A 55,698-nucleotide genomic window follows, 5' to 3' on the forward strand; every position below is an offset into this window, starting at 1 on the left:
TCGAACTGGCGGACGAGATCGACAGCCCGCTAAGCGATCTGGACGTGATCCTGATGCGCAAAGACCCGCCGTTCGACATGGAGTTCGTCTACTCCACCTACCTGCTGGAGCAGGCCGAGCGCGCCGGTGTGCTGATCGTCAACAAGCCGCAAAGCCTGCGCGACTGCAATGAAAAGCTGTTCGCCACGCTGTTCCCGCAGTGCACGCCGCCGACCGTGGTCAGCCGCCGCGCCGACGTGCTGCGTGAATTCGCCGCCAAACACGGTGATGTGATCCTCAAACCGCTGGACGGCATGGGCGGCACGTCGATCTTCCGTCACCGCGCCGGCGACCCCAACCTGTCGGTGATCCTGGAAACCCTGACCGCGCTGGGCACCCAGCAGATCATGGGCCAGGCTTATATTCCGGCGATCAAGGATGGCGACAAACGCATCCTGATGATCGACGGCGAACCGGTGGATTACTGCCTGGCGCGTATTCCGGCAGCCGGCGAGACCCGTGGCAACCTGGCGGCCGGTGGTCGCGGTGAAGCACGCCCGTTGTCGGACAAAGACCGTTGGATCGCCTCTCAGGTTGGCCCAACCCTGCGGGAAAAAGGCCTGCTATTTGTAGGACTAGACGTAATTGGTGAGAACCTCACCGAAATCAACGTCACCAGCCCGACCTGTATTCGCGAGATCGACAATGCATTTGGCACGAACATCGGCGAAATGCTGATGGCGGCCATTGAGCGCAAGCTACAAGCCAAGTGACATAGAACAGCCGGACATAAACCAACATTGCGTTATCATGCGCCACCTGTGAAACGCGCGATGTTGGTTTTTTTGTCATGACACTCCCGTCCGATCTGCCCTACGAACTCTCCCACAGCGGCGTGCGCCCGGCTGATCGGCTCGGATTTACCCTGTTCCTGGCCGCCTTGATCCACCTCGCCCTACTGCTCGGCCTGGGCTTCACCTACGTCGAGCCCAAGCAGATCAGCAAAACCCTGGAAATCACCCTCGCCACGTTCAAGAGCGAAAAAAAGCCCGAAAAGGCCGATTTTCTTGCCCAGGACAACCAGCAAGGCAGCGGCACCCTCGACAAGAAGGCCGTGCCCAAGACCACCGAAGTGGCGCCTTTCCAGGACAACAAGGTCAATAAAGTCACGCCCCCACCCGCCCCCAAGCCCGAGGTCAAGCAGGCCGCGCCCAAGGCCGCCGTGACCACCGTTGCGCCCAAACCGCAAAAAGCTGCGACCCAGCGCGAGAAAGCCAAGACCGAACCTACGCCTGAGCCGGTGAAGCCTGCGCCGACGTTCGACAGTTCGCAGCTCTCTGACCAGATCTCCAGCCTCGAAGCGGAACTGGCCAATGAGCAACAGCTGTATGCCAAGCGCCCGCGCATCTACCGCCTGAATGCCGCGTCAACCATGCGCGACAAAGGCGCCTGGTATAAAGACGAGTGGCGCAAGAAGGTCGAGCGCATCGGCAACCTCAACTACCCGGATGAAGCGCGGCGTCAGCAGATTTACGGCAATTTGCGTCTTCTGGTGTCGATCAACCGCGACGGCTCGCTTTATGAAGTGCAGGTGCTGGAGTCCTCCGGCCAGCCACTGCTGGACCAGGCCGCCCAGCGCATCGTGCGCCTGGCTGCGCCTTTCGCGCCGTTTACCGGTGACTTGAACGACATCGACCGCCTGGAAATCATCCGCACCTGGAAGTTTGCCAGGGGCGATCGGCTGTCGAGCAACTGAGGATCGTTCCCCCTCGCCACAGGTACGAAGTACATCCTTTAATGATGGATAAGGATCGTTCCCACGCTCTGCGTGGGAATGCATCTCAGGACGCTCCGCGTCCACTTTTAAGAGCGCGACGCGGAGCGATCACTAACTCCAGCTTGTCAGTTCGCCCCTCCAACGCCACACTAGTGGGCATGAAAAATGTCAGCCCGACCTACCTCAAGCACCAATTCCTGATCGCCATGCCCCATATGGCCGACCCGAACTTTGCGCAGACCTTGACCTACATCGTCGAGCACACGGCCAATGGTGCAATGGGGTTGGTGGTCAACCGCCCGCAAGAGCTGAACCTGGCCGATATCCTTGAGCAACTGCGCCCCGAGATCGACCCACCGGCGCGTTGCCAGGGCGTGCCGATCTACATCGGCGGGCCGGTGCAGACCGATCGTGGCTTTGTGCTGCACCCCACCGGGCCGAAGTTTCAGGCCACGGTAGACCTTGAAGGCGTGTCGCTGTCGACCTCCCAGGACGTGTTGTTTGCCATCGCCGACGGCGTCGGCCCCGAGCAAAGCGTGATCACCCTCGGCTATGCCGGTTGGGAAGCCGGGCAACTGGAAGCCGAACTGGCCAGCAATGCCTGGCTGACCTGCCCGTTTGACGCCGACATCCTGTTCAACACCGCCAGTGAGCTGCGCCTGGAAGCAGCTGCCGCCAAGCTTCGGGTCAACCTCAGCCTGCTGACCAGCCAGGCGGGGCACGCCTGATGGCTTTGCGCTTGATCCTCGGTTTTGACTACGGCACCAAACAGATCGGCGTAGCGGTCGGCCAGGTGATTACCGGCCAGGCCCGCGAGCTGTGTACCTTGAAAGCCCAGAACGGCGTGCCGGACTGGAACCAGGTCGAAGCCCTCATTAAAGAGTGGAAGCCCGACGCCGTCGTGGTCGGCCTGCCGTTGAACATGGACGGCACCCCCAGCGACATGTGCCTGCGCGCGGAAAAATTCGCCCGCCGCCTCAATGGCCGCTACAACCTGCCCTTCTATACCCACGATGAACGCCTGACCACCTTTGAAGCCAAGGGTGAGCGCCGCGACCGTGGCGGGCAAAAAGGCAGCTACCGCGACAACCCCGTGGACGCCATTGCCGCCGCCCTGTTGCTGCAGGGCTGGCTGGATGAAAACACCGCTTTATTTGAATCCTGACTGACGCGGCTTGCCGCGTCTTTTTACGTTTGAGTCCGGACCTTGCTGCGCCCACGCCGCGCAAGGCCTTGAAGGAGCCACCATGAGCCTGCCCAATCCCGCCGAACTGATCAGCCAGATGGCGATTCGCCTTAAGGCCCACTTGGAACACCGCGCCATCAGCGAGCCGCGTTTTATCGGCATCCGCACTGGTGGTGTGTGGGTGGCCCAGGCGCTACTGGAAGAGCTGGGCAGCGATTCGCCGCTGGGCACCCTGGACGTGTCCTTTTACCGCGACGACTTCAGCCAGAATGGCCTGCACCCGCAAGTGCAGCCCTCGGCGCTGCCGTTTGAGGTCGAAGGCCAGCATCTGGTGCTGATCGACGACGTGCTGATGAGCGGCCGCACCATCCGCGCCGCCCTTAACGAGCTGTTCGACTACGGCCGCCCGGCCAGTGTGACCCTCGTATGCCTGCTGGACCTGGACGCCGGCGAATTGCCGATCAGCCCGGACGTGGTTGGCGCAACGCTGTCGCTGCAAGCCCATCAACGGGTAAAATTGTCCGGTCCCACGCCGCTCGAACTCGAACTGCAAGACCTTGCCCTTTAAACCGCCTTGTACAGAGTCCCCGCGATGACGCCTCTAGATGCCAAGCGCCCGCTGCAGCTCAATGCTCAGGGCCAGTTGCAACACTTCTTGTCCCTCGACGGTTTGCCCCGCGAACTGCTCACTGAAATCCTCGACACCGCCGACTCGTTCCTCGAAGTCGGTGGCCGGGCGGTGAAGAAAGTCCCGCTGCTGCGTGGCAAAACCATCTGCAATGTGTTCTTCGAAAACTCCACGCGCACCCGCACCACCTTTGAACTGGCGGCCCAGCGGCTGTCGGCCGACGTGATCACGCTGAACGTGTCCACCTCGTCGGCGAGCAAGGGCGAAACCCTGCTCGACACCCTGCGCAACCTGGAAGCCATGGCCGCCGACATGTTCGTGGTACGCCACGGCGACTCCGGCGCCGCGCATTTCATCGCCGAGCATGTGTGCCCGCAGGTGGCAATCATCAACGGCGGCGACGGCCGCCACGCCCACCCGACCCAGGGCATGCTGGACATGCTCACTATTCGTCGGCACAAGGGCAGCTTTGAAAACCTCTCGGTGGCCATCGTCGGCGACATCCTGCACTCGCGGGTGGCGCGCTCGAACATGCTGGCCCTGAAAACCCTCGGCTGCCCGGACATTCGCGTGATCGCGCCGAAAACCCTGCTGCCGATCGGCATCGAACAATACGGCGTGAAGGTCTACACCGACATGACCGAAGGCCTCAAGGATGTGGACGTGGTGATCATGCTGCGCCTGCAACGTGAGCGCATGTCCGGTGGCCTGCTGCCGAGCGAAGGCGAGTTCTACCGCCTGTTCGGGCTGACTACCGCGCGTTTGGCCGGCGCCAAGCCGGATGCCATCGTGATGCACCCAGGCCCGATCAACCGTGGCGTGGAGATTGAATCGGCGGTGGCCGATGGCCCGCAGTCGGTGATCCTCAACCAGGTGACTTATGGCATCGCCATCCGCATGGCCGTGTTGTCCATGGCCATGAGCGGGCAAACCGCGCAACGTCAATTCGAGCAGGAGAACGCCCAGTGAAGCTCAGCATTCTAGGCGCTCGCGTTATCGATCCAGCCAGCGGGCTGGATCAAGTCACCGACCTTCACCTGGAAGCCGGCAAGCTCATCGCCATTGGCGCCGCGCCCGCCGGCTTCAGCGCCAGCCAGAGTATCGATGCCAACGGCCTGGTGGCCGCGCCTGGCCTGGTGGACCTGAACGTCGCCCTGCGCGAGCCGGGTTACAGCCGCAAAGGCAGCATCGCCAGCGAAACCCGTGCCGCTGCGGCCGGTGGCGTCACCAGCCTGTGCTGCCCGCCACACACCAAGCCGATCCTGGACACTTCGGCGGTGACCGAGTTGATCCTCGACCGCGCCCGTGAAGCCGGTAATTGCAAGGTGTTCCCCATCGGCGCCCTGAGCAAAGGCCTGGAAGGCGAACAACTTGCCGAGCTGATCGCCCTGCGTGACGCCGGTTGCGTGGCGTTCGGCAATGGCCTGGAGAGTTTTCGCAGCACCCGCACGCTGTGCCGTGCGCTGGAATATGCGGCCACGTTCGATCTGACCGTGATCTTCCACTCCCAGGACCGCGACCTGGCCGAAGGCGGCCTGGCCCATGAGGGCGCCGTGGCCAGCTTCCTCGGCCTACCGGGTATTCCGGAAACTGCCGAGACCGTGGCCCTGGCCCGTGACCTGTTGTTGGTGGAACAAAGCGGTGTGCGTGCGCACTTCAGCCAACTCACCAGCGCACGCGGTGTGGCCTTGATCGCCCAGGCCCAGGCGCGCGGCTTGCCGGTGACGGCGGATGTGGCGCTGTATCAGCTGATTTTGACCGATGAGGCGCTGATCGACTTCTCCAGCCTGTATCACGTGCAGCCGCCGCTGCGCACCCTGGCCGACCGTGAAGGTTTGCGGGCGGCGGTGAAGTCGGGTGTGGTGTCGGCCATCTCCAGCCATCACCAGCCCCACGAACGGGATGCCAAGCTGGCACCGTTTGGCGCTACCGAGCCGGGAATCAGCAGCGTAGAGCTGTTGCTGCCCCTGGCGATGACGTTGGTGGAGGACGGTTTGCTGGACTTGCCGACGCTGCTGGCGCGCCTGAGCGCTGGCCCGGCCGAGGCATTGCGCCTGCCGGCGGGCAAGTTGGCGGTGGGTTCGGCGGCGGATCTGGTGCTGTTTGACCCGGCCAGTTCCACGGTCGCCGGGGAGCACTGGCTGTCCAAGGGCGAGAACTGCCCGTTCATCGGCCATAGCCTGCCGGCGACGGTGCGTTACACCTTGGTGGATGGGCGGATTACTTACCAGGCCTGATAGATCACACAGCTAGTGTAGGCACGGTCAATGTGGGAGCTGGCTTGCCTGCGATGCGGACACCTCGGTTTTTCATCCCTACCGAGGTGATGCTATCGCAGGCAAGCCAGCTCCCACATTTGCATCTCTGCATGACTTAAGTGCTTTATCGTCCAGCATTGCGCTCGGCATTGCGGATCGAAATCTGCGTATTCAACGTCCAGAAGTCATACAGCACCCCGATCAGGAACAAACCGCCGGTCAGCAGGTAGATCAAGCCGGTGATCCATTTGCCCTGGTACATGCGGTGCAAGCCGAACACACCCAGGAACGCCAACAGTATCCAGGCCACGTTGTATTCGATCGGCCCGGCGGTAAAACGCAGGTCTGCTTCACGGTCCATGGCCGGGATCAGGAACAAGTCGATCAGCCAGCCGATACCGAACAGGCCGAAGGTGAAAAACCAGATCGTGCCGGTCACCGGTTTGCCGTAATAGAAGCGATGTGCCCCAGTAAAACCAAAAATCCACAGCAGGTAACCGATCACCTTGCTGTGGGTGTCTTGCTGCGTAACATCCTGTCGATAGGTGTTCATGGAGTACCTCTTTTGCCTCGATAGATAAATTTTTTCATTTTCTTTGTGACTTTTTTACGGGCGCCCGACGCACGGCAAATGGTATCTTCCCTCCCGCAAAGCCTTATGCCACCTGACTTCTGTAGGACAATAGCGGCAATTCGTCGCGTTTTTCCTGTATTTGACCCCAGGGTTCAGTCGACAAACGGCCTTAGAACGACACAAAAAGCTGTTATAAAGTTGCGCGCAAACCATAAAGAGCCACGCCTAATGCGACCATTTTTCAAGACATGGCTAACCATCTGCCTATTAATGCCACTGGCCGCCCACGCCACCAATCGTGAGCAACGTCTTCCTAACGTTAACGGTTTCACCCCTAAAGTTCACAGCACACCCAGCACTGCCAAGTCGGTAAAGCTGACCGTCAACCGCCCGACTCAAGTGAGCAAGGCCCACGGTAAAGCGATCCACACCCAACTGGCCGTCAACACCAAACAAAGCAGCAATGTCCTCAGCCGTGCCGTTAACGTGCTCGGTACTCCTTATCGTTGGGGCGGCAGCAGCCCAAGTAAAGGGTTCGACTGCAGCGGTTTGGTGAAATATGCGTTTAATGATGTAAAAGCGGTGGATTTGCCCCGCACCTCCAACGCCATGGCTGCCGGCCACGGCTTGAAGGTTGATCGCAAGGACTTGAAACCGGGCGACCTGTTGTTCTTCAAACTCAAGAGCCGCCAGGTCAACCACGTTGCCATCTACCTGGGCAACGACCGCTTTATCCACGCACCGCGCCGTGGCAAGTCGGTGAGCATCGACACACTGAAAAAGCCGTTCTGGGACAAGAACTACGTGATTGCCAAGCGTGTTCTGCCTAAAGAGCAGAATAACCTGCGGGTTGTTCAGCGCTGATCCCAGGCTGAATGCACTACAAAATGTGGGAGCTGGCTTGCCTGCGATAGCGAACTGCCAGGCGACATCTCTGTCGACTGGCACACCGTCATCGCAGGCAAGCCAGCTCCCACACTGATTTCATCGGCGTTCAGATATCTGTCGGCACCCGCGCCAGCCCCCGCGCATCCTCCCGGCTGATCAGCCCTGCGCTGACCAACGCCTTCAAGCTCATGTCCAGCGTTTTCATCCCCAACGCCCCGCCGGTTTGAATCGCCGAGACCATCTGCGCCACCTTGTCCTCGCGGATCAGGTTACGGATAGCTGGCGTGCCCAGCATGATCTCGTGCGCCGCCACCCGGCCGCCGCCGATTTTCTTAACCAGCACCTGGGACACCACCGCCTGCAGCGACTCCGACAGCATGGCGCGCACCATGGCTTTTTCCCCCGCAGGGAACACATCCACCAGCCGATCCACGCTCTTTGCCGCTGAAGTGGTGTGCAGCGTGCCCAATACCAAGTGCCCGGTCTCTGCCGCCGTCAGTGCCAGGCGGATGGTTTCCAGGTCACGCAGCTCGCCCACCAGAATCACATCCGGGTCTTCACGCAGGGCCGAGCGCAGCGCCGCCGAAAAACTATGAGTGTCGCGGTGTACCTGGCGCTGGTTGATCAGGGCCATTTTCGGCCTGTGGATAAATTCGATCGGGTCTTCCAGCGTGAGAATGTGCTGGCGCCGGTGCTGGTTGAGGTGGTCAATCATCGCCGCCAGGGTCGTCGACTTGCCGGAGCCGGTTGCCCCAGTCACCAGTACCAGGCCGCGCGGCAACTGCGCGATACGGCGGAAGACCTCGCCTAATCCGAGGTCTTCCAGGCTTTGCACTTCGGTCGGGATAGTGCGAAACACTGCGCCCATGCCGCGATCCTGGCGGAACACATTTGCGCGGAACCGCGCCAGGCCCGGCAGCGCGAACGCAAAATCCGTTTCAAGAGATGTTTCGAAATCCTTTTGTTGGTACTGGTTGAGCAAAGGGCTTAATAAGTCCGCAACTTGCGTAGGCGAAAGCACCGGCCCCTCCAATGGCCAGATTTCGCCATCGACACGCAGCATTGGCGCCAGGCCAGCCGATAAATGCAGGTCGGAGGCGCCACGGCGCACGCTGGCCGTCAGCAGTTCAGTGATATCCATAGGGCTTTCCATTTCCAGTAGAATGCCGCGGACTCCATATCCACGGGTGCATCTTGAATGTCGACGATAGCAGACAACATTGGCCAGGTTAGCCAGCGCATCCGCGCCGCGGCCCACGCCGTGCAACGTGACGAAAGCAGCATCCACCTGCTGGCCGTGAGCAAGACCAAACCGGCCCAGGCCGTGCGCGAAGCCTATGCCGCCGGGATGAGAGATTTTGGCGAGAACTACCTGCAAGAAGCCTTGGGCAAACAGGCTGAATTAACCGACCTGCCCTTGAGTTGGCACTTCATCGGCCCCATTCAATCGAACAAGACTCGTGCGATCGCCGAGCACTTCGCCTGGGTGCATTCCGTGGACCGCCTGAAAATCGCGCAACGCCTGTCTGAACAACGCCCGACTGACCTGCCGCCGCTGAATATCTGCATTCAGGTCAACGTGAGTGGCGAAGCCAGCAAGTCCGGCTGTACACCCGCCGACCTGCCGGCCCTGGCCGCTGCAATCAGCGCCCTGCCGCGTTTGAAGCTGCGTGGCTTGATGGCGATCCCCGAGCCGACTGAAGATCGCGCTGCACAAGATGCAGCCTTCGCTGCGGTAAAAGACCTGCAAGCCAGCCTGAACCTGCCGCTGGACACACTTTCCATGGGCATGAGCCACGACCTTGAGTCGGCCATCGCCCAAGGGGCCACCTGGGTGCGGATCGGTACCGCCCTGTTTGGCGCCCGCGACTACGGCCAGCCGTAAAATGGCTGACATCCCTCTAAGTAAGGACCTGTCATGAGCAACACGCGTATAGCCTTTATCGGCGCCGGCAACATGGCGGCCAGCCTGATCGGCGGCCTGCGGGCCAAGGGCCTGGAAACCACGCAGATCCGCGCCAGCGACCCCGGCGCCGAGACCCGCACCCGCGTCAGCGCCGAGCACGGTATCGAAACCTTTGCCGATAACGCCGAGGCCATCCAGGGCGTCGACGTGATCGTGCTGGCGGTAAAACCGCAAGCCATGAAGGCCGTGTGCGAAAGCCTGCGCCCGAGCCTGCAACCGCACCAACTGGTGGTGTCGATCGCCGCCGGCATCACCTGCGCCAGCATGAACACCTGGCTCGGTGCCCAGCCGATCGTGCGTTGCATGCCCAATACGCCGGCACTGCTGCGCAAGGGCGTCAGCGGCTTGTACGCCACCTCCGAGGTGACTGCCGAGCAGCGCGACCAGGCTCAGGAACTGCTGTCTGCCGTGGGCCTGGCCGTGTGGCTGGAACAGGAGCAGCAGTTGGACGCGGTCACCGCCGTGTCCGGCAGCGGCCCGGCTTACTTCTTCCTGCTGATCGAAGCCATGACCGCCGCCGGCGTCAAACTCGGCCTGCCCCATGAAGTCGCCGAGCAACTGGCCGAGCAAACTGCTTTGGGCGCCGCGAACATGGCGGTAGAAAGCGCTGTGGACGCCGCCGAGTTGCGCCGTCGCGTGACCTCGCCAGGCGGTACCACGCAGGCCGCCATCGAATCCTTCCAGGCCGGGGGCTTTGAAGCCCTGGTGGAAAAAGCACTGGGTGCCGCAGCACACCGTTCAGCCGAGATGGCTGAGCAACTGGGCAAATAGTCATCCCTTACCAAGGTAATCAAACATGCTCGGAATCAATGACGCTGCCATTTTCATCATCCAGACCTTGGGCAGCCTGTACCTGCTGATCGTGCTGATGCGTTTTATCCTGCAACTGGTGCGGGCGAACTTCTACAACCCGCTGTGCCAATTCGTGGTCAAGGCCACCCAACCGCTGCTCAAGCCACTGCGCCGGGTAGTGCCGAGCATGTTCGGCCTGGACATGTCCTCGCTGGTGCTGGCACTGCTGCTGCAAATCCTGTTGTTTGTGGTGATCCTGATGCTCAACGGCTACCAGGCGTTCACCGTGCTGCTGTTGCCATGGGGCTTGATCGGAATCTTCTCGCTGTTTTTGAAGATCATTTTCTGGTCAATGATCATCAGCGTGATTCTGTCGTGGGTCGCACCCGGCAGCCGCAGCCCGGGTGCTGAGTTGGTAGCCCAGATCACCGAACCGGTGCTGGCACCGTTCCGTCGCCTGATCCCGAACCTGGGCGGCCTGGATATCTCGCCAATCTTCGCGTTTATCGCGATCCAGCTGCTGCAAAGCTGGGTGATTCCGCGCTTGGCCTACTATGCGTTCATGCCTAAAGAGCTGTTCGGCCTGATCTGATAGGTGGGAGCTGGCTTGCCTGCGATGCAGGCTCCTCGGTGTATCAGTCTCACCTTGGTGATGCAATCGCAGGCAAGCCAGCTCCCACACAAGCCAGTGCTGATATCTGTATCTGCGTACTGGTGCAGGCCTTTGCTTGCCGCTGGGGTCACCGCTCTTTAGACTTACGCCTCATTTAAACGAGAGCAGGGTCGATGCCAGCTGCCTTCCCCCCCGATTCTGTTGGACTGGTCGTGCCCCAAGTGGCGCACTTCAGCGAACCGCTGGCCCTGGCCTGCGGCCGTTCGCTGCCTGCCTACGACCTGATCTATGAAACCTACGGCCAGTTGAACGCCACCGCGAGCAACGCCGTGCTGATCTGCCACGCCCTGTCCGGCCATCATCACGCCGCTGGCTTTCACAGTGCCGACGAGCGCAAGCCCGGCTGGTGGGACAGCTGCATCGGCCCCGGCAAGCCCATCGACACCAACAAATTCTTTGTGGTCAGCCTGAACAACCTCGGCGGCTGCAATGGTTCCACCGGCCCGAGCAGCCTCAACCCGGAAACCGGCAAGCCGTTCGGCGCCGACTTCCCGGTGCTGACCGTGGAAGACTGGGTGCACAGCCAGGCGCGCCTTGCCGACTTGCTGGGCATCAACCAATGGGCCGCCGTGATCGGCGGCAGCCTGGGCGGCATGCAGGCGCTGCAATGGACCATCTCTTATCCGGATCGCGTGCGCCATTGCCTGGCCATCGCCTCGGCCCCAAAACTGTCGGCGCAGAACATCGCGTTCAACGAAGTGGCACGCCAGGCCATCCTCACCGACCCCGAATTCCACGGCGGTTCGTTCCAGGAAGCCGGTGTGATCCCCAAGCGCGGCTTGATGCTGGCGCGGATGGTCGGGCATATCACCTACCTGTCCGATGACTCCATGGGCGAAAAATTCGGCCGTGGGCTCAAGAGCGAAAAGCTCAACTACGACTTCCACAGTGTCGAGTTCCAGGTCGAAAGCTACCTGCGTTACCAGGGCGAGGAGTTCTCGGGGCGCTTCGACGCCAACACTTACTTGCTGATGACCAAGGCGCTGGACTACTTCGACCCGGCCGCCAACCACGACGACGACCTGGCGAAAACCTTCGAGCACGCCACGGCCAAGTTCTGCGTGATGTCATTCACCACCGATTGGCGCTTCTCGCCAGCGCGTTCGCGTGAACTGGTGGACGCCTTGATGGCCGCACGCAAAGACGTCTGCTACCTCGAGATCGATGCTCCGCAAGGCCATGACGCCTTCCTGATTCCGATCCCACGCTACCTGCAGGCTTTCAGCAACTACATGAACCGCATTACTTTGTGAGAACGCCATGAGAGCCGACCTGGAAATCATCCAAGACTGGATCCCCGCCGGCAGCCGCGTGCTCGACCTGGGCTGCGGTGATGGCGAACTGCTCAGCTGGCTGCGCGACAACAAGCAAGTCACCGGGTATGGCCTGGAAAACGACCCGGACAACATCGCCCAGTGCGTGGCCAAGGGCATCAACGTGATCGAGCAGGACCTGGACAAGGGCCTGGGCAACTTTGCCAGCAACAGTTTCGATATCGTGGTGATGACCCAGGCCCTGCAAGCGGTGCATTACCCGGACCGCATCCTCGACGAGATGCTGCGCGTGGGCCGTCAGTGCATCATTACCTTCCCCAACTTCGGCCACTGGCGCTGCCGCTGGTACCTGGCGACCAAGGGCCGCATGCCGGTCTCGGACTTCCTGCCATACACCTGGTACAACACGCCGAACATCCACTTCTGTACGTTTGAAGACTTCGAAGCCCTGTGCGGCGAGCGTGAAGCCAAGGTGATCAACCGCCTTGCCGTCGATCAACAGCACCGCCATGGGTGGGCGAGTAAGCTATGGCCTAATCTGTTGGGCGAAATTGGTATCTACCGGGTCAGCAGCCCTGGCCTGACCGACCACAAGATTGCCGTCTAATTATTTCAAGAGGGACGCTTATGAGTCGTTTGGCTATTTTTTTATTGACTGCACTGCTGGGCGCCAACGCCATGGCCGCCGATGTTATCGACCCTAATCGCACCAAAGAATTTGGTGATATCACCGTGCGTTACAACACCTTTACCTCCAGCTTCCTGCAACCCGAAACCGCTCAAGCGGTGGGCGTGGTACGCAGCAAGAACAAAGGCTTGATCAATGTGTCGGTGTTCAAAGGCGTGACGCCTGTGGTGGCGCAAGTCACCGGCACCATCAAGGACTTGAGCGGTAAGAGTGAAGTGCTGACGTTTAAGCAAATCACCGAAAAAGGCGTGACCAATTACCTGGCCCCTTACTCAGTGCCGCAACAAGAATTCAAGACCTTCACTATCAATGTTGAAACTGGCGGCAAGGCCCACGGTTTCAGTTTTGTCCAAGAACTTTTCCCGGCCGAATAATGAACCTCACCCAACTCGTACTGGCCAGCCATAACGCCGGCAAACTCAAAGAACTCCAGGCCATGCTCGGCGACTCCGTGCAACTGCGCTCGATCGGAGAGTTCAGCCAGGTAGAGCCGGAAGAGACCGGCCTGTCGTTTGTTGAAAACGCCATCCTCAAGGCCCGCAATGCCGCACGCATCTCCGGCCTGCCGGCACTCGCGGACGACTCGGGCCTGGCCGTGGACTTCCTCGGCGGCGCACCGGGCATCTACTCGGCGCGGTATGCCGATGGCAAAGGCGACGCGGCCAACAACGCCAAACTGCTGGACGCCCTCAAGGACGTGCCGGACGCGATGCGCGGCGCACAGTTTGTCTGCGTGCTGGCGCTGGTTCGCCACGCTGATGACCCGTTGCCGATTCTGTGCGAAGGCCTGTGGCACGGGCGCATCCTGCATGCCGCCAGTGGCGAGCATGGCTTTGGCTATGACCCGCTGTTCTGGGTGCCGGAGCGCAATGTCTCCAGCGCCGAACTGAGCCCGGCCGACAAGAACCAGATCAGCCACCGCGCCCGCGCAATGGATTTGCTGCGCCAACGCCTGAGCCTGAAATGACCCAAAACACCTCTGCGCAGCCGCTGATCCACGGCGGCGCGCAAACGCCTCGGGCGGCCTTGTCGGTGCTGCCGCCCCTGGCGCTGTACATCCACATCCCGTGGTGCGTGCGCAAATGCCCGTATTGCGACTTCAACTCCCACACCGCCAGCAAAGTGCTGCCGGAAGAAGAGTACGTAGACGCATTGCTGGCCGACCTTGATCAAGACCTGCATGCGGTTTACGGCCGTGAACTAAGCTCGATTTTCTTCGGTGGCGGCACGCCCAGCCTGTTCAGCGCCGCCGCGCTGGGGCGCCTGCTCAAAGGCGTGCAAGCCCGTATCCCGTTTGCCAACGACATCGAAATCACCCTGGAAGCCAACCCTGGCACCTTCGAGCAAGAGAAGTTCGTGGCGTACCGCAAGCTGGGGATCAATCGCCTGTCCATCGGCATCCAGAGCTTTCAGCAGGAAAAGCTTGAAGCCCTGGGCCGTATCCACAATGGCGATGAAGCCGTACGCGCCGCCGGCATGGCACGCCAGGCCGGGTTCGATAACTTCAACCTGGACTTGATGCACGGCTTGCCCGATCAGTCACTGGACGATGCCCTGAGCGACTTGCGCCAGGCCATCGCATTGAAGCCAACGCACTTGTCCTGGTATCAGCTGACGCTGGAACCCAACACCGTATTTTGGAACCAGCCGCCCGCGCTGCCGGAAGACGACACGCTGTGGGACATTCAGGAAGCTGGCCAGGCACTGCTGGCCGAACACGGTTACGCGCAATATGAAGTGTCGGCCTATGCCCAACCGGGCCGCCCGGCACGGCATAACCTGAATTACTGGAGCTTCGGCGACTTTATCGGCATCGGCGCGGGCGCCCACGGCAAGCTCAGCCATCCGGACGGGCGCATCGTGCGCACCTGGAAAACCCGGGCGCCAAAGGACTACCTCAACCCGGCAAAAAGTTTCCAGGCCGGGGCGAAAGAACTGACCAATGAGGAGCTGCCGTTCGAGTTCCTGATGAACGCTTTGCGCCTCACCGAAGGCGTTGAATCCAAGCTGTACGCCGAACGCACCGGCCTCGACCTGGCCAGCCTCGACGAAGGCCGCCAGGAGGCAGAACAAAGTGGCTTAATGCAGGTCGAACCGTCACGCCTGGCGGCCACCGACCGTGGGCAACTCTTTCTCAATGACCTGTTGCAGAAGTTTTTGAGCTGACGCTCTAAGGAAATCACATGGATTTGGTACTCGACCTGCTCGCCACCGTGTCCCGCTGGAGCCGTAGCAACCTGTCGGAAATCTCCCTGGCCCTTGTCGGTTGTTTGCTGGTGTTGTTTGGCGCGGATATCAAAGGCTGGATCGAAGGCCGCTTGGGCAGCATCGCCGGAGCATTGCGCGTACCGTTGATGGCGCTGGTATGCATGATCGGCAGCGGCGCAGCCTTGCTGTATGCCACGCCTTGGATTGTGCGGGGGCTGAGCCAGTTTAATAACTACAGTTTGGCGCCAGTGTTGGTGGTGGTGCTGGTGTTGATTGGCGTAGTCGCCGACCGCCGCTGATTCCAAAGCCCAACACAAAACAACTGTGGGAGCTGGCTTGCCTGCGATGCAGGCACCTCGGTGTATCTGTGATACTGAGGTGATGCTATCGCAGGCAAGCCAGCTCCCACAGTTGATTGCACTCCAAGCCGGCTATTGGCTTGTCAGTCAACCTTCTCGAACTTCAAATCCCAAACCCCATGCCCCAGTCGCTCGCCGCGGCGTTCGAACTTGGTGATCGGGCGCTCGGCCGGGCGCGGCACGCATTTGCCGTCTTCGGCCAGGTTGCGGTAGCCAGGCGCTACGTCCATCACTTCCAGCATGTATTCGGCATACGGCTCCCAGTCTGTGGCCATGTGCAGAATGCCACCCACTTTCAGCTTGCTGCGCACCAGCTCCGCGAAGGAAGCCTGGACGATACGGCGTTTGTGGTGACGCGATTTGTGCCATGGGTCCGGGAAGAACAGCATCAGGCGGTCGAGGCTGTTGTCGGCGATGCAGCGGTTGAGTACTTCAATCGCGTCGCAGTCGTAGACTCGCAGGTTGGTCAGGCCTTGGGTCAGTACGCCGTTAAGCAGCGCGCCGACACCTGGGCGGTGCACTTCCACCCCGATAAAGTCCTGGTCCGGCGCGGCCGCGGCCATTTCCAGCAGGGAGTGGCCCATGCCGAAACCGATTTCCAGGGAACGCGGGGCCGAACGGCCGAACACCTGGTCGTAGTCCACCGGCGCGTCGGCCAATGCCAACACGAACAGCGGCGTACCTTGCTCCAGGCCCTTTTGCTGGCCTTCGGTCATGCGGCCGGCGCGCATCACAAAACTCTTGATGCGGCGGTGCTTGGACTCGTCGCCTTCTTCCACGGTGTTCGGCGTTTCGTTTGATTCAGTCATCAATGGCTCTTACTTGATCAGACCATCCAGCGGCGAGGAGGCGCTGGCGTACAGTTTTTTCGGCATGCGACCGGCGAGGTAGGCCAAGCGGCCCGCGACGATTGCGTGTTGCATGGCTTGGGCCATCATGACCGGCTGCTGGGCATGGGCGATGGCCGAGTTCATCAGCACCGCGTCGCAACCCAGCTCCATGGCGATGGTAGCGTCGGAGGCAGTGCCCACGCCCGCGTCCACCAGCACCGGAATCCTGGCTTCTTCGAGGATGATTTGCAGGTTGTACGGGTTGCAGATGCCCAGGCCAGAACCGATCAGGCCGGCCAGCGGCATCACGGCGATGCAGCCGATTTCGGCCAATTGGCGAGCGATGATCGGGTCATCACTGGTGTAGACCATCACGTCGAAGCCTTCCTTGACCAGGGTTTCGGCAGCCTTGAGGGTTTCGATCACGTTGGGGAACAGGGTTTTCTGGTCGGCCAGCACTTCCAGTTTCACCAGGTTGTGGCCGTCGAGCAGCTCACGGGCCAGGCGGCAGGTGCGCACGGCTTCGATGGCATCGTAGCAACCGGCAGTGTTCGGCAGGAAGGTGTAGCGATCCGGCGACAACACTTCGAGCAGGTTCGGCTCGCCTTCGATCTGGCCGAGGTTGGTGCGGCGCACGGCAAACGTCACGATCTCGGCACCCGAGGCTTCGATGGCCAGACGGGTTTCTTCCATGTCGCGGTACTTGCCGGTGCCAACCAGCAGGCGGGACTGGTAGGTACGACCGGCCAGGACGAAGGGCTTGTCGCTACGAACGATGCTCATGGGAAATCCTCGAATTGGGGTGAGGTTCTGCAGAATGCGGGTTGACGCCCTTGAGCGCCGGGCGGCTAGCCGCCGCCGATGGCGTGGACCACTTCGACCTGATCACCTTCGGTGAGCGCGGTTTCGGCATGCTGGCTACGCGGGACGATATCCAGGTTGAGCTCCACTGCGACTCGGCGTCCGGTCAGGTCCAGACGGGTCAGCAGGGCCGCAACGGTTTCACCGTCGGGCAGTTCAAAGGATTCGCCGTTCAACTGAATGCGCATGCCACGGGCCGCCATCGTTTTTAGGGGCCAGCATTCTAGCCCGATCAGCGTGGCTGACCCAAGTCCCTTGGTCAGGCTACCTGTAGACGCCACGCAGTCAAACCGAGGAAGAACCAGCCGAGCAAGAAGGCCAGACCACCAAACGGCGTGATGATGCCGAGCTTGCTGATGCCGGTCAGGGTCAGCGCATACAGACTGCCCGAGAACAGCAGGATGCCGACGGTAAAGGAGATGCCCGCCCAGCTGACCAATCGGCCAGGAATATGCGCGGCCAGCAACGCTACGCCGAACAGCGCCAGGGCGTGCACCAACTGGTAGGTGACGCCCGTATGGAAGATCGCCAGGTACTCGGCGCTCAGGCGGTTTTTCAGGCCGTGGGCGGCAAAGGCGCCCAGGGCGACGCCGGTAAAGCCGAAAAAGGCAGCCAGCATCAGAAAGCTACGCAGCATGAGGAACTCCAGTCAGACTCGAGGGGCAGGGTCTGTATAATGGCCCGCTCAACGGGTTCGGCCAAGCCATCTCTATGCTGCGTCTCCTCTTCAAGCGCTTTCTTAAAGTCATTAAATGGTTTGCCATCGGCAGTGTGCTGCTGGTGCTGCTGTTTCGTGTGGTGCCGCCGCCGTTCACCGCGTTGATGGTGGAGCGCAAGATCGAATCCTGGATCGACGGCGAGCCGATCGATGTGCAGCGCACCTGGGTGCCGTGGGATGAGATATCCGACGAACTGAAAGTGGCGGTAATGGCGGGTGAAGACCAGCGTTTCCCGCAGCATTGGGGTTTTGACTTCGGCGCGATCCAGGCGGCGCTGCTGCACAACGAGCGCGGCGGTTCGATTCGCGGCGCCAGCACTCTGAGCCAGCAAGTGTCAAAGAACCTGTTTTTGTGGACCGGTCGCAGTTATCTGCGCAAAGGCCTGGAAGCCTGGTTTACCGCACTGATCGAAGTGTTGTGGCCCAAGCAGCGGATTCTTGAGGTGTACCTCAATAGCGTGGAGTGGGATGAAGGCGTGTTTGGCGCAGAGGCCGCCGCGCGGCATCACTTTGGCGTGAGTGCCAAAGCGCTTTCCCGTCAGCAGGCCAGCTATCTGGCGGCGGTTTTGCCCAACCCTCGAGTGTGGAGTGCCAGCCATCCAACAGCCTATGTGGCACGGCGAGCGGCATGGATTCGGCAGCAGATGAGCCAGTTGGGTGGGGATGGTTACTTGGTGGAATTGAATAACTCCCGCAAAGCCCCCTGGTCCGATTGACACACTGCACTACCCATGTGGGAGCTGGCTTGCCTGCGATAGCGGTGGGTCAAACTACCCATGTGTTAGCTGATACTGCCTCATCGCAGGCAAGCCTGCTCCCACAGTGGACCGAGTTGAACTTGAGATTTTCGACTGCAAACAAAAATGCCCCAATCTTTCGATCGGGGCATTTTTTTGTCTTATCGCAGCGTCTTAAGCGGCGATCGACAACTTCAGCTTGTTCATCGCGCTTTTCTCAAGCTGACGAATCCGCTCGGCCGACACGTTGTACTTCTGTGCCAGGTCGTGCAGCGTGGCTTTTTCTTCAGCCAGCCAGCGCTGATAGAGGATGTCACGGCTACGGTCGTCCAGCACTTCCAGCGCTTCGTGCAGGTTCTGGTTGGAGTTGTCGCTCCAGTCGGCGTCTTCCAGTTGACGCGCCGGGTCGTACCGGTGGTCTTCCAGGTAGTTGGCCGGCGATTGGAAGGCGCTGTCGTCGTCCGCTTCAGCGGCCGGGTCGAAGGCCATATCATGGCCGGTCAGGCGACTTTCCATCTCGCGCACCTCACGCGGCTCCACGCCGAGGCTTTCGGCCACGCGGTGGACTTCCTCGTTATTCAGCCACGCCAGGCGTTTTTTCTGGCTGCGCAGGTTGAAGAACAGCTTGCGCTGGGCCTTGGTGGTCGCGACTTTCACGATGCGCCAGTTGCGCAGGATGAACTCGTGGATTTCCGCCTTGATCCAGTGCACGGCAAACGATACCAGGCGCACGCCCATCTCAGGGTTGAAGCGCTTTACAGCCTTCATCAGGCCGACGTTGCCTTCCTGGATCAGGTCAGCCTGGGCCAACCCGTAGCCGCTATAGCTACGGGCGATATGTACGACAAAACGCAGGTGGGCGAGCACCATCTGCCGAGCCGCCCCCAAATCCTGCTCATAGTAGAGACTCTCGGCCAGTTCACGCTCCTGCTCGGGCGTCAGCAATGGAATGCTGTTGACCGTGTGCACATAGGCCTCCAGGTTCGCACCCGGGACCAGAGCATAAGCAGGTTGCAAAGAAGTGGTCATACGAAAAAACCTCCGACTCACATAACTCGTGCAGTTCAGCACTGCGAAAATTGACCGGGAACCGTAGGACAAGTTCCCTAAACCACCAATACGGTCAATACAAACGAAACCACATTAATCTGACATTAACTACTTCGGTGCCAGCTCACGTAAATGACGAGCGACCGCAATCCAGGCACCGATATACCCCAACAAGACGGCACCAAGCAAGAGACTCAGACCGTCGGCGACCGGCACGCCGGCCAGGGCAAAATCGCTGCCGTACAAACCGGCCAGCCCTACTACCGCGTCGTTGAGCCAGTTCAAGCCAAAAGCCAAAACGCCCCAGGACAAAATCCCGGCACCGAAGCCATAAAGCGCGCCCATGTACAGAAAAGGCCTACGCACATAGCTGTCTGTGCCGCCGACCAGTTTAATCACTTCTATCTCGGTGCGGCGGTTTTCAATATGAAGACGAATGGTATTACCTATCACCAAAAGTAATGCAGACACCAACAACACCGTGAGACCGAACACAAAGCGGTCGCCCAGCTTGAGAATGGCCGCCAGACGCTCTACCCAGACTAGATCAAGTTGTGCCTGTTGTACCTTGGGCATCTCTGCGAGTTTTTGTCGCAGGGCCTCAAGCGCTGGCTTGTCGACTTCGTTCGGCGTCACCAGCACCACGCCCGGCAGCGGGTTCTGCGGCAGCTCTTTAAGCGCCTCACCCAGGCCTGATTGCTGCTGGAACTCTTCAAGGGCCTGATCGCGGCTGATGTATTCGGCATCCGCCACGCCCGGCAGGTTCTTGATGTCGTTGCGCAGGTTCTCGCCATCTTTGGCGCTGGTGTCGAGGTCCAGGTACAGCGAAATCTGCGCCGCGCGCTGCCAGGAACCGCCCAGGCGCTCCACATTATTAAGCAGCAGCGACAAACCCATCGGCAGGCTCAGTGCCACGGCCATTACCAGGCAGGTGAAAAAGCTGCCGATCGGCTGCTTGCCCAGGCGGCGCAGGCTGTCGACCAAGCTGGCACGATGGCTTTCGATCCAGGCGCGCAGCAGCGTGGCGAAATCCGGGCCATCATCTTCGTCGCGTTTTTTCTTCGGCGGTTGCGGGTCGGCGGCTTTTGGCGCCACACGCTCGGAAACCTTGGGGCTGCGAGTCGCACTCATACGCCAGCCTCCCCGTCGCCGATCAGGCGGCCGCGTTGCAGGGTCAGCATGCGGTGGCGCATACGGGCGATCAGTGCCAGGTCGTGACTGGCGATCAATACGCTGGTGCCCAGGCGGTTGATGTCTTCGAACACGCCCATGATCTCAGCCGCCAGACGCGGGTCGAGGTTACCGGTAGGTTCGTCCGCCAGCAACAAGGCCGGGCGGTGGACAATGGCGCGGGCGATGCCGACGCGCTGTTGTTGGCCGGTGGACAGGTCGCCCGGGTAAAGGTCGGTCTTGTCCGACAGTGCCACGCGCTCCAGGGCCGAATCCACACGCTTGACGACTTCAGCCTTGGACAAGCCGAGAATCTGCAGCGGCAAAGCAATGTTGTTGAACACCGTACGATCGAACAGCAACTGGTGGTTCTGGAACACCACGCCGATCTGGCGGCGCAGGAACGGGATCTGTGCATTGCTGATGGTGGCCAGATCCTGGCCGGCCAGCAGCAGCTTGCCGGTGGTCGGGCGCTCCATCGCCAGCAACAGCCGCAACAGCGTACTTTTACCGGCGCCCGAGTGGCCGGTTACAAACAGAAACTCGCCACGCCGTACTCGAAAGCTCAGCTCATGCAAGCCCACATGCCCATTGGCGTAGCGTTTACCGACCTGTTCGAATCGAATCATGAACGCTCCCGCTCGGCGAAAAGTGCCTGTACAAAGGGTTCGGCTTCAAAGGTGCGCAGGTCGTCGATACCTTCACCGACACCGATATAACGAATCGGCAACCCGAACTGTTTGGCCAGGGCGAAGATCACACCACCCTTGGCCGTGCCGTCGAGCTTAGTCAATGCCAGGCCGGTCAGTTGCACCGTCTGGTTGAATTGTTTGGCCTGGCTGATGGCGTTCTGGCCAGTGCCGGCGTCGAGCACCAGAAGCACTTCGTGCGGGGCGTCGGCGTCGAGCTTGCCAATTACGCGGCGCACTTTCTTCAGCTCTTCCATCAGGTTGTCTTTGGTGTGCAGGCGACCGGCGGTATCAGCGATCAACACATCGATGTTACGGGCCTTGGCAGCCTGCACGGCATCGAAAATCACCGAGGCGGAATCGGCGCCGGTGTGCTGGGCGATGACCGGGATCTTGTTGCGCTCACCCCAGACCTGCAACTGCTCCACGGCAGCGGCGCGGAAGGTGTCACCGGCGGCGAGCATGACTTTTTTGCCTTCCGACTGCAGCTTCTTGGCCAACTTGCCGATGGTGGTGGTTTTGCCGGCGCCGTTGACGCCGACGACCAGGATCACGAACGGCTTGTTCGGCGTGATCACCAGCGGCGCTTCCACCGGCTTGAGCATCGCAGCCAGTTCGGCCTGAAGGGATTTGTAGAGCGCATCGGCGTCAGTCAACTGCTTGCGCGCAACCTTCTGGGTCAGGCTCTGGATGATCACGGCAGTGGCTTCGACGCCCACGTCGGCGGTCAACAGACGGGTTTCGATGTCTTCCAGCAGCTCGTCATCAATAACCTTCTTGCCCAGGAACAGGCTGGCCATGCCTTCGCCGATACTGGCGCTGGTTTTGCTCAGGCCTTGCTTGAGGCGGGCGAAGAAGCCGGTTTTGCTGGTTTCAGCGGGAGCAACAACGGGCTCCGGGGCGACCGGCGGCTCGATAATGGCGGGGGCGGCAACGACAACAGGCTCTGGCTCTGGCTCTGGCTCTGGCTCTGGCTCTGGCTCTGGCTCAACAGTGACGGGCGCAGGCGCTTCGACTACCACTGAAACCGGCTCAATGACCACAGGAATCGGCGGCGTGACGTGCTCGGCTTGTACATCTTCAACCAGTGCCACAGGCTCTTCAGCCACCGGCAGTTCCAACCACGGTTTGTGCTCTGGCTCTGGCGCAGGCGCAGGCTCAACCAACGGTTGCAACACCGGCTCGGCCATCGGCAACACCACTGGCGCGGGCGGCTCAGCGTCTATAATGGGCTCTGGAATCGGCTCAGGCTGAACCTGTGGCTGTTCGACGACGGTTTCCTGCGGCTTTTTGCGCAGCCATCCGAACAGGCCTTTTTTCTCGCCAGCCGCAGCTGGACTCTTCTTGTCGTCGTTGGAACCAAACATGGAGGACGGCTATCTCAAAGTAGCGATGCGCCAGGGCGCCTCGGTAAATAAATTCGATGCAGAACAGACTGCTTTAACGCTCGCTTGTTCATGCGCAACATTTTGTAAGGCGTAAATAAAGGCCTCAACAAATCGTTTCAATAAAGGACTGAAGCGACAAAATCGGCGAAAAGTAGAAGATCGTCGGGGAAACCCAGCGCCAATTCCTACATTCCTACGACTGAAACCGGGACAAGATGACTGCCACAGTGGCCCTGTCCAAACCGGATCAGTATCCTAGCACCTCCTCGCCCGCCGACGCTAAGACCAAGCGGGTAGCCCAACAGGTTAAAACACGAATGATTGCTCTAGCCCGCCGCGCCGCAGGCCTGCTGCTCAGCACAGTTTGTCTGCCTCTTTCAGCCTTGGCTGCCGACCCACAACCCACCCATGAATTCACCCTCGATAACGGCCTTAAAGTGGTCGTGCGCGAAGACCATCGCGCGCCGGTGGTGGTTTCCCAGGTCTGGTACAAGGTCGGTTCGAGCTACGAAACCCCGGGCCAGACCGGTTTGTCCCATGCCCTGGAACACATGATGTTCAAGGGCAGCGCCAAAGTCGGTCCCGGCGAAGCCTCGCTGATCCTGCGTGACCTGGGCGCTGAAGAAAACGCCTTCACCAGCGACGACTACACCGCGTATTACCAGGTACTGGCGCGTGACCGCCTGGGCGTCGCTTTCGAGCTGGAAGCCGACCGCATGGCCAGCCTGCGCCTGCCGGCCGATGAGTTCAGCCGCGAAATCGAGGTGATCAAGGAAGAACGCCGCCTGCGCACCGACGACAACCCGATGTCCAAGGCCTACGAGCGCTTCAAGGCGATGGCCTACCCGGCCAGCGGCTATCACACGCCCACCATCGGCTGGATGGCCGACCTTGAGCGCATGAAGGTTGAAGAACTGCGCCACTGGTACCAGTCCTGGTATGTGCCGAACAACGCCACACTGGTGGTGGTCGGCGACGTGACGCCGGACGAGGTCAAGAAACTCGCCGAACGTTACTTCGGCCCAATCCCCAAGCGTGATGTGCCACCCGCCAAGATCCCGCTGGAACTGGCCGAACCTGGCGAGCGCTTGCTGACCCTGCACGTGCAGACCCAACTGCCGAGCGTGATCCTCGGTTTCAACGTGCCGGGCCTGGCGACTGCCGAAGACAAGCGCTCGGTGCAAGCCCTGCGCCTGCTCTCGGCCCTGCTCGATGGCGGCTACAGCGCGCGTATCTCGGAACAGCTGGAGCGCGGTGAAGAACTCGTCTCCGGCGCGTCCACCAGCTACGACGCCTATACCCGTGGTGACAGCCTGTTCACATTGAGCGCCACGCCGAATCAGCAGAAGAAAAAGACCATTGCCCAGGCCGAAGCCGGCCTGTGGCGCCTGCTGGACGAGTTGAAAGCCAAGCCGCCGACCACCGAAGAACTGGAGCGTATCCGCGCCCAAGTGATTGCCGGCGTGGTTTACCAACGTGATTCCATCACCAGCCAGGCCACGGCCATCGGCTCGCTGGAAACCGTCGGCCTGTCCTGGAAACTCATGGACACCGAGCTTGCCGACCTGCAAAGCGTGACCCCGGAAGATATCCAGAAAGCCGCGCGCACCTACTTCACCCGCGAACGTTTGAGCGTCGCCCATGTTTTGCCCGAGGAGACCGCTCATGAGTAATCGCAAAAGCAGCCGCCTGATCTTCCCCGGCCTGGTCGTCGTCACCCTGATCGCCGCCAGCGCCGTGTACTTCCTGCGCCCGAGTGAATCGGTGGCCAGCCAGGCGCTGGACAAGGCGCAATCGGCCAACAAACTGCAATCTTTGGCAGAACTGGACGGCAAGGCGCCGACCAACCGCAAGCTCGACGTGCAAACCTGGACCACCGCCGAGGGCGCCAAGGTGCTGTTCGTCGAAGCCCACGAACTGCCAATGTTCGACATGCGCATCCTGTTCGCCGCCGGCAGCAGCCAGGACGGCAATACCCCAGGCGTTGCGTTGCTGACCAACGCCATGCTCAACGAAGGCATACCGGGCAAGGATGTCAGCCAGATCGCCAGCGGCTTTGAAGGCCTGGGTGCCGACTTCGGCAACGGCGCTTATCGCGACATGGCGTTGGTGTCCCTGCGCAGCCTGAGCGACAGCGGCAAGCGCGACGCGGCCCTGACGCTGTTTGACCAAGTGATCGGCAAGCCGACTTTCCCGGCCGACTCCCTGGCGCGCATCAAAAACCAGATTCTTGCCGGTTTTGAGTACCAGAAACAGAACCCAGGCAAGCTGGCCAGCCTTGAGTTGTTCAAGCGGTTGTACGGCGACCACCCTTACGCGCACCCGAGCGAAGGCACGCCTGAGAGCATTCCGGCGATTACCCTGGCGCAGTTGCAGGCCTTCCACGCCAAAGCATACGCAGCAGGCAATGCGGTGATTGCCGTGGTGGGCGATCTGACTCGCGCCGACGCTGAGGCCATGACGGCCAAGGTCTCCGCATCGCTGCCCAAAGGCCCGGCCCTGGCCAAGATCGCCCAGCCGACCGAGCCGAAAGCTGGCCTGAGCCATATCGAGTTCCCGTCCAAGCAAACCCATTTACTGTTCGCGCAACTGGGCATCGACCGCGCCGACCCGGACTACGCCGCCTTGTCCCTGGGCAACCAGATCCTCGGCGGTGGTGGTTTCGGCACCCGCTTGATGAGCGAAGTGCGTGAGAAGCGCGGCCTGACCTACGGCGTTTACTCCGGTTTCTCGCCGATGCAGGTACGTGGTCCGTTCATGATCAACCTGCAGACCCGCGCCGAAATGAGCGGCGGCACCCTGCGCCTGGTTGAAGACGTGCTGGCCGACTACCTCAAGACCGGCCCGACGCAAAAGGAACTGGACGACGCCAAGCGTGAGCTGGCCGGTAGCTTCCCACTGTCTACCGCAAGCAACGCCGATATCGTCGGGCAGCTGGGCGCCATGGGTTTCTATAACCTGCCGCTGAGCTATCTTGAGGATTTCATGAAACAATCCCAGGCCCTGACCGTAGAGCAGGTCAAGGCTGCAATGAATAAACACTTGAGCGCCGACAAGATGGTCATCGTGACCGCCGGCCCGACGATTGCGCAAAAGCCACTACCGCCCCCCACTGATAAACCCGCCGAGCAGCCGCTCGGGGTTCCGGAGCATTAATGGCCAGTTCATCTCGCCCGAAAAAACCTGTCCACAACGTGCATAACGGTGTGGGCCAACTGCGCATCATTGGCGGTGAATGGGGCAGCCGCAAGCTGAGTTTCCCTGACGTCGTGGGCCTGCGCCCAACGCCGGATCGCGTGCGTGAAACCCTGTTCAACTGGCTCGCGCCGTATATCGGCGGCGCCAAGGTACTGGACCCGTTCGCCGGCAGCGGCGCGCTGTTCCTCGAAGCGCTGTCCCGTGGCGCCGCACAGGGCCAGGCGCTGGATGCCAGCAATGTGGCGGTGTCCAGCCTCAAGGAACACCTGGGCACACTGCGCTGCACCACCGGCCAGGTGCAGACAGCCGATGCGCTGCGCTACCTGGAAACCCAGGCGGCCAGCGAATACGACGTGGTGTTCCTCGACCCGCCGTTCAACCAGAACCTGTTGCCGACGGTGTGTGCGCTGCTGGAAGAGCGCCAGTGGCTGGCACCCGATGCGTGGATCTACACTGAAAGCGAGACCGCGCCGTCTACCCTCGGCCTGCCGGGCAGCTGGCGCCTGCACCGAGAGCAGAAGTCCGGTCGCGTGTATTACGCGTTGTGGCATCGGTTGGTTGAAAGCGCCGCTTAACCTTAGGTAAATCTTGTAGTGAGCGGGCTTGTCGTGGCGGCCAGGATGGTTGTGGCGAGCAGGCTTGCCCTGCGTTGGGCTGCGAAGCAGCCCCTTTTACAGGCACCGCGATCTGAAAAATAGAATGCGGCGACTTTACTGGGGCCGCTTCGCAGCCCAACGCAGGGCAAGCCTGCTCGCCACAACAAGCTCGCATGCCACAGTAAGCTCGCTTGCTACCGAGAGTTTCATGATCCCGTCCTCTGAGCTGTTCAAACCCGCCTTCGGCCTCGGCAACCCCCACTTGCAAACCCTGTGGGGGCCGCTGTGGCGCCCTACCACCCATATCGAACGCCAACGCGAACGCCTGTGGCTGGACGACGGCGACTTTCTCGACCTCGACTGGCATGGGCCCCATGACGCGCAAGCGCCATTGGTGCTGGTGCTGCACGGGCTGACCGGCTCGTCCAACTCGCCTTATGTGGCCGGGCTGCAAAAAGCCCTCGCAGCTCAAGGCTGGGCCAGCGCCGCCTTGAATTGGCGTGGGTGCTCGGGCGAGCCAAACCTGTTGGCACGCAGCTATCACTCCGGTGCCAGTGAAGACCTGGCGGCGGCGATTGCACATCTGCATGCCAAACGACCCTTGGCGCCGCTGTATGCGGTGGGTTATTCGTTGGGCGCAAATGTGCTGCTCAAGCACCTGGGCGAAACCGGCGAGACGTCCGGGCTGCAAGGCGCAGCGGCGGTGTCGGTGCCGTTTCGACTGGACCAGTGCGCTGACCGTATCGGGCTGGGCTTTTCGCGGGTGTACCAGAAGCACTTCATGCGCGAGATGTTGGCGTATATCCGCGTCAAGCAAAGCCGCTTTGTGAAGGATGGCCGGGCCGAAGGGCTGAAAACCCTGGAAGCCCTGGGCTCATTGGAGAAAATGCGCACGTTCTGGGACTTCGACGGCCGGGTGACCGCACCGTTGCACGGGTTCCTCAGTGCCGAGGACTATTATCGTCGCGCCTCGAGCCGTTACTACTTGGGCGAAATCCGCACGCCAACCCTGATTATCCAGGCCGCCGATGACCCGTTCGTGTTTGCTCACAGCCTGCCCGAGGCCAATGAACTGTCGGATTGCACCGAGTTTGAGTTATTGGCCAAGGGTGGACATGTGGGGTTTGTGGATGGGACGTTGAAACGCCCCAGTTACTATCTGGAGCGCCGTATTCCGCAGTGGTTACTGACACAACACAGTTAAAAAATGTGGGAGCTGGTTTGTGTGGGAGCTGGCTTGCCTGCGATAGCGGTGTGTCAGCCAATAATTAGCTGACTGACACTCCCTCATCGCAGGCAAGCCAGCTCCCACACAAGCCCACACACACATTTTGATTGGGTTTGCAGGCCTGGCGGCTTAGTCGCCGGTTGCAATCTGCCGTGTGGGGTCGGTAATCCACTCACTCCACGACCCCGCATACAGTTTGCCCAACGGGTAGCCCGCCAGACTCAAGGCAAACAGGTTGTGGCACGCCGTCACGCCCGAACCGCAGTACGCCACCAGTTCATCCGGTGACCGGCCCTGCAACTGTGCGGCGAAGCGCTGCTTGAGCTGATCGGCCGGTAGAAAGCGGCCATCACTGCCCAGGTTTTCGGTGAACGCTGCACATTGCGCACCGGGAATGTGCCCGGCAATCGGATCAATCGGCTCTACCTCGCCGCGAAAACGCACCGCTGCACGGGCGTCGATCAAGGTGAGGCCCGGCTCACCCAGGCGTTTTTGCAAATGCTCGGCGTCCAGCAGCAGGCGGTTGTCCGGCTTACCGGCAAACGCTCCCGGCTCCACCACCGGTGCATCGAGGCTCAACGGGAAACCGGCGGCGTGCCAGGCCTTGAGACCACCGTCCAGGATAAACACCCCGTCACGCTTGCCCAGCCAGGCCAGCAACCACCACGCGCGGGCGGCATAGGCGCCAGGGCCGTCGTCGTACAGGACGATGTCGGTGTTGGCATGGATGCCCCAGGCCCGCAGTTGCGCAACCAAAGTGTCCGCCGCCGGTAACGGGTGGCGGCCGGTCACGCCTTTGGTCACCGGCCCACTGAGATGACGCTCCAAGTCGGCATATTGCGCGCCTTCGATATGCCCTTCGGCATAGCTGCACAGCCCGTAGTCCGGGTCTTCGAGGGCAAAACGACAATCCAGGATCACCAGCCCCGCGGCCTTTTGGCGTTCGGCCAATTGCTGGGGGCTGATCAGTTGGGCAAGCGACATGACGGGCTCCTGTGAACAGATTCGGGAAAGGTCCTACTTCACTTCTTCCAGTGCCTGGTTCAACGGCACGTAAAACTCTTTGAACAAGGCATCCACCGCCTCTTTCGCCTGGGGCGTGACAAACCCCGCCTCCAGCACCAGCACCTGATACACACCGCGCTTGATCGCTTCGGCGCTCAAGTGCGCGGAGTTCTCATTGGTGGTGCACAGGAACCGCACCCACGAGGTGAGGATGATCCAGGCATTAAGGGTCAGTGCCTCGGTTTGCACCGGGTCCATACTGAGGATGCCAGCGTCGACAAACCCTTGGTAAATGGCCCCGCCCTGGATCAGGCAGCGCTGGGAAAACCGCCGGTAGCCGGTGGCCAGTTCCGGGTCGCTTTCCAGCAGGTGTTCGAGGTCTCGGTGCAGGAAACGGTAGCGCCACATGCCGGCCAGCACGGCCTGCAGGTAAAAGCGCTTGTCTTCGACAGTCACCGCGCGGCCCTGTGGCGGGCGCAGGAAACTGTCCACCAGCGCTTCGTACTCACGAAACAGCACGGCGATGATCGCCTGCTTGTTGGGGAAGTGGTAGTACAGGTTGCCCGGGGAAATTTCCATATGGGCGGCGATATGGTTGGTACTGACGCTGCGCTCACCCTGCTGGTTAAAAAGCTCCAGGCTGGTTTGCACAATGCGCTCGCTGGTCTTTACTCGTGGTGCCATAGGGGATCAGCTTCTGAACACGGGATGGGGCATCTTACGGCCTATCCTTGTCAGGATAAATCCGCATGTTGCTGCAATGACATTTGACAATTTAGAGCAATGACTCTAAAAATCCAGGCAGACCTATAACAATCGGGAACTGCGCCATGTCTGCCAACGTTGCCTACCTGCAAGATTCCCAGGCGCTGGATCAACTCCAGGACCTGTTCGACGCCCAACGTCGCGCCTATGCGGCCAACCCGATGCCGCCAGCTGCACAGCGCCAGCAGTGGCTAAAGGCTTTACGCGACGTGCTCAGCGACGAACGCCAGGCGCTGATCACCGCGATCAGCCAGGACTTCAGCCACCGCAGCGCAGACGAAACCCTGTTCGCCGAGTTGATGCCCAGCCTGCATGGCATTCACTACGCCAGCAAACACCTCAAAGGCTGGATGAAACCTTCCCGGCGTGCGGTAGGCATTGCCTTCCAACCAGCGTCAGCCAAAGTCATCTACCAGCCGCTGGGTGTGGTCGGGGTGATTGTCCCCTGGAACTACCCGTTGTACCTGGCCATTGGGCCGCTGGTCGGGGCTTTGGCGGCGGGAAACCGGGTGATGCTCAAACTCAGCGAGTCCACGCCCGCCACGGGCGAACTGCTGAAGGCGCTGCTGGCCAAAATCTTCCCCGAAGACCTGGTGTGCGTGGTGCTGGGCGAGGCCGAAGTGGGCATGGCATTTTCCAAATTGCGCTTCGATCACCTGCTGTTCACCGGCGCCACCAGCATCGGCAAGCACGTGATGCGCGCAGCGGCCGAGCACCTGACACCGGTTACCCTGGAGCTCGGTGGCAAGTCGCCAGCCATTGTTTCCGCGGACGTGCCACTCAAAGACGCCGCCGAGCGCATTGCCTTCGGTAAATGCCTGAATGCCGGGCAAACCTGCGTGGCACCGGATTACGTGTTGGTGCCGGAAGACCGCGTTGAAGGTTTCGTCGAGGCCTACAGCAACGCCGTTCGCGGGTTTTATCCGACCCTGGCCGACAACCCGGACTACACCGCCATCATCAATGAGCGGCAACAGGCCCGGCTCAATGCCTACGTCAAAGACGCCACCGACAAGGGCGCCACCCTGATACCGCTGTATGACCAGGGCCAGGCACGGCGTATGGCCCATAGCCTGTTGCTGAATGTCAGCGACGAGATGACGGTGATGCAGGACGAAATCTTCGGCCCGGTGCTGCCGATCGTGCCTTATCGCGGCCTCGACCAAGCGTTTGCCTACATCAACCAGCGCCCTCGCCCACTGGCCCTGTATTACTTCGGCTACAACAAGGGCGAACAGAACCGCGTGCTCCACGAAACCCATTCCGGCGGTGTTTGCCTCAACGACACGCTGCTGCATGTGGCCCAGGACGATATGCCCTTTGGCGGCATCGGCCCGTCGGGCATGGGCCATTACCACGGCCATGAAGGCTTCCTCACGTTCAGCAAGGCCAAAGGGGTGCTGGTCAAACAGCGCCTGAACGCGGCGAAACTGATCTACCCGCCTTACGGCAAAGCCATCCAGAAGTTGATCCAGAAGCTGTTTATCCGCTGATTCCGCCACCCTCGGGATAACAATAACAATGAACCCTAGCCTGACTGAAACACCCGCGCTGTCACGGCGCGGCGTTCTGAAAATCGGCCTGTGCGCCAGCGCATTCCTGGCCACCGCCGGCTTGGGGGCCAGCCTCAGCGGCTGCTCCAGCAGCACCCCGGCCAGTGGCTTTGCCATGCTGCGCAGCAGCGACTTGCCGTTTTTGCGCGCAATCATCCCGGTGTTGCTCGAAGGCGCGGCCAGCGCCCAGGACGTGGTCGCCGGTATCGAAGACACCCTGAAAAAACTCGACTACAGCCTGCAAAACCTGTCGCCGGAGATGTTCAAGCTCACCCAGCAACTGTTCGACGTGCTGAGCATGGGCATCACCCGTGGCCCGTTGACCGGCATTTGGGGCAGTTGGGAAAACGCCAGCAGCGATCAGATCCGCAACTTCCTGCACCGCTGGGAGAACAGCTACCTGAACCTGCTGCGCATGGGCCAGGGCTCGCTGCTCAAGCTGGTGATCATGGCCTGGTACTTCCGGCCACAATCCTGGGCGCATTGCGGCTACCCCGGCCCACCGAAGATCTAGCCCTGGCAACCCAATCAAACATGTGGGAGCTGGCTCGCCTGCGATAGCGGTGTATCAGCCAGAAATGAAAGGCAGGCAGACCGCCATCGCAGGCAAGCCAGCTCCCACACTGAATGCAACTTCGTATAAAAATAAGAGTGCACTTCTATGCCCGTACCCGATCTGTTCCGCGATGGCCTGGCCCGTGACTGGAAAACCCACAATGGCGCCGCCCTCAGCAATGACCTGACCCTGGAAGCCGATGTGGCCATTATCGGCAGTGGCGCGGGTGGCGGCACCACTGCCGAGATCCTCAGTGCTGCGGGCTACAAAGTGCTGCTGATCGAAGAAGGCCCGCTCAAGACCAGCAGCGACTTCAAGCTGCTCGAAGACGAAGCCTATGCCAGCCTCTACCAGGAAGGCATCGGCCGCATGAGCAAGGACGGCGCGATTACTATCCTGCAGGGCCGTGCCGTCGGTGGCACCACGCTGATCAACTGGACCTCGAGCTTTCGCACACCCGATGCCACCCTCGCCCACTGGGCCAGTGAATATGCAGTCAAGGGCCACAGCAGCGCAGAAATGGCGCCGTGGTTCGAAAAAATGGAACAGCGCCTGGGCATCGCCCCTTGGGCCATTCCACCGAATGCCAACAATGATGTGATCCGCAAAGGCTGCGAAAAGCTCGGCTATAGCTGGCACGTGATCCCGCGCAACGTGCGCGGCTGCTTCAACCTGGGTTACTGCGGCATGGGGTGCCCGGTCAACGCCAAGCAATCGATGTTGGTGACCACCATTCCCTCCACCCTGGAAAAGGGCGGCGAACTGCTCTACCTCGCCCGCGCCGAACACCTGAAATACAGCGGCGACACCATCAGCAGCCTTGAATGCGTGGCCATGGATGAGCGTTGCGTGGCGCCTACCGGGCGCAAGATCACGGTCAAGGCCAAGCATTACGTGCTCGCGGGCGGTGGCATCAACAGCCCGGCCCTGCTGATGCGTTCAGATGCGCCCGACCCGCATTCGCGGCTGGGCAAGCGTACCTTCCTACACCTGGTGAATTTCTCCGCGGGGCAGTTCGACGAGGTGATCAATCCGTTCTATGGCGCTCCGCAGTCGATCTATTCCGACCACTTCCAGTGGCAGGACGGCACCACCGGCAAAATGTCTTACAAATTGGAGGCGCCTCCGCTGCATCCAGGCCTGGCCAGCACGCTGTTCGGCGGCTACGGCACCGGGAACGCGCTGGACATGAGTCAGTTGCCCCACACCCACGCCATGCTCGCCCTGCTGCGCGACGGCTTTCACCCCGACAGCCCCGGCGGCACGGTGGAATTACGTGGCGACGGCACACCGGTGCTCGACTACCAGGTCTCGGACTACGCCTGGGACGGCCTGCGCCGTGCGTTTCATACCATGGCCGAGATTCAGTTCGCGGCGGGCGCCAAGTCGGTCAAGCCGCTGCATCATGATGCACGCTACGTAAATACCCTGGCCGAAGCACGCAGCCTGATCGACGGGCTGAGCCTGGAACTGCACCGCACCACGCTGGGCAGCGCCCATGTGATGGGCGGTTGCGCCATGGGCGAGGACCCGAAAAACGCGGTGGCCGACAGCCTCGGCCGTCATCATCAATTGCGTAACCTGTCGATCCACGACGGCTCGCTGTTCCCCACCAGCATTGGCGCCAACCCACAATTATCGGTGTACGGGTTGACCGCGCAACTGGCGACAGCATTGGCCGAACGTCTGAAAACAGCATGAAAAAACCGGGTATTCACGGTATCTATCTACATAAGTCGACTTGGCCCACCGGGAATGCTGCGATACCATCCGGTTCCCCAACGGACTCCGCCAGGACGACGCGATGAACCGAGTGTTGTACCCAGGTACCTTCGACCCGATTACCAAAGGCCATGGCGATCTGGTCGAACGTGCGTCTCGCTTGTTCGACCATGTGATCATCGCGGTCGCCGCCAGCCCCAAGAAAAACCCACTGTTCCCCTTGGAACAGCGCGTAGAGCTGGCGCGTGAGGTCACCAAGCACCTGCCCAACGTGGAAGTGGTGGGCTTTTCGACGTTGCTGGCGCACTTTGCCAAAGAGCAGAACGCCAATGTGTTCCTGCGTGGCCTGCGCGCTGTGTCGGACTTCGAATACGAATTCCAGCTGGCCAACATGAACCGCCAACTGGCGCCGGACGTGGAAAGCCTGTTTCTTACGCCGTCGGAACGTTACTCGTTCATTTCCTCGACGTTGGTGCGTGAAATTGCCGCTTTGGGCGGAGATATCACCAAGTTCGTGCATCCGGCCGTAGCCGATGCGCTGACCCTGCGCTTCAAGAAGTAAGGCTCTTTGTGGCGAGGGAGCTTGCTCCCGCTGGACTGCGCAGCAGTCCCAATCGTTTCCAGCACAGCGGGGCCGCTGCGCGGCCCTACGGGAGCAAGCTCCCTCGCCACAGAGACAGCGACCGATATTCGGGCTTGCCACACGCTCGCACTGCGGGCGCCAATGCGGCACAATTGCACGCATTAGTTTTCAGATGCCCTGGCTGACAGCCCTGGCAGGAGTTTCCATGTCCCTGATCATCACCGACGATTGCATCAACTGCGACGTCTGCGAACCCGAGTGCCCGAACGCTGCGATTTCCCAGGGCGAAGAGATCTACGTGATCGACCCCAACCTGTGCACCCAGTGCGTCGGTCACTACGACGAGCCTCAGTGCCAGCAAGTGTGCCCGGTGGATTGCATTCCGCTGGATGAAGCCCATCCGGAAACGGAAGAGCAGTTGATGGCCAAGTACCGGTTGATTACCGGCAAGGCCTGAAGTTATTTATTGCCTGTAAAGGCCTCATCGCAGGCAAGCCAGCTCCCACATTTAGAGTGGTGAATACATCCAAATGTGGGAGCTGGCTTGCCTGCGATGGCGACATCAGCCATCACCCGACACTCAGCTCTGGCACTTGGGGCAAAACACACTCGCCCGCTGCCCCAGCACCACATTGCGCAACTCGCTCCCGCAGACCTTGCACGCCTCACCGCCCCGGCCGTAGACGTACAGCTCCTGCTGGAAATACCCCGGTTGCCCATCACCGCCGATAAAGTCCCGCAACGTGGTGCCACCACGCTCGATAGCTGCCGCCAGCACGCGCTTGATCTCGATCGCCAGCTTCAAATAACGCCCGCGCGAGATACCACCCGCAGCCCGGCGCGGATCTATCCCTGCCGCAAACAAAGCTTCGGTCGCGTAGATATTGCCCACGCCCACCACCACCGCGTTGTCCATGATGAACGGCTTCACCGCTATCGACTTGCCACGCGACAGCTGGAACAGACGCTCGCCATCAAACAGGTCGGTCAACGGCTCCGGCCCCAGGCGCAGCAACAGTTCGTGGTTGTGCGGGTCCTGGCTCCAGAGCATCGCGCCAAAACGCCGCGGGTCGGTATAGCGCAGCGCCAGGCCCGACTCCAGCTCAATGTCCACATGCTCATGCTTGAGCGCTGGCAAGCCGACTTCCACCAGGCGCAAATTGCCCGACATACCCAAATGGCTGATCAACGTGCCCACTTCGGCATTGATCAACAGGTACTTAGCCCGCCGCTCCACCAGCACGATGCGCTGCCCGGACAGGCGCACATCCAGGTCTTCCGGGATCGGCCAGCGCAGGCGCCGTTCACGCACCACCACACGGCTGACGCGTTGGCCTTCCAAATGCGGCGCAATCCCGCGCCGGGTGGTTTCGACTTCGGGTAACTCGGGCATGTGTACCTCTTGATTAAAGGGTCAGTGCGCGCCCAGTTCGCGGATCGATAGCTTCAGGCTTTCAAAGTCGTAGTCCGACAGGCCCACGTAATCCAGCACCAGATGCCCGATGGCATCCCACTCATGGTCCGCCGATTGGTTGCCCAGCACGCGGTGGGACGAGCAGATGTGCTCGGCCATCTTGAGGATCGCCAACAGGTTTTTAAGTTGCGGGTTGCGCGACGACTCATCGCTGAAAATCGCCAGGGCGTTGTGGTGGTTGGCGATGGCGTCGGTCACATGCTCCGGCAGGCGCCAGGATTTGGCGGTGTAGTAACCCACCACGGCATGGTTGGTGTTGAACGCGTTGTTCTCGGTGTCGACCACCCGGCAATCCGGGCCGGCATTGGCGTAAGCCTGCTCCAGCACCGCCATGTAATTGGGGAAGCGCTTGAGCATCAGCGGCACGCCGCAGTCGTGGAACAGGCCCAAGGCATAGGCCTCGTCGACCGTTTGCGAGCCGGTGCGCTTGGCCAGGGTCAGGCAGGTCATGGCCACGTCCTGGGCGGTGTCCCAGAAGCGGTTGAGGGTGACGATGGTGTCGTCGCTCATCTCGCCCTTGATCGACTGCGCGTTGATCAGGTTGATGATCGAGCGGCTGCCCAGCAGGTTCACCGCGCGCTGGATCGAGGCGATCTTGTTGCTCAGGCCGTAATACGGCGAGTTGACGATCTTCAGCAGCGCACCAGACAGGCCTGGATCCTGGGAGATCAGCCGCGCGATCACTTCCAGGTCCGGGTCGGGCATGTATTGCTCCATCTGCAAATCCACCATGATTTGCGGTTGAGGCGGCACGCTGATGCCTTGCAGGGCCTGCTGGATCTGCTCGGCGGAAAGCTCTGGGGACATAAATACACACTCTGGACTAGGCGCGAATTCTAACCTCTATGGGAACCTGACCGACACCTCAAAAACCGGATTGAATGTGGGCTCTGGGCTTGTGTGGGAGCTGGCTTGCCTGCGATTGCATCACCACCGTACGTCAGATACACCGAATCGCCTGCATCGCAGGCAAGCCAGCTCCCACATGAATAACGGCGCAACAGGGTATACTCCCGCTCTTTTTTCCGGAGCGACGTCATGTCCCTGCCTAGCCTGCGTCTCAAAGCCAACGCCGATCGTCGTTTGCGCAACGGCCACCTGTGGGTCTACAGCAACGAAATCGATGTGGCCGCCACACCTCTTCACGGCTTCCAGGCAGGCGACCAGGCTATCCTGGAAGCGGCTGGCGGCAAGACCCTGGGCATCGTGGCCATGAGCCCGAACAACCTGATCTGCGCCCGCCTGCTGTCACGCGACATCAAGTTGCCGCTGGACAAATCGCTGCTGGTGCACCGCATCAACGTCGCCCTGTCCCTGCGTGATCGCCTGTTCGACAAGCCGTTCTACCGCCTGGTCTACGGTGATTCCGACCTGTTGCCGGGCCTGGTCGTCGACCGTTTCGGTGACATCCTTGTAGTACAAATCGCCTCGGCGACCATGGAAGCGCACAAAGAAGACGTGATCGCTGCCCTGACCCAAGTGCTCAAGCCAAGCGGCATCCTGTTCAAGAACGACTCCGCCGCGCGTGACGCCGAAGGCCTCAACCGCTACGTCGAAACCGTGTTCGGCCTGGTGCCGGAGTGGGTGGCGCTGGAAGAAAACGGCGTGAAATTCGAAGCCCCGGTGATCCAGGGCCAGAAAACCGGCTGGTTCTACGACCACCGCATGAACCGCGCCCGCCTGGCCCCGTACGCCAAAGGCAAACGCGTACTCGACCTGTACAGCTACATTGGCGGCTGGGGCGTGCAAGCTGCAGCGTTCGGCGCCAGTGAAGTGTTCTGCGTCGACGCCTCCGCCTTCGCCCTCGACGGCGTAGAGCGCAACGCCGCACTGAACGGTGTTGCCGAGAAAATGACCTGCATCGAAGGCGACGTATTCGAAGCCCTCAAAGAGCTGAAAGCCAGCGAAGAACGTTTCGACGTGATCGTCGCCGACCCACCGGCCTTCATCAAACGCAAAAAAGACATGAAAAACGGCGAAGGCGCCTACCGCCGCCTGAACGAGCAAGCCATGCGCCTGCTCAGCAAGGACGGCATTCTGGTCAGCGCATCGTGCTCCATGCACCTGCCGGAAGACGACCTGCAGAACATCCTGCTGACCAGCGCCCGTCACCTGGACCGCAACATCCAGATGCTCGAACGCGGCGGCCAGGGCCCGGATCACCCGGTGCACCCGGCGATTGCCGAAACGCGCTACATCAAGAGCATTACCTGCCGGTTGTTGCCTAATAGCTAAGTAACACGCAGATCAAATGTGGGAGCTGGCTTGCCTGCGATAGCGGTGGACCTGTTGACGAGTTTGTTGACTGACACTCAGCCATCGCGGGCAAGCCCGCTCCCACATTTTCCGACACAAACCGTCCTTCAACGGTTTTGATTGAATTCCACATTTCGCAGACTAGTATCGGTTTCTGGAATTACTCCGGAAAACAAAAACAATGTCTGGGCCCTACCTCTCCCGCTTCATCCTCATCACCTGCATTTCCCTGATCAGTTTCTTCCCGATTAACATTCTGCTGCCCTCTTTTCCTGCGCTGGCTGCCAGGTTCGACACACCTACCGCAGAAATCGCACTGTCGATCAGTCTGTTCACGCTGGTGTTTTCAATTTCCCAATTGATTGCAGGCCCGCTGTCGGATAAATGGGGCCGCAAGGAAGTGCTGAGCGGCTGCATTACGCTGTCGATCCTCGGCGCGATGGGTTGCGCGTTCGCGTCCGACTACCTGACCTTCCTGCTGTTTCGCTGCGTGCAGGCCATGGGCTGCGTTTTTTTCGTACTGGGCCATGCGCTGGTCGAAGACCTGTTCGAAGAACAGGACCGCGCCCGCGTACGCCTGTATTACATGACCCTTAGCGGTTCGTTTGTGGCGCTCTCGCCGCTGATCGGCTCCTGGCTGCAAACCACCTTCGACTGGCAAGGCAGCTTCTACGGCTTTGCGCTAATGGCACTGGGCATGTTGATCCATGCGCTCTGCATCCTGCCGTCCAAGGCCGCCAGCCCGCACCGCGCGCCGGTATCAATCATCGGTACGCTCAGAGCCGTCGCTGGCAACCGCGACTTCCTGCGCTACTGGTGGATCGCCGCGCTGGTGTTCGCCTGCTATTTCGCCTTGATCAGCGTGACGCCGCTGATTTTCATGGATGCGTTGAAACTGTCCGAATACCAATACGCACTGGTGTTGATGGTGTACGGCGTGGCCTACCTGCTCGGTGGCGTCGCGGCATCGTACTTGCAGAAGCGCATCTCGCTGTCCCGGCAAATCAATATCGGGCTGGGATTGCTGCTGGTGGCCGGCATTTTGTTAACGCTGATTATCAGCGTTGAGGCCATCACCCCCCTGACTCTGCTGATCCCGATGCTGATCAGTGCCCTGGCCGTCACCCTTGTGCGGCCTGCCGCGATTTCGGCGGCGATGCTGCTGTTTTCCAGCAGCGCGGGCACGGCGGCGTCGGCGGGCAACAGCATCATGTTCCTGACCGCGGCCATCAGCAGCGCCGCCCTCGCGCAGACCGGCAACCATTTGCTGATGACCATCGCCGTAAGCTTCATCGTTTTCAGCCTGTGGGGTTGGGTGGCGAATGCACGTGTGGGTCGCTAGCAAGCGCCCTCGCCACAGACGGTCATTCCCTCCAGCCGCCAGCGGTGTAGAATCGGCCTTATTCATCGCCAGTCATCCCCCGGCGGGTTTATGAGCTCGAGGCCCAGGCACGCGGCGATCCCGCGACGCGAGTGGCAACGTTTGGACACACGGCCATTTTCTGAGTGCTCCATACGTCAATAGAAGCTCACTTCCCTTTAGTACTTGATTAGCCGCCCGGAGTGCTCCATGCCAGATTACCGCTCGAAAACATCCACCCACGGCCGCAATATGGCCGGCGCGCGCGCACTGTGGCGTGCCACGGGGATGAAAGATGACGACTTCAAGAAGCCGATCATCGCGATTGCCAACTCCTTTACCCAGTTCGTACCGGGCCACGTCCACCTCAAGGACCTGGGCCAGCTGGTCGCCCGCGAGATCGAACGCGCCGGTGGCGTCGCCAAGGAATTCAACACCATCGCCGTGGATGACGGCATCGCCATGGGCCATGACGGCATGCTGTATTCGCTGCCGAGCCGCGAGATCATTGCCGACTCCGTGGAATACATGGTCAACGCCCACTGCGCCGACGCCATCGTCTGCATCTCGAACTGCGACAAGATCACCCCCGGCATGCTGATGGCCGCCCTGCGCCTGAACATCCCGGTGATCTTCGTCTCCGGCGGCCCGATGGAAGCCGGCAAGACCAAGCTCGCCTCCCACGGCCTCGACCTGGTCGACGCCATGGTCATCGCCGCCGATTCCAGCGCTTCTGACGAGAAGGTCGCGGAATACGAACGCAGCGCCTGCCCGACCTGCGGTTCGTGCTCCGGCATGTTCACCGCCAACTCGATGAACTGCCTGGTCGAAGCCCTGGGCCTGGCCTTGCCGGGCAACGGTTCCACCCTGGCCACCCACAGCGACCGCGAACAGCTGTTCCTGCAGGCTGGCCGCACCATCGTCGAGCTGTGCAAGCGTTACTACACCGAGAACGATGAGTCGGTGTTGCCGCGCAATATCGCCAACTTCAAGGCGTTCGAGAACGCCATGACCCTGGACATCGCCATGGGCGGTTCCACCAACACCATCCTGCACTTGCTGGCCGCAGCGCAAGAAGCCGAGATCGACTTCGACCTGCGCGACATCGACCGCCTGTCCCGTCATGTGCCGCAACTGTGCAAAGTCGCGCCGAATATCCAGAAGTACCACATGGAAGACGTGCACCGCGCCGGCGGGATCTTCTCGATTCTTGGCTCGCTGGCCCGTGGCGGACTGTTGCACACCGACCTGCCGACTGTGCACAGCAAATCCCTGGCCGAAGGCATCGCCAAGTGGGACATCACCCAGACTGACGACGAAGCGGTGCATCACTTCTTCAAGGCTGGCCCGGCGGGTATCCCGACCCAGACCGCGTTCAGCCAGTCGACCCGTTGGGAAACCCTGGATGACGACCGTGAAAACGGCTGCATCCGCAGTGTCGAGCACGCCTACTCGCAAGAAGGCGGCCTGGCCGTGCTGTACGGCAACATCGCGCTGGACGGCTGCGTGGTGAAAACCGCCGGTGTGGATGAATCCATCCACGTGTTCGAAGGCCGCGCCAAGATCTACGAAAGCCAGGACAGCTCGGTACGCGGCATCCTCGCCGACGAAGTGAAAGAAGGCGACATCGTGATCATCCGCTACGAAGGCCCGAAAGGCGGCCCGGGTATGCAGGAGATGCTCTACCCGACGTCTTACCTGAAATCCAAAGGCCTGGGCAAAGCTTGCGCCTTGCTGACCGACGGCCGCTTTTCTGGCGGCACCTCGGGCCTCTCGATCGGCCACGCTTCGCCAGAAGCCGCTGCCGGTGGCGCGATTGGTCTGGTGCAGGACGGCGACAAGGTGCTGATCGACATTCCGAACCGCTCGATCAACCTGTTGATCAGCGACGAAGAACTGGCGGCACGCCGGGTTGAGCAGGACAAGAAAGGCTGGAAACCGGTGGAGAAGCGTCCGCGCAAAGTCACCACCGCGTTGAAGGCTTACGCCCTGCTGGCCACCAGTGCCGACAAAGGTGCTGTGCGTAACAAGGCGATGCTCGACGGCCTGTAAGCCCCGCGCATAAAAAAGCCCCGCCACGTGCGGGGCATTTTTTTGCCTGAATAAAACTCCCCAGACAACAGAGATCAACTGTGGGAGCTGGCTTGCCTGCGATGGCGGCGTGTCAGCTTGCCTCTCTGAGCCTGACCGATCGCTATCGCAGGCAAGCCAGCTCCCACACTGACCGCGTTACTGGATTTCGTCCGGCTTGACGATCACCCAGTTCTTGTCCGCCGTCACCGGCAAGCCTTCCTTGGCCTGAGCAGCCGCGTGCTTGGCCATCATGCCGTTGAGCTGGGTCATGTATTTGTCCTTGCGGTTGATCCACAAGTGAATGCCACCCTTGGCCACGTCCACATCGTGGAATAGCATGTAACCGTCGCTGGTCGGTGTGTCACCGCCGACGATCACCGGTTTTTTCCACTCGTCGATGTAGGTCAGGATCGCTGCGTGCTTGCCGGCCATCCAGGTTGCCGGGGTCCATAAGTACGGCGTCAGTTCCAGGCCGAGGTTGGCCTTCTCGTCATATTTGCCCGCAGTGATCTGCTTACGCGCAGTGGTCAGTTCGCCGGTCTTGCGATCCTTGAGCAAGGTGCTCACGCCGATGACGTTCTCGGGTTTGACGTTGTAGCCGTACTTCGGATCGGCGGCGACCATACGCACCAACTCCTCGGAGGCGGCGGTCATCACATACACCTCGATGCCGTTTTCCATCAGCTTGTTGTACAGCTCAGCCTGGCCGGTGAAGACTTTCGGCGGCTGCACCTCAGACTTCTTCACCACATCGCCTTCAAAGTAGGTGACCGGCACCGGCTTGCCGGAAGCCATCAGCTCGTCCACCTGGACCTTGAGTTCCTTGAGGGTGAAGCCCGAGAAAATCTGCGCAACCCATGGGTAGCAGACCATGTCGTCGACTTCGCAAAGGCGGTAGTAGTAGCTGAACAGGCTTTCCTTGTGGTCGGCGGTGTCCTTGAACGGCATCAGCTTCAGCGATGGGTCCATGCTCTCGCGGGTGATCAGGCCCTTGTTTTCCATGTAGGGCAGCAAGGACTCTTCGAGGTCGTAGCGGTAACTGGTGTTGTCCATGTCGAACACCGCGAAGTTACCCTTGTTGGCGTTGGCGGCGATCATCTTGTTCAGTTGCTCGGCGGCCGGCGCCGGCCAGTGTTTCAACTCTGTGGCGGCAAATGCCTGGCTGACGAGGCCGAGGCAGAAGGCGGCGGCAAGTAGTTTTGGCGCGAGCTTCATAAGCGTTTTCTCCCTGAGTGAAAGACACCGACGCTAACAAATCTGTATGACAGTTATCGCCCGAGCACGACCGCTTGCGTCGTGATAACGCCAAGGGCATGTGCCTGAGCGCCAAATGCTTATTCCAAAAACGACAGTCGCCATTCCATATTGGTATTAAATCAATATATTTCAAACTGTTAGGCTTCCCGGTTCGCAATCGCAGGCTCACGCGATTGGCTGCCTTCTCAACGGAGCTTCAATGAATCTGCCCCTGATTCTCAACTTACTGGTGTTCGTGGCCCTGTTGCTGGGCCTGGCACAAACCCGTCGCACGAACTGGAGCCTCGCCAAGAAGGTGCTGTTTGCCCTCGTATTGGGCGTGGTGTTCGGCACGGTGTTGCACACCATTTATGGCGACGGCAACCCGGTGCTGAAGGCCTCGATCAGTTGGTTTGATCTGGTCGGCAATGGCTACGTGCAACTGCTGCAAATGATCGTGATCCCGCTGGTGTTCGCCTCGATCCTCAGTGCCGTGGCGCGCCTGCATAACGCCTCGTCCCTGGGCAAGATCAGCTTTTTGACCATCGGCACGCTGCTGTTCACCACCGCGATTGCGGCGCTGATCGGTATCGGCCTGACCAATCTGTTCGGCTTGACCGCCGAAGGTCTGGTGGCGGGCACCCAGGAGATGGCACGCCTGCAAGTGATCCAGAGTGATTACGCAGGCAAGGTGGCCGACCTGAATATCCCGCAGTTGCTGCTGTCGTTCGTACCGGCCAACCCGTTTGCCGACCTGGCCCGCGCCAAGCCGACGTCGATCATCAGCGTGGTGATTTTCGCTGCATTCCTGGGGGTTGCCGCGCTGCAACTGCTCAAGGATGACGTGGAAAAAGGCCAGAAAGTGCTCAACGCCATCGACACCCTGCAAGCCTGGGTCATGCGCCTGGTGCGCCTGGTGATGAAGCTGACGCCCTACGGCGTGCTGGCGCTGATGACCAAGGTAGTCGCCGGCTCCAACCTGCAAGACATCATCAAGCTCGGCAGTTTTGTAGTGGTGTCTTATCTGGCTCTGGGGCTGATGTTTGTGGTTCACGGCCTATTGCTGTCGCTGGCCGGGATCAACCCGCTGCGGTTCTTCCGCAAGGTGTGGCCGGTACTGACGTTTGCCTTCACCAGTCGTTCCAGTGCGGCAGCCATTCCGCTGAGCATTGAAGCGCAGACCCGCCGTCTGGGGATCCCGCAGTCCATCGCCGGGTTTGCCGCCTCGTTTGGCGCGACGATCGGCCAGAACGGTTGCGCCGGTCTCTACCCAGCCATGCTGGCGGTGATGGTTGCACCGACCGTGGGCATCAACCCGCTGGACCCGCTGTGGATCGCGACGCTGGTGGCGATTGTGACCTTGAGTTCGGCCGGTGTGGCAGGCGTGGGCGGTGGTGCGACCTTTGCCGCGCTGATCGTGCTGCCGGCGATGGGCTTGCCGGTGTCACTGGTAGCACTGCTGATTTCCGTGGAGCCGCTGATCGACATGGGCCGCACGGCGTTGAACGTGAATGGTTCGATGACGGCCGGGGCGATTACCAGCCAGATCATGGGGCAGACGGATAAAGCGCTGCTGGATGCTGATGAGCATGCTGAATTAGCGCAGGTCTGATAGACCGCTATCGCAGGTAAGCCAGCTCCCACACTTGAATCGGTTTCCTCAGGAGAAATCGGTCAACTGTGGGAGCTGGCTTGCCTGCGATGCTTTTAAGCTTTTTCCCAGACTTCGAAGTTGTAGGCAGGCTTATCGCCTTCAGCCAGGTTCTCGACGTTCGACACCAACTTCCACTGGTTCAAATCAAACGCCGGAAACCATGCATCGCCTTCCGGGCTCAACGCCACCCGCGTCAAATACAGGCGATCCGCCTGCGCCAGCCCCTGCGCATACAGCTGCGCACCGCCGATCAGCATCAGCTCATCCACGCCCTGTTCCAGCGCCCAGGCTTCAGCCCGCTCAACCGCCGCGTCCAGTGACGGAAAAACTTCCGCACCTTCCAGCGCCAAGCCGGTCTGACGGCTGACCACAATGTTCAAGCGCCCCGGCAACGGTCGGCCCAGGGAATCCCAGGTCTTGCGCCCCATGATGATCGGCTTGCCGAGCGTGGTGGCCTTGAAATATTTAAAATCCCCCGGCAAATGCCAGGGCATGCTGTTGTCGACGCCGATCACCCGGTTTTCACCAAGGGCTGCGATCAGGCTTAAAGGGAGAGTTTTTTTCATGCCGACGAGAATACCAGAGCCACGAGTCTGCGGTTATGCTCCAAGCTCACTTGCTCAACAGGACGGCGCGTGACTGCTCTGAACCCGCTGCATACACTTTGGCTGACCGAAACCGTGCGCCTGCGCGAAGAACACGCAGGCCCCTTGGAAGACCTGGAAGCCAACCGCCTGGCGCGCACGGCCGGTGGCGACCTGGCGACGCGCATCCAACAGCGCGCCCTGCACCTGGCCGAGCGCGATGGGCTGACCGCCGCCCTCACCCGCTGGCTGCAAGGCGCTCGTTTGGCGTTGGTGCTGCTGGCGGTGGTCGCGGTTATCAGTGGCGCCGGGCTGGCCTTTGCCGCCTTGGGCAACGGCCTGACGCCGGTGAACGTGTTCTGGGCCTTGGGCAGCCTGCTCGGCTTGAACCTGATCCTGTTAATCAGCTGGGCCTTGGGCTTGCTGTTTGCCGGTGAACACAGCGCCAGCCTCGGGCGGCTGTGGTTGTGGCTCAGCGAAAAACTTGCCCGGGATGCCAAAGCCGCGCAATTGGCGCCAGCCTTGTTGCTGTTGTTGCAGCGCCAGAAACTCAACCGTTGGGCCGTGGGTGTGCTGGTCAACAGCCTGTGGTTGTTGGCATTGCTCAGCGCCTTGGTGATTCTGCTGACACTGCTGGCCACGCGGCGCTACGGTTTTGTGTGGGAAACCACCATCCTCGGCGCCGATACTTTTGTCGCCGTCACCCAAGCCCTCGGCAGCCTGCCCGCCTTGCTGGGTTTTAATGTGCCGACGGTGGAGATGATCCGCGCCAGCGGCGACTCGGCCCTGAATATCGAAAGCGCCCGCCAGGCCTGGGCCGCGTGGCTGGTAGGCGTGCTGCTGGTTTACGGCCTGCTGCCCCGATTGCTCCTCGCGCTGCTGTGCCTGTGGCGCTGGAAACGCGGCCGCGCGGCATTGCGCCTGGACCTCAACCTGCCCGGCTACAGCCAATTACGCGAACGCCTGATGCCGAGCAGCGAGCGACTTGGCGTGAATGACGCCGCGCCCGAGCAGTTGCATCACGTCACAGGCGGCATCAGCGAACTGGAAAGCCACGGCGCCCTGCTGGTGGCCATCGAACTCGACGATCAGCACCCGTGGCCGCCCAAGCTGCCAAGCAGCGTCAAGAATGCTGGCATCCTCGACAGCCGCGAATCGCGCAACAAACTGCTGGAACAACTCACGCGCTTCCCGCCCGCACGCCTGGCCATCGCCTGTGACCCGCGCCGCTCGCCGGATCGTGGCAGCCTGGCGTTGATCGCCGAGCTGGCCCGCAGCGCCACTGCCACCCGCGTATGGCTGTTGCAGGCGCCACCCGGCCAGGCGCTGGACGCCGAGCGCTTGGGCGACTGGCACGCCGCGCTGCAACAGCTGGAGCTGCCGTTCGCCGACTGTGCGCCGCTGAACTGGCTGGAGACCGGTCATGACTAAACCGCTGAAGCTCGCCGTGGTCGGCCACACCAACGTCGGCAAAACCTCGCTGCTGCGCACGTTGACCCGTGATGTGGGCTTTGGCGAAGTCTCCCATCGCCCCAGCACCACCCGTCATGTGGAAGGCGCGCGTTTGTCGGTCGATGGCGAAGCCTTGCTGGAGCTGTACGACACGCCCGGCCTGGAAGATGCCATCGCGTTGCTTGATTACCTGGAACGCCTGGACCGACCCGGCGAACGCCTCGATGGCCCGGCTCGCCTGGCGCGGTTCCTGGAAGGCAGCGAAGCCCGCCAGCGTTTTGAACAGGAGGCCAAAGTGCTGCGGCAACTGCTGGCCTCGGACGCCGGTTTGTACGTGATCGACGCCCGCGAACCAGTGCTGGCCAAGTACCGCGACGAGCTGCAAGTGCTGGCCAGTTGCGGCAAGCCATTGCTGCCGGTGCTCAACTTCGTCAGCAGCAACGACCACCGCGAGCCGGACTGGCGCGAAGCCCTGGCCCGCCTCGGCCTGCATGCGCTGGTGCGTTTCGACAGCGTGGCGCCGCCGGAAGACGGCGAACGCCGCTTGTATGAAAGCCTGGCACTGCTGCTGGAAAACTCACGGCCGCAATTGGAACGCCTGATCCTCGATCAGCAAGCCCAACGCCAGGCCCGTCAGCAAAGCGCTGCGCGCTTGATCGCCGAATTATTGATCGACTGCGCCGCATGCCGGCGCAGTGTGGTCACCGAAGATGAGCAGCAAGCCATCGCAGATTTGCGCAAAGCCGTGCGCCAGCGCGAACAGAAATGCGTAGAGGCGTTGCTCAAGCTATTCGGTTTTCGACCACAGGACGCCGCGGCCAGCGACCTGCCCTTGCTGGATGGCCGCTGGGGCGATGACCTGTTCAACCCCGAAACCCTCAAACAACTCGGCGTTCGGGTCGGCGGCGGGATCGCCGCAGGCGCGGCAGCCGGTGCGGGTGTGGACCTGCTGGTCGGCGGTCTCACCCTCGGCGCCGCCGCCCTCGCCGGTGCCATTGCCGGTGGCGCACTGCAAACTGCACGCAGTTACGGCAGCCGCCTGCTGGGCAAGCTCAAGGGCCAGCGCGAGCTGACCGTCGACGACAGCGTGCTGCGCCTGCTCGCCCTGCGCCAACGTCAATTGCTCAAGGCCCTGAACCTGCGCGGCCATGCGGCGATGCACAGCATCAAGGTCGACTCGCCGCAGGACAAAACCTGGCGTGAAGGCAAGTTGCCGGATGCGCTGTATAAGGCGCGCGCCCATCCGCAATGGTCGTCGCTCAACCCTCACGCCAAGCTGAGCCAAGCCGAGCGCCAAGAGCAGGTCGAAGTCTTGGCGACCAAACTCAATGAGGCTGAGGTTAAGCCGTCTTGATGGGTTGTGTATGCCAGTCGAATGCGAGGAAAGCGTTGCACAAGACCTTAATCGCAAGTTTGTCGCGGTGGTCAGCAACAACATCCCGATCCAAGTCACTGTTGGTAAATGACTCCAGAACCCCATCACTGTCGCCGTCATAACCAGCCGCGCTGTACACCAGCGCGCGTTTACCCTGTAGTGAACAGCACTGGTAAAAATTCAGCTTGATCGCATTGGGCACACCATCTTTCGCCCAGTGACTGACGTGCATCGTCAAGTAACGCCGCCAGGTATCGCCGGGGTTAAACCAGCCTTGCTTCAAAAAGGTATCGACAAAGGCCTTGAGCAACACTTTGTCTTCCGCTGATTTATAGCCATCAGCGTTGATATCGCCGGGTAGCAGGATATCGGCAGCACCGTCAGCCGTAATATCCACGGCCACGGCTTCATGCACCAGCTCGTCAGGGTCGTTGTCGGCCCGCTGAAAAAACTGCAACACCGCCATGTCGGGTTTGCCATTACCGCTTCTGTCCTGAGCGGTGGCTTTCAAGTAACGCATCACAGACTCTCGCTTCATACTGGACATCCCTCGTCGTCAGTAAACCAATTGAACTTCAAAACCGTATCGGCGAGCACTTGCACCAAGCCCTTGTCGACGTCATTGGTGACGCCGTCACGGTTAATATCGAAGTGAATATTCCACTCCAACGCCCCGTCACTATCAAAGTCATAGGCGGCGTTCCATATCACCGGGGTGTTATCGCAAGGGTGAATAGCGCATGGAGGTTTCCTGAAAAGCTAATTCATGCCTCGTGCGCTCACCAGCGCACACAGTCGATGCCCGCTGTAAGAAGGCTCGACATGTGTCGCCCCTTAACGCCAGTTGAACTTCAGATACAGATTGGCCATTGATTGCAGTGCCTTTAGATCCATGGTGTCGAACAGCTCAAGAGGCAGCGCTTCGTCATCCAGTTGCATTACGCCCATGCCGAGGCTATCGCACGCGGTGACGCTGAACTTCAGCCGCTGTTTTTCAATCATGGGTTTTTCGTTCTGATAGAGATCCAAGCGAACTTCGGCGGGGTCGCCTGCGACGGTGAAACGGCTCACATAAAAGTTGATCGAGCGGTTGGGCATGGGTGGACGGCAGAGCCAATTCACTTTCAATACAGCATTGGCAAAATCCTTGAGTAACGCCCTGTCCCTCTCCCCCGAGACACCATTGCCGTCGATGTCACCGGTGATCTGGTAATCGACCAGGCCATCCGCAGATAAGTCGACAGCTGTGGCCTGGCGCACCAGCTCATCCGGCAGCTTTGGCGTGCGTTGAAAAAACAGAAGGTCCACGGTATCCGCCAAAGCATTAGCACTTTGATCCTTCACGGCAACTCTCAAATAACGCATCTAAATCGCTCCCTTAATCAGAGGGCGTACCTTACAGAGTGCGTGGACATTGACTCCATGCGCTGCGTCCGTGTCATCGGTCGGAATCACGCCATTCTTATGAAGGCAACGTCAGTAGCCGCCGAGCCTTGAACTTTAATACCTCCAAGTCCAGTACAGGCACGTGCATTTGCTTGGCCTGCTCATCCCAATCACGCAGGCGCAGGCTGACCTCGCAAAGCGGATCTTGCTCAAAAGCCCGAGCCTCTTCGGCCGTCATCACACCGCCCTGGTAACCCAGGGTACGGCGGCTGGCTTCACTCAAGCGCGCGCAGTAGTCCGGCTGGCTGAAGGTCAGGTAGCGTTTGGCTTGCACGTGGTACTCCACCAGTTTGGCCATGCGCTCGCTGAAGCCTGCGCGGCGCAAATAGTCCGCACCCAGGCGTTCGTGGCTGACCACGCCATAGCCGCCCATGTTCTCACCGCCCTGCCCGCAGAGATGCCCTATGTCGTGGAAAAACGCCGCCAGCACCACCTCATCGTCGAAGCCTTCGGCCATAGCGAGCTGCGCAGCCTGGGACATATGTTCGATCTGCGACACCGGCTCACCGATGTAATCGGCCGCGCCGTGCTGTTCGTATAAGCCGAAGACTTCGGCGATTGCCTGTTCCGGATTCATGATGCGTCTCCCCACAATGCTGTGATATTTCGCTCGGCCATCGCCGGGCCAACGCTCATGCCTACGCCGGAGTGCATCAACGCCGCGCTCACGCCCGGCGCCGCACGCAGGAATGAAAACGGCGCCGGGCCGCGTGAGCCATACACACCCTGCCAGCGTTCCACCACCTGGATTTTGCAGCCCAGCGTCTGCTCCGCCAGCTCGATCAGCCAGTCATCAACTTGCTCGGCATTGAACGGTGATGCATCGCTGCCGTAATCGTGGGAGTCGCCGATGATCAGCTCGCCATGGGGCGTCGGGCTGATCAGCAAGTGAATGCCGTGCTCTTGCAAATGCGGCGCTTCGCGCAGGATCTGCGCCTGCACTGGCGCAGCTTCCGGCAGGTCGGCAAACGCGCCGTAGTGCACGCAACTAAGGCCCGTGAGCAATGCGTGTTGCAGGTTCAGGTTGAGCGCAGGCCGGGCGCGCAGCATTTGCAGGCGACAGATGCTCGGGTTGAGCCCGGCAATCGACTCCGCCAACAAGGTTTGGTAGTCATGACCGGAGCATACGATGACCTGCTCACCGCGAAAGCTGCCCGCTGTAGTGTGTACTTGACCAGGCTCAACGTCGCGCACCAGCGTGGAGAAATAGAACTGCACCTTCAATTCCTGGGCCAGGTAATTGATCAGCGCCGGGATCGCTTCGCGCGAATACAGTTGCTGATCATCCTTGCCATGCAGCGCGGCACGGTGATGGCGAAACTGGCCGCCGTACAGGTCTTTCATCGCCGCGCCTTGCAACAGCTCGACGTTGTAGTCGTGTTCTTGCGCCCGGCCAGCGCAGAAGGCTTCCAGCAGATGTTCTTCGGCTTCGGTGCGGGCGAACAGGTAGGAGCCGTTGCGCTTGAGCTGGATACCGGCCACCTGTGCCCAGTGCGCCCAGATATCACGGCTTTCCTGCGCCAGATCAAGCATCGGCCCGGGGGGTTGGCCGGTGACCAGTGCCTGGCCGAAGTTGCGCACGGAGGCCCCCAGCGGTGTGGCGCTGCGCTCGAAGACCTTGACCTTTAGGCCGCGTTTGGCGGCGGCGTAGGCGTGGGACAGGCCGAGGATGCCGGCGCCGATGATTAACAGATCGCTACTCATGTGTTCCTCTCGTTCCCACGCTCTGCGTGGGAATGCATCCAGTGACGCTTTGCGTCACGACTTCCAAGAGCGGACGCGGAGCGTCCAGGGCAGCATTCCCACGCGGAGCGTGGGAACGATGATCAGTTACTGCTTCTCCGACTTTCCGTCATAACGCTTGCGCCATTCGGTCAGGATGCTGTCGCGGTTTTTCGAGGCCCAGGCGAAGTCGTTCTTGATCAAGCGTTGTTCGTAATCAGCCGGCAATTCGGTCTGCGGCTTGGCGATACCCGGCTGGGCGAGGACGGCAAAGTTGTCCTTGTACAGCTCCATCGCAGCGGGGCTGGCGGAGAAGTCGGCAAGTTTTTTGGCCGCATCGGCGTGAGCAGTGCCCTTGATCACGGCAGTCGCTTCGATGTCCCAGCCCAAGCCTTCTTTGGGCAAGATAATGTCCAGCGGCGCGCCTTGGCGTTTGAGCTGCACGGCCGGGTACTCAAACGAAATACCAATCGGGAATTCCCCGGAAGCCGCCAGCTTGCACGGCTTGGAGCCGGAGTGAACGTACTGGCCGATGTTCTGGTGCAGGTCGTCCATGTACTGCCAGCCCTGCTTCTCGCCGAAGGTCTGCAGCCAGGCGCTCACATCCAGGAAACCGGTGCCGGACGACGCCGGGTTGGGCATCACGATCTTGCCCTTGTACTCAGGCTTGGTCAGGTCTTGCCAGCTCACCGGCTTGGTCAGGCCTTGTTTCTCGGCTTCGACAGTGTTGAAGCAGATGGTCGCAGCCCACACGTCCATGCCGACCCAGGCCGGTGGGTTGGCGGCGTCACGGTAGTTTTTGCCGATCTTGTCCAAGTCCTTGGGCGCGTAGCTATCCAGCATGCCTTGCTGATCGAGAATCGCCAGGCTGGAGGCAGCCAGCCCCCACACCACATCCGCCTGCGGGCGGGCTTTTTCGGCCAGCAGTTTGGCAGTGATGATGCCGGTGGAGTCGCGCACCCACTTGATATCGATATCCGGGTTGGCTTTTTCGAAGGCCTGTTTGTAGGTCTTCAACTGCTCGGCTTCGAGGGCCGTGTACACCGTCAACTCGGTTTTGGCGGCAAAGGCATTCAGGCTGAATGCGCTGAGTAGAGCAGCGGCCAGGGCCAAGGGCTTGAACATGGAGCACCTCCTTCAGGGACTTTTATTGGCCGGGCGCGGTTTGGCGCCAGGCTTGAGAGCGGCGTAAAGCGCCACGTGAGGCCCACGCCAGCAGCAGCGAGACGCCGGCCGACGTGAACAGGATCAGGGTCGACATGGCCGCAGCGCCGCCCACATTGCCGGCGTCGTCCATGTTCAACACGGCGACGGCGGCGAGGATGGTGTCGGGGCTGTAGAGGAAGATCGCGGCGGACACGGTGGTCATCGCCGACACAAACAGGTAGCGCACGATATCCAGCAGCGCGGGCAGGCAGATCGGCACGGTGACACGCAGATAGTGGCGGTACAGCGGCGCCTTGAGGGACAGCGCGGCAGCTTCGAACTCGGCATCCAACTGGCGCAGCGCGGTGGTTGCAGTCATTTGCGCGGTGGTCAGGTAGTGCGCAATGGTGCACACCACCAGCAACGTCATGGTGCCGTAGAACACATGCAGCGGGTTGCCGTTGAGGTTGAAGAAGAACACGTAACCCAGGCCCAGCACCAAGCCCGGCACAGCCATCGGCACAAAGCTGAGCATGCGCAGCGCCAGGTTCAGGCCTTTCTGGCCCTTGGTCTTCTCCATCAGGTAGGCGCCGGTGAAGATCAGCACACTGCCGATCAGCGCGGTGCACAGGGCCATGGTCAGGCTGTTGCGATAGGCCAGCCAGCCGCCGCCGGCCGTGTCTTCAAACTGGTAGTGATTGAGCGACAAAGACAGGTTGTAGGGCCAGAACTTCACCAGCGAGGAGTACACCGCCATGCCGAACACCAGCAGCAACACGGCGCAGATCAACAACACAATCGCCAGGTAGCAGCCATCTCTTAAGCGCGACGGCGCCGGCTGGAACACTTGGGCGCGGCCGCTCATGGCGTCGCCATGACGACGGCGCAGCCAGGCATCCACAGCAAAGCTGAACAGCGCCGGCAGCAGCAACACCATGCCGATCAAGGCGCCGCGACCGAACTGTTGCTGGCCGACCACCGCCTTGTAGGCTTCCAGCGCCAACACCTGATAATCGCCACCCACCACCACGGGCACGCCGAAGTCGGTGATGGTCAGGGTGAACACCAGGCAAAACGCCGCGAATACCGCCTGACGCGTGGCCGGCCAGGTAATGCTGCGAAACGCTCGGGCCGGGCTGGCGCCCATGCTGGAGGCGGCATCGAACAGGCGCGCATCCGCCAGGGACAGCGCCGACAGCAGAATCATCAGGGCATGTGGGAAGGTGTAGATCACTTCACCCAGCACAATGCCCCAGAAGCCGTAGATATTGTCCGAGAGCAAACCACGCAACATGCCCTGGTTGCCGAACAGATAGACCAGCGCAATACCCGGCAACATCGACGGGGCCATCAATGGCAGCAGCGACAGGCCGCGCCAGATCGGCTTGCCGGGAATCAGCGTGCGTTGCAGTGCGTAGGCAAACAGGTAGGCCAGCGGTACGACGATGGCCGCCACACTGAGGGACACTTTCAGGCTATTGCCCAACAACCAATGAAAGTTGGCGCTGGTTACCAGCTCCCGCGCCGCGACCAGCCCGCCGCCCTGCCCGGCTTCGCTGCTGAAGCCGCGCCAGAAGATCGCCAGCAACGGCAACAACACCGCAATGCCCAACAGGAGTAACCAAAGCAGTTTGCCGCCGACCACAAAAATGCGGTCGCCAAGCTCAGCGCGGGAAACATGGCGAGCCACGTGGTCGGGTATCGGCAGACTCATATCGGCAGCCATCTCAGGCAAACACCTGCAGGCTGCGCGGCGGCAAAGCCACCCAGATATCCTGCGCGCCCAGGCGCGGCATGGCTTCGGGGGCCAGTTCGGCCAACAGCGGGTGGCCAGGCAATTGCTCCAGCTCAAAGCTCATGCGGCAGCGGTTGCCGAGGAAAGTGATCTCGCGGACCTTGGCCGGGAACAGGTTTTCTTCATGCACCAGCGGGTTGACGCTGATGGCTTCCGGGCGGCAGAACAAGCGGCCGGACTTGGCTTTGCTGGCGCTGTCATCCAGGCGCATGTGCAGGCCGCCGACTTGGGCATGACTGTCGCTGCTGCGGCTGAACGGCAGCCAGTTGCCCTGGCCGACAAATTCCGCCACAAACGGCGTGGCCGGGCGGTCGTAGATTTCCTGGGGCGTGGCGTACTGCTCGACCTTGCCGTTGTTCATCACGGCAATACGGTCGGCCATCAGCATGGCCTCGTCCTGGTTGTGGGTGACCATCAGCGTGGTGATGCCCAGGCGCCGTTGCAATTGGCGCAGCTCGGTACACAGATGCTCACGCACGCGGGCGTCGAGGGCCGACATGGGTTCGTCCAGCAACAGCAATGACGGCGCCGGCGCCAGGGCACGGGCCAGGGCCACGCGCTGTTGTTGGCCGCCGGAGAGTTGGCCGGGGTACTTTTTTTCACTGCCGACCAGGCCGACCAGTTCGAGCATCTGCCCGACGCGCTTGCGCACTTCGTCGCGACCACTGCCGGTGAGGCCGTAGCCGATGTTCGCTTCGACGGTCAGGTTGGGAAACAGCGCGTAAGACTGGAACAGAATGCCGTAGTCCCGCGCCTGCGGCGGTAGCAAGGAAACATCGCGTTTGCCCAGGTAAAGCTCACCGCTGTCCTGGCGCTCCAGGCCGGCGATACAGCGCAGCAAGGTGGTTTTGCCGCAGCCGGACGGGCCTAGCAGGCACACCAGCTCGCCGGCCGCGACCTCCAGGGACACGTTGTCCAGCGCGGTGAATGCGCCGAAGCGTTTCTGGATACCGCGCACCTTCATTGGCGCACCGGGTTGGGTCAGGGCTGTGTTCATGCAAGGCACCTCATCAAACTGATGAAGGCCATGCTAGGCGGGCAATGCGTCCCTCTTGTGGCAGAAAGGCAAAAGGCAGTGATAGTGGTATTGGTGGATTTGGGTGTAAGGCGATCGTTCCCACGCTCTGCGTGGGAATGCATCTTGTGACGCTCCGCGTCACGACATTCAAGCGCAGACGCGGAGCGTCCAGGGCGGCATTCCCACGCGGAGCGTGGGAACGATCAGAGCGGCGACATTTCCTGCGCCAACCCCAGAAACGCCGCCGGCAACCGCGCGCCTTTGCGCTCTTTGAGGCAGTACAAATACTCGGGAATCTGCGGTGCATTCTCGATGGTCAGCACCCGCAGTTGTGGGTCATGGGGCACTTCCTGGCGGGCAATGATGCTGATGCCGATGTTGCGCAGCACCGCCTCGCGAATCGACTCACGGCTGCCGATTTCCAGCAACGGCCCGTAACTCACGCCGGCGCCCTGCAACATCTCTTCAGTCAACCGCCGCGTGGTGGAACCGGCTTCGCGCATCAGCAGCGTATGCCCGGCCAGCGCACTCAGTGGCACATGTTCAAGCTTGGCCAGGGGATGATTGCGATGCACCGCCAGTACCAGCGGGTCGGTGCCCAGCACGCGGCGGATCAGGCGTGGGTCTTCGAGCAGTTGCGAGGAGGCCGCGACATCGACGCGGTAATCGTCCAGTGCTTCGAGCACTTGTTGGGAATTGCCGATTTCCACCGAGACGTCCACATGGGGCAGGCGTTCGCGAAAGGCTTTGACCAGATCGAGGATGTAATACGGCGCCGTGGCGGCAATCCTCAAAGCGCCCTGGACCTGGCCAGTATTGCGCAGGAAAAACTCGATATCGGCCTCTTGCTGCAACAGCGCCTTGACCATCGGCAGCAGGCGCGCGCCGTCGTCACTGACGGTGAGGCGCCGCCCGCCGCGGTAGAACAGTTCAACGCCGTATTGGCTTTCCAGGTTGCGAATCTGGGTGGTGACGGTGGGCTGGCTCAAGCCGAGTTTTTTCGCCGCCTGGGTAATGCTGCCCAGGCGGGCGACCATAAAAAACGCCTTTAACTCAGCACTCAGCACACCGCCCTCTCATCCTCTATTTGCGCAACAGGCGCAGACCGTTGAATACCACCAGCAGGCTCACGCCCATGTCCGCGAACACCGCCATCCACATGGTCGCCATGCCCAGGAAGGTGACTGCCAGGAAGATCGCCTTGATCA

General features: G+C 60.9%; 58 protein-coding genes (2 of these 58 running past the window's edge). 33 read left to right on the top strand and 25 right to left on the bottom strand.

Annotated features, from left to right (window positions below):
- The 7 genes from gshB to HU759_RS28735 form a co-directional block, all read left to right on the top strand.
- Positions 1-752 carry the 3' portion of a glutathione synthase gene (gshB, locus tag HU759_RS28705; protein ID WP_099550340.1) on the top strand. It extends 202 nt beyond the left edge of the window, so the window shows 752 of its 954 coding nt (coding positions 203-954); its start codon lies off the left edge, out of view; it ends in the stop codon at positions 750-752.
- A 77-nt stretch (positions 753-829) separates the two neighbouring features.
- Positions 830-1,735, top strand: a complete 906-nt coding sequence (locus HU759_RS28710) for an energy transducer TonB (RefSeq protein WP_017139444.1) — start codon at positions 830-832, stop codon at positions 1,733-1,735.
- A gap of 179 nt (positions 1,736-1,914) precedes the next feature.
- On the top strand, positions 1,915-2,484 hold the full coding sequence (locus HU759_RS28715) for a YqgE/AlgH family protein (protein WP_017139445.1): 570 nt from the start codon (positions 1,915-1,917) through the stop codon (positions 2,482-2,484).
- Entirely contained in the window at positions 2,484-2,921 is a 438-nt protein-coding gene (ruvX, locus tag HU759_RS28720) for a Holliday junction resolvase RuvX (RefSeq protein WP_003195067.1), read from the top strand. Before HU759_RS28715 ends, ruvX begins: the two co-directional genes overlap by 1 nt.
- A gap of 82 nt (positions 2,922-3,003) precedes the next feature.
- The gene (pyrR, locus tag HU759_RS28725; RefSeq protein ID WP_017139446.1) at positions 3,004-3,510 is read left to right on the top strand and encodes a bifunctional pyr operon transcriptional regulator/uracil phosphoribosyltransferase PyrR; all 507 of its coding nucleotides are present in this window, start codon (positions 3,004-3,006) and stop codon (positions 3,508-3,510) included.
- Between the two features lie 24 nt (positions 3,511-3,534).
- Entirely contained in the window at positions 3,535-4,539 is a 1,005-nt protein-coding gene (locus HU759_RS28730; protein WP_056857699.1) for an aspartate carbamoyltransferase catalytic subunit, read from the top strand.
- On the top strand, positions 4,536-5,807 hold the full coding sequence (locus tag HU759_RS28735) for a dihydroorotase (protein WP_099550338.1): 1,272 nt from the start codon (positions 4,536-4,538) through the stop codon (positions 5,805-5,807). The genes HU759_RS28730 and HU759_RS28735 overlap by 4 nt, the downstream gene beginning before the upstream one ends.
- Before the next feature lie 145 nt (positions 5,808-5,952).
- Here HU759_RS28735 and HU759_RS28740 read toward each other — a convergent pair whose 3' ends face one another.
- Positions 5,953-6,381: a TM2 domain-containing protein gene (locus HU759_RS28740; RefSeq protein WP_186616998.1), complete on the bottom strand. Its 429-nt coding sequence runs from the start codon at positions 6,379-6,381 to the stop codon at positions 5,953-5,955.
- Positions 6,382-6,630: 249 nt separating this feature from the next.
- On the opposite strand from HU759_RS28740, the gene HU759_RS28745 reads away from it, so the two are divergent.
- Complete coding sequence (locus tag HU759_RS28745) at positions 6,631-7,266, top strand: C40 family peptidase (protein WP_017139450.1); 636 nt, start codon at positions 6,631-6,633, stop codon at positions 7,264-7,266.
- A gap of 130 nt (positions 7,267-7,396) precedes the next feature.
- Here HU759_RS28745 and HU759_RS28750 read toward each other — a convergent pair whose 3' ends face one another.
- Positions 7,397-8,431: a type IV pilus twitching motility protein PilT gene (locus tag HU759_RS28750; RefSeq protein ID WP_186616996.1), complete on the bottom strand. Its 1,035-nt coding sequence runs from the start codon at positions 8,429-8,431 to the stop codon at positions 7,397-7,399.
- Positions 8,432-8,488: 57 nt separating this feature from the next.
- Here HU759_RS28750 and HU759_RS28755 point away from each other — a divergent pair, with 57 nt between their 5' ends.
- The 9 genes from HU759_RS28755 (at position 8,489) to HU759_RS28795 (ending at position 15,190) form a co-directional block, all read left to right on the top strand.
- Complete coding sequence (locus tag HU759_RS28755; protein ID WP_099550335.1) at positions 8,489-9,175, top strand: YggS family pyridoxal phosphate-dependent enzyme; 687 nt, start codon at positions 8,489-8,491, stop codon at positions 9,173-9,175.
- 33 nt (positions 9,176-9,208) lie between these two features.
- Positions 9,209-10,027, top strand: coding sequence for a pyrroline-5-carboxylate reductase (gene proC, locus HU759_RS28760; RefSeq protein ID WP_169987580.1), 819 nt, complete (start codon positions 9,209-9,211; stop codon positions 10,025-10,027).
- A gap of 25 nt (positions 10,028-10,052) precedes the next feature.
- On the top strand, positions 10,053-10,640 hold the full coding sequence (locus HU759_RS28765; RefSeq protein WP_017139454.1) for a YggT family protein: 588 nt from the start codon (positions 10,053-10,055) through the stop codon (positions 10,638-10,640).
- A gap of 194 nt (positions 10,641-10,834) precedes the next feature.
- A complete protein-coding gene (locus HU759_RS28770) occupies positions 10,835-11,974 on the top strand; it encodes a homoserine O-acetyltransferase (protein WP_138450794.1) in 1,140 nt (379 codons plus the stop codon).
- A 7-nt stretch (positions 11,975-11,981) separates the two neighbouring features.
- Complete coding sequence (metW, locus tag HU759_RS28775) at positions 11,982-12,602, top strand: methionine biosynthesis protein MetW (RefSeq protein WP_016972957.1); 621 nt, start codon at positions 11,982-11,984, stop codon at positions 12,600-12,602.
- Positions 12,603-12,622: 20 nt separating this feature from the next.
- Positions 12,623-13,057 carry a DUF4426 domain-containing protein gene (locus HU759_RS28780; protein ID WP_138813460.1) on the top strand — a complete coding sequence of 145 codons (435 nt, stop codon included), beginning with the start codon at positions 12,623-12,625 and terminating at the stop codon, positions 13,055-13,057.
- A complete protein-coding gene (gene rdgB, locus HU759_RS28785) occupies positions 13,054-13,650 on the top strand; it encodes an RdgB/HAM1 family non-canonical purine NTP pyrophosphatase (protein ID WP_049711104.1) in 597 nt (198 codons plus the stop codon). Before HU759_RS28780 ends, rdgB begins: the two co-directional genes overlap by 4 nt.
- A complete protein-coding gene (hemW, locus tag HU759_RS28790; protein ID WP_138450792.1) occupies positions 13,647-14,849 on the top strand; it encodes a radical SAM family heme chaperone HemW in 1,203 nt (400 codons plus the stop codon). The genes rdgB and hemW overlap by 4 nt, the downstream gene beginning before the upstream one ends.
- Positions 14,850-14,866: 17 nt before the next feature.
- Positions 14,867-15,190, top strand: coding sequence for a DUF3392 domain-containing protein (locus HU759_RS28795; protein WP_017139459.1), 324 nt, complete (start codon positions 14,867-14,869; stop codon positions 15,188-15,190).
- A 143-nt stretch (positions 15,191-15,333) separates the two neighbouring features.
- Here HU759_RS28795 and trmB read toward each other — a convergent pair whose 3' ends face one another.
- From trmB to HU759_RS28815, 4 genes are all read right to left on the bottom strand, one after another.
- Complete coding sequence (gene trmB, locus HU759_RS28800; protein ID WP_186616994.1) at positions 15,334-16,059, bottom strand: tRNA (guanosine(46)-N7)-methyltransferase TrmB; 726 nt, start codon at positions 16,057-16,059, stop codon at positions 15,334-15,336.
- Between the two features lie 9 nt (positions 16,060-16,068).
- A complete protein-coding gene (locus HU759_RS28805) occupies positions 16,069-16,863 on the bottom strand; it encodes a thiazole synthase (protein WP_017139461.1) in 795 nt (264 codons plus the stop codon).
- 65 nt (positions 16,864-16,928) lie between these two features.
- A complete protein-coding gene (gene thiS / locus HU759_RS28810) occupies positions 16,929-17,129 on the bottom strand; it encodes a sulfur carrier protein ThiS (RefSeq protein WP_032865944.1) in 201 nt (66 codons plus the stop codon).
- Positions 17,130-17,200: 71 nt separating this feature from the next.
- Positions 17,201-17,578, bottom strand: coding sequence for a DUF423 domain-containing protein (locus HU759_RS28815; protein ID WP_056857688.1), 378 nt, complete (start codon positions 17,576-17,578; stop codon positions 17,201-17,203).
- 74 nt (positions 17,579-17,652) lie between these two features.
- Between HU759_RS28815 and mtgA the strand changes: the two genes are divergently transcribed.
- A complete protein-coding gene (mtgA, locus tag HU759_RS28820) occupies positions 17,653-18,375 on the top strand; it encodes a monofunctional biosynthetic peptidoglycan transglycosylase (RefSeq protein ID WP_099550332.1) in 723 nt (240 codons plus the stop codon).
- Positions 18,376-18,570: 195 nt separating this feature from the next.
- On the opposite strand, the gene rpoH is transcribed toward mtgA, so the two are convergent.
- From rpoH to ftsY, 4 genes are all read right to left on the bottom strand, one after another.
- The gene (gene rpoH, locus HU759_RS28825) at positions 18,571-19,425 is read right to left on the bottom strand and encodes an RNA polymerase sigma factor RpoH (RefSeq protein ID WP_017139465.1); all 855 of its coding nucleotides are present in this window, start codon (positions 19,423-19,425) and stop codon (positions 18,571-18,573) included.
- A 129-nt stretch (positions 19,426-19,554) separates the two neighbouring features.
- Positions 19,555-20,577 (bottom strand): permease-like cell division protein FtsX, encoded by a 1,023-nt coding sequence (gene ftsX, locus HU759_RS28830; RefSeq protein ID WP_170036800.1) that lies wholly within the window; start codon positions 20,575-20,577, stop codon positions 19,555-19,557.
- Positions 20,574-21,245, bottom strand: coding sequence for a cell division ATP-binding protein FtsE (ftsE, locus tag HU759_RS28835; protein WP_186616992.1), 672 nt, complete (start codon positions 21,243-21,245; stop codon positions 20,574-20,576). Before ftsE ends, ftsX begins: the two co-directional genes overlap by 4 nt.
- A complete protein-coding gene (gene ftsY, locus HU759_RS28840; protein WP_186616991.1) occupies positions 21,242-22,672 on the bottom strand; it encodes a signal recognition particle-docking protein FtsY in 1,431 nt (476 codons plus the stop codon). The genes ftsE and ftsY overlap by 4 nt, the downstream gene beginning before the upstream one ends.
- Before the next feature lie 338 nt (positions 22,673-23,010).
- On the opposite strand from ftsY, the gene HU759_RS28845 reads away from it, so the two are divergent.
- The 4 genes from HU759_RS28845 (at position 23,011) to HU759_RS28860 (ending at position 27,691) form a co-directional block, all read left to right on the top strand.
- Positions 23,011-24,366 carry a pitrilysin family protein gene (locus HU759_RS28845; RefSeq protein WP_017139467.1) on the top strand — a complete coding sequence of 452 codons (1,356 nt, stop codon included), beginning with the start codon at positions 23,011-23,013 and terminating at the stop codon, positions 24,364-24,366.
- On the top strand, positions 24,359-25,849 hold the full coding sequence (locus HU759_RS28850; RefSeq protein WP_177033844.1) for a pitrilysin family protein: 1,491 nt from the start codon (positions 24,359-24,361) through the stop codon (positions 25,847-25,849). The genes HU759_RS28845 and HU759_RS28850 overlap by 8 nt, the downstream gene beginning before the upstream one ends.
- Positions 25,849-26,466, top strand: coding sequence for a 16S rRNA (guanine(966)-N(2))-methyltransferase RsmD (gene rsmD / locus HU759_RS28855; RefSeq protein ID WP_056857682.1), 618 nt, complete (start codon positions 25,849-25,851; stop codon positions 26,464-26,466). Before HU759_RS28850 ends, rsmD begins: the two co-directional genes overlap by 1 nt.
- Positions 26,467-26,695: 229 nt before the next feature.
- Complete coding sequence (locus HU759_RS28860) at positions 26,696-27,691, top strand: hydrolase (RefSeq protein ID WP_186616990.1); 996 nt, start codon at positions 26,696-26,698, stop codon at positions 27,689-27,691.
- A 153-nt stretch (positions 27,692-27,844) separates the two neighbouring features.
- Here HU759_RS28860 and HU759_RS28865 read toward each other — a convergent pair whose 3' ends face one another.
- Together HU759_RS28865 and HU759_RS28870 are read right to left on the bottom strand one after the other, a co-directional pair.
- Complete coding sequence (locus HU759_RS28865; RefSeq protein WP_138450773.1) at positions 27,845-28,699, bottom strand: sulfurtransferase; 855 nt, start codon at positions 28,697-28,699, stop codon at positions 27,845-27,847.
- Between the two features lie 33 nt (positions 28,700-28,732).
- The gene (locus HU759_RS28870) at positions 28,733-29,404 is read right to left on the bottom strand and encodes a TetR/AcrR family transcriptional regulator (protein ID WP_017139471.1); all 672 of its coding nucleotides are present in this window, start codon (positions 29,402-29,404) and stop codon (positions 28,733-28,735) included.
- A 146-nt stretch (positions 29,405-29,550) separates the two neighbouring features.
- Between HU759_RS28870 and HU759_RS28875 the strand changes: the two genes are divergently transcribed.
- The 5 genes from HU759_RS28875 to HU759_RS28895 all read left to right on the top strand — a co-directional run bounded on the left by HU759_RS28875 (position 29,551) and on the right by HU759_RS28895 (position 34,356).
- On the top strand, positions 29,551-30,978 hold the full coding sequence (locus tag HU759_RS28875; protein WP_099550326.1) for a coniferyl aldehyde dehydrogenase: 1,428 nt from the start codon (positions 29,551-29,553) through the stop codon (positions 30,976-30,978).
- A 28-nt stretch (positions 30,979-31,006) separates the two neighbouring features.
- The gene (locus tag HU759_RS28880) at positions 31,007-31,552 is read left to right on the top strand and encodes a hypothetical protein (protein ID WP_017139473.1); all 546 of its coding nucleotides are present in this window, start codon (positions 31,007-31,009) and stop codon (positions 31,550-31,552) included.
- A 147-nt stretch (positions 31,553-31,699) separates the two neighbouring features.
- Entirely contained in the window at positions 31,700-33,295 is a 1,596-nt protein-coding gene (locus tag HU759_RS28885) for a GMC family oxidoreductase (RefSeq protein ID WP_186616989.1), read from the top strand.
- A gap of 103 nt (positions 33,296-33,398) precedes the next feature.
- Positions 33,399-33,878: a pantetheine-phosphate adenylyltransferase gene (coaD, locus tag HU759_RS28890; protein WP_003176711.1), complete on the top strand. Its 480-nt coding sequence runs from the start codon at positions 33,399-33,401 to the stop codon at positions 33,876-33,878.
- Between the two features lie 226 nt (positions 33,879-34,104).
- Positions 34,105-34,356, top strand: coding sequence for a YfhL family 4Fe-4S dicluster ferredoxin (locus tag HU759_RS28895; RefSeq protein WP_017139475.1), 252 nt, complete (start codon positions 34,105-34,107; stop codon positions 34,354-34,356).
- Between the two features lie 123 nt (positions 34,357-34,479).
- Here the strand turns inward: HU759_RS28895 and mutM are convergent, their stop codons facing one another.
- Both mutM and HU759_RS28905 read right to left on the bottom strand, forming a co-directional pair.
- Positions 34,480-35,292, bottom strand: coding sequence for a bifunctional DNA-formamidopyrimidine glycosylase/DNA-(apurinic or apyrimidinic site) lyase (gene mutM, locus HU759_RS28900; RefSeq protein WP_099550323.1), 813 nt, complete (start codon positions 35,290-35,292; stop codon positions 34,480-34,482).
- A gap of 21 nt (positions 35,293-35,313) precedes the next feature.
- Positions 35,314-36,126, bottom strand: coding sequence for an HDOD domain-containing protein (locus HU759_RS28905; protein WP_169987622.1), 813 nt, complete (start codon positions 36,124-36,126; stop codon positions 35,314-35,316).
- A gap of 285 nt (positions 36,127-36,411) precedes the next feature.
- Here HU759_RS28905 and HU759_RS28910 point away from each other — a divergent pair, with 285 nt between their 5' ends.
- From HU759_RS28910 to ilvD, 3 genes are all read left to right on the top strand, one after another.
- Positions 36,412-37,608 (top strand): class I SAM-dependent rRNA methyltransferase, encoded by a 1,197-nt coding sequence (locus HU759_RS28910; RefSeq protein ID WP_003213799.1) that lies wholly within the window; start codon positions 36,412-36,414, stop codon positions 37,606-37,608.
- A 202-nt stretch (positions 37,609-37,810) separates the two neighbouring features.
- Complete coding sequence (locus HU759_RS28915; protein WP_170036796.1) at positions 37,811-38,971, top strand: MFS transporter; 1,161 nt, start codon at positions 37,811-37,813, stop codon at positions 38,969-38,971.
- Positions 38,972-39,199: 228 nt separating this feature from the next.
- Positions 39,200-41,041, top strand: coding sequence for a dihydroxy-acid dehydratase (ilvD, locus tag HU759_RS28920; RefSeq protein WP_017139479.1), 1,842 nt, complete (start codon positions 39,200-39,202; stop codon positions 41,039-41,041).
- Between the two features lie 177 nt (positions 41,042-41,218).
- Here the strand turns inward: ilvD and HU759_RS28925 are convergent, their stop codons facing one another.
- Complete coding sequence (locus tag HU759_RS28925; RefSeq protein ID WP_017139480.1) at positions 41,219-42,277, bottom strand: hypothetical protein; 1,059 nt, start codon at positions 42,275-42,277, stop codon at positions 41,219-41,221.
- Positions 42,278-42,518: 241 nt separating this feature from the next.
- On the opposite strand from HU759_RS28925, the gene HU759_RS28930 reads away from it, so the two are divergent.
- Complete coding sequence (locus HU759_RS28930; protein WP_017139481.1) at positions 42,519-43,910, top strand: L-cystine transporter; 1,392 nt, start codon at positions 42,519-42,521, stop codon at positions 43,908-43,910.
- Between the two features lie 95 nt (positions 43,911-44,005).
- Here the strand turns inward: HU759_RS28930 and HU759_RS28935 are convergent, their stop codons facing one another.
- Entirely contained in the window at positions 44,006-44,518 is a 513-nt protein-coding gene (locus tag HU759_RS28935; protein WP_017139482.1) for a dihydrofolate reductase, read from the bottom strand.
- Between the two features lie 69 nt (positions 44,519-44,587).
- Between HU759_RS28935 and HU759_RS28940 the strand changes: the two genes are divergently transcribed.
- Together HU759_RS28940 and HU759_RS28945 are read left to right on the top strand one after the other, a co-directional pair.
- Positions 44,588-45,967, top strand: a complete 1,380-nt coding sequence (locus HU759_RS28940) for a DUF2868 domain-containing protein (RefSeq protein ID WP_170036794.1) — start codon at positions 44,588-44,590, stop codon at positions 45,965-45,967.
- Positions 45,960-47,342, top strand: a complete 1,383-nt coding sequence (locus HU759_RS28945) for a DUF3482 domain-containing protein (RefSeq protein ID WP_170036792.1) — start codon at positions 45,960-45,962, stop codon at positions 47,340-47,342. The genes HU759_RS28940 and HU759_RS28945 overlap by 8 nt, the downstream gene beginning before the upstream one ends.
- Here the strand turns inward: HU759_RS28945 and HU759_RS28950 are convergent.
- From HU759_RS28950 to HU759_RS28990, 9 genes are all read right to left on the bottom strand, one after another.
- Positions 47,329-47,883 carry a hypothetical protein gene (locus tag HU759_RS28950; RefSeq protein ID WP_170036790.1) on the bottom strand — a complete coding sequence of 185 codons (555 nt, stop codon included), beginning with the start codon at positions 47,881-47,883 and terminating at the stop codon, positions 47,329-47,331. The two genes, HU759_RS28945 and HU759_RS28950, sit on opposite strands and share 14 nt — an antisense overlap.
- A 314-nt stretch (positions 47,884-48,197) precedes the next feature.
- Entirely contained in the window at positions 48,198-48,728 is a 531-nt protein-coding gene (locus HU759_RS28955) for a hypothetical protein (protein WP_017139487.1), read from the bottom strand.
- Positions 48,729-48,825: 97 nt separating this feature from the next.
- Complete coding sequence (locus tag HU759_RS28960) at positions 48,826-49,386, bottom strand: phosphonate degradation HD-domain oxygenase (RefSeq protein WP_017139488.1); 561 nt, start codon at positions 49,384-49,386, stop codon at positions 48,826-48,828.
- Positions 49,383-50,513 carry a TIGR03364 family FAD-dependent oxidoreductase gene (locus HU759_RS28965; RefSeq protein WP_170036788.1) on the bottom strand — a complete coding sequence of 377 codons (1,131 nt, stop codon included), beginning with the start codon at positions 50,511-50,513 and terminating at the stop codon, positions 49,383-49,385. Before HU759_RS28965 ends, HU759_RS28960 begins: the two co-directional genes overlap by 4 nt.
- A gap of 126 nt (positions 50,514-50,639) precedes the next feature.
- Positions 50,640-51,656: a putative 2-aminoethylphosphonate ABC transporter substrate-binding protein gene (locus tag HU759_RS28970; protein WP_017139490.1), complete on the bottom strand. Its 1,017-nt coding sequence runs from the start codon at positions 51,654-51,656 to the stop codon at positions 50,640-50,642.
- A 22-nt stretch (positions 51,657-51,678) separates the two neighbouring features.
- Complete coding sequence (locus HU759_RS28975; RefSeq protein ID WP_170036786.1) at positions 51,679-53,403, bottom strand: putative 2-aminoethylphosphonate ABC transporter permease subunit; 1,725 nt, start codon at positions 53,401-53,403, stop codon at positions 51,679-51,681.
- Between the two features lies 1 nt (position 53,404).
- Positions 53,405-54,469, bottom strand: a complete 1,065-nt coding sequence (locus HU759_RS28980; RefSeq protein WP_170036784.1) for a putative 2-aminoethylphosphonate ABC transporter ATP-binding protein — start codon at positions 54,467-54,469, stop codon at positions 53,405-53,407.
- A gap of 224 nt (positions 54,470-54,693) precedes the next feature.
- On the bottom strand, positions 54,694-55,557 hold the full coding sequence (locus HU759_RS28985) for a LysR family transcriptional regulator (RefSeq protein ID WP_017139493.1): 864 nt from the start codon (positions 55,555-55,557) through the stop codon (positions 54,694-54,696).
- 16 nt (positions 55,558-55,573) lie between these two features.
- Positions 55,574-55,698 carry the final stretch of a heavy metal translocating P-type ATPase gene (locus HU759_RS28990; protein ID WP_138450121.1) on the bottom strand. The gene runs 2,170 nt beyond the window's last position, so the window shows 125 of its 2,295 coding nt (coding positions 2,171-2,295); its start codon lies beyond the right edge, outside the window; it ends in the stop codon at positions 55,574-55,576.

Source organism: Pseudomonas sp. OE 28.3, assembly GCF_014268205.2.
GTDB classification, from domain to species: Bacteria; Pseudomonadota; Gammaproteobacteria; order Pseudomonadales; family Pseudomonadaceae; genus Aquipseudomonas; species Aquipseudomonas edaphica.

Coding starts and splice junctions, on each gene's coding strand:
- HU759_RS28710 (WP_017139444.1), top strand. CDS start 830: ATGACACTCCCGTCCGATCTGCCCTACGAACTCTCCCACAGCGGCGTG.
- HU759_RS28715 (WP_017139445.1), top strand. CDS start 1,915: ATGAAAAATGTCAGCCCGACCTACCTCAAGCACCAATTCCTGATCGCC.
- ruvX (WP_003195067.1), top strand. CDS start 2,484: ATGGCTTTGCGCTTGATCCTCGGTTTTGACTACGGCACCAAACAGATC.
- pyrR (WP_017139446.1), top strand. CDS start 3,004: ATGAGCCTGCCCAATCCCGCCGAACTGATCAGCCAGATGGCGATTCGC.
- HU759_RS28730 (WP_056857699.1), top strand. CDS start 3,535: ATGACGCCTCTAGATGCCAAGCGCCCGCTGCAGCTCAATGCTCAGGGC.
- HU759_RS28740 (WP_186616998.1), bottom strand. CDS start 6,381: ATGAACACCTATCGACAGGATGTTACGCAGCAAGACACCCACAGCAAG.
- HU759_RS28745 (WP_017139450.1), top strand. CDS start 6,631: ATGCGACCATTTTTCAAGACATGGCTAACCATCTGCCTATTAATGCCA.
- HU759_RS28750 (WP_186616996.1), bottom strand. CDS start 8,431: ATGGATATCACTGAACTGCTGACGGCCAGCGTGCGCCGTGGCGCCTCC.
- HU759_RS28755 (WP_099550335.1), top strand. CDS start 8,489: ATGTCGACGATAGCAGACAACATTGGCCAGGTTAGCCAGCGCATCCGC.
- proC (WP_169987580.1), top strand. CDS start 9,209: ATGAGCAACACGCGTATAGCCTTTATCGGCGCCGGCAACATGGCGGCC.
- HU759_RS28765 (WP_017139454.1), top strand. CDS start 10,053: ATGCTCGGAATCAATGACGCTGCCATTTTCATCATCCAGACCTTGGGC.
- HU759_RS28770 (WP_138450794.1), top strand. CDS start 10,835: ATGCCAGCTGCCTTCCCCCCCGATTCTGTTGGACTGGTCGTGCCCCAA.
- metW (WP_016972957.1), top strand. CDS start 11,982: ATGAGAGCCGACCTGGAAATCATCCAAGACTGGATCCCCGCCGGCAGC.
- HU759_RS28780 (WP_138813460.1), top strand. CDS start 12,623: ATGAGTCGTTTGGCTATTTTTTTATTGACTGCACTGCTGGGCGCCAAC.
- hemW (WP_138450792.1), top strand. CDS start 13,647: ATGACCCAAAACACCTCTGCGCAGCCGCTGATCCACGGCGGCGCGCAA.
- HU759_RS28795 (WP_017139459.1), top strand. CDS start 14,867: ATGGATTTGGTACTCGACCTGCTCGCCACCGTGTCCCGCTGGAGCCGT.
- trmB (WP_186616994.1), bottom strand. CDS start 16,059: ATGACTGAATCAAACGAAACGCCGAACACCGTGGAAGAAGGCGACGAG.
- HU759_RS28805 (WP_017139461.1), bottom strand. CDS start 16,863: ATGAGCATCGTTCGTAGCGACAAGCCCTTCGTCCTGGCCGGTCGTACC.
- thiS (WP_032865944.1), bottom strand. CDS start 17,129: ATGCGCATTCAGTTGAACGGCGAATCCTTTGAACTGCCCGACGGTGAA.
- HU759_RS28815 (WP_056857688.1), bottom strand. CDS start 17,578: ATGCTGCGTAGCTTTCTGATGCTGGCTGCCTTTTTCGGCTTTACCGGC.
- mtgA (WP_099550332.1), top strand. CDS start 17,653: ATGCTGCGTCTCCTCTTCAAGCGCTTTCTTAAAGTCATTAAATGGTTT.
- rpoH (WP_017139465.1), bottom strand. CDS start 19,425: ATGACCACTTCTTTGCAACCTGCTTATGCTCTGGTCCCGGGTGCGAAC.
- ftsX (WP_170036800.1), bottom strand. CDS start 20,577: ATGAGTGCGACTCGCAGCCCCAAGGTTTCCGAGCGTGTGGCGCCAAAA.
- ftsE (WP_186616992.1), bottom strand. CDS start 21,245: ATGATTCGATTCGAACAGGTCGGTAAACGCTACGCCAATGGGCATGTG.
- ftsY (WP_186616991.1), bottom strand. CDS start 22,672: ATGTTTGGTTCCAACGACGACAAGAAGAGTCCAGCTGCGGCTGGCGAG.
- HU759_RS28845 (WP_017139467.1), top strand. CDS start 23,011: ATGATTGCTCTAGCCCGCCGCGCCGCAGGCCTGCTGCTCAGCACAGTT.
- HU759_RS28850 (WP_177033844.1), top strand. CDS start 24,359: ATGAGTAATCGCAAAAGCAGCCGCCTGATCTTCCCCGGCCTGGTCGTC.
- rsmD (WP_056857682.1), top strand. CDS start 25,849: ATGGCCAGTTCATCTCGCCCGAAAAAACCTGTCCACAACGTGCATAAC.
- HU759_RS28860 (WP_186616990.1), top strand. CDS start 26,696: ATGATCCCGTCCTCTGAGCTGTTCAAACCCGCCTTCGGCCTCGGCAAC.
- HU759_RS28865 (WP_138450773.1), bottom strand. CDS start 28,699: ATGTCGCTTGCCCAACTGATCAGCCCCCAGCAATTGGCCGAACGCCAA.
- HU759_RS28870 (WP_017139471.1), bottom strand. CDS start 29,404: ATGGCACCACGAGTAAAGACCAGCGAGCGCATTGTGCAAACCAGCCTG.
- HU759_RS28875 (WP_099550326.1), top strand. CDS start 29,551: ATGTCTGCCAACGTTGCCTACCTGCAAGATTCCCAGGCGCTGGATCAA.
- HU759_RS28880 (WP_017139473.1), top strand. CDS start 31,007: ATGAACCCTAGCCTGACTGAAACACCCGCGCTGTCACGGCGCGGCGTT.
- HU759_RS28885 (WP_186616989.1), top strand. CDS start 31,700: ATGCCCGTACCCGATCTGTTCCGCGATGGCCTGGCCCGTGACTGGAAA.
- coaD (WP_003176711.1), top strand. CDS start 33,399: ATGAACCGAGTGTTGTACCCAGGTACCTTCGACCCGATTACCAAAGGC.
- HU759_RS28895 (WP_017139475.1), top strand. CDS start 34,105: ATGTCCCTGATCATCACCGACGATTGCATCAACTGCGACGTCTGCGAA.
- mutM (WP_099550323.1), bottom strand. CDS start 35,292: ATGCCCGAGTTACCCGAAGTCGAAACCACCCGGCGCGGGATTGCGCCG.
- HU759_RS28910 (WP_003213799.1), top strand. CDS start 36,412: ATGTCCCTGCCTAGCCTGCGTCTCAAAGCCAACGCCGATCGTCGTTTG.
- HU759_RS28915 (WP_170036796.1), top strand. CDS start 37,811: ATGTCTGGGCCCTACCTCTCCCGCTTCATCCTCATCACCTGCATTTCC.
- ilvD (WP_017139479.1), top strand. CDS start 39,200: ATGCCAGATTACCGCTCGAAAACATCCACCCACGGCCGCAATATGGCC.
- HU759_RS28925 (WP_017139480.1), bottom strand. CDS start 42,277: ATGAAGCTCGCGCCAAAACTACTTGCCGCCGCCTTCTGCCTCGGCCTC.
- HU759_RS28930 (WP_017139481.1), top strand. CDS start 42,519: ATGAATCTGCCCCTGATTCTCAACTTACTGGTGTTCGTGGCCCTGTTG.
- HU759_RS28935 (WP_017139482.1), bottom strand. CDS start 44,518: ATGAAAAAAACTCTCCCTTTAAGCCTGATCGCAGCCCTTGGTGAAAAC.
- HU759_RS28945 (WP_170036792.1), top strand. CDS start 45,960: ATGACTAAACCGCTGAAGCTCGCCGTGGTCGGCCACACCAACGTCGGC.
- HU759_RS28950 (WP_170036790.1), bottom strand. CDS start 47,883: ATGCGTTACTTGAAAGCCACCGCTCAGGACAGAAGCGGTAATGGCAAA.
- HU759_RS28955 (WP_017139487.1), bottom strand. CDS start 48,728: ATGCGTTATTTGAGAGTTGCCGTGAAGGATCAAAGTGCTAATGCTTTG.
- HU759_RS28960 (WP_017139488.1), bottom strand. CDS start 49,386: ATGAATCCGGAACAGGCAATCGCCGAAGTCTTCGGCTTATACGAACAG.
- HU759_RS28965 (WP_170036788.1), bottom strand. CDS start 50,513: ATGAGTAGCGATCTGTTAATCATCGGCGCCGGCATCCTCGGCCTGTCC.
- HU759_RS28970 (WP_017139490.1), bottom strand. CDS start 51,656: ATGTTCAAGCCCTTGGCCCTGGCCGCTGCTCTACTCAGCGCATTCAGC.
- HU759_RS28975 (WP_170036786.1), bottom strand. CDS start 53,403: ATGGCTGCCGATATGAGTCTGCCGATACCCGACCACGTGGCTCGCCAT.
- HU759_RS28980 (WP_170036784.1), bottom strand. CDS start 54,469: ATGAACACAGCCCTGACCCAACCCGGTGCGCCAATGAAGGTGCGCGGT.